Origin of the sequence: Paenibacillus sp. FSL R5-0407 (genome assembly GCF_038009185.1) — a bacterium.
Lineage (GTDB): Bacteria > Bacillota > Bacilli > Paenibacillales > Paenibacillaceae > Fontibacillus > Fontibacillus vini.
On sequence record NZ_JBBPAX010000002.1, the window covers coordinates 461374 to 519044 of the forward strand.

50 protein-coding genes and 1 riboswitch (2 of these 51 only partly in view) are annotated in these 57671 nt (G+C 50.1%); of the genes, 9 read left to right on the top strand and 41 right to left on the bottom strand.

Annotation, left to right across the window (positions count from 1 at the left end):
- From essC to NYE70_RS21375, 14 genes are all read right to left on the bottom strand, one after another.
- Positions 1-3375, bottom strand: the 5' portion of a protein-coding gene (gene essC / locus NYE70_RS21310; RefSeq protein ID WP_341048041.1) for a type VII secretion protein EssC. Its footprint begins 537 nt before the window's first position; the window shows 3375 of its 3912 coding nt (coding positions 1-3375); its start codon is at positions 3373-3375; its stop codon lies beyond the left edge, outside the window.
- Positions 3376-3382: 7 nt separating this feature from the next.
- Positions 3383-4210: a DUF5050 domain-containing protein gene (locus tag NYE70_RS21315; RefSeq protein ID WP_341048042.1), complete on the bottom strand. Its 828-nt coding sequence runs from the start codon at positions 4208-4210 to the stop codon at positions 3383-3385.
- A 5-nt stretch (positions 4211-4215) separates the two neighbouring features.
- Positions 4216-4446, bottom strand: a complete 231-nt coding sequence (locus tag NYE70_RS21320; protein WP_341048043.1) for an EsaB/YukD family protein — start codon at positions 4444-4446, stop codon at positions 4216-4218.
- A gap of 18 nt (positions 4447-4464) precedes the next feature.
- Positions 4465-4968 (bottom strand): hypothetical protein, encoded by a 504-nt coding sequence (locus NYE70_RS21325; protein WP_341048045.1) that lies wholly within the window; start codon positions 4966-4968, stop codon positions 4465-4467.
- A complete protein-coding gene (locus tag NYE70_RS21330; RefSeq protein ID WP_341048046.1) occupies positions 4965-5474 on the bottom strand; it encodes a hypothetical protein in 510 nt (169 codons plus the stop codon). Before NYE70_RS21330 ends, NYE70_RS21325 begins: the two co-directional genes overlap by 4 nt.
- A 24-nt stretch (positions 5475-5498) precedes the next feature.
- The gene (locus tag NYE70_RS21335) at positions 5499-5711 is read right to left on the bottom strand and encodes a hypothetical protein (protein WP_341048048.1); all 213 of its coding nucleotides are present in this window, start codon (positions 5709-5711) and stop codon (positions 5499-5501) included.
- Positions 5712-5738: 27 nt separating this feature from the next.
- The gene (locus NYE70_RS21340) at positions 5739-6620 is read right to left on the bottom strand and encodes a hypothetical protein (protein WP_341048049.1); all 882 of its coding nucleotides are present in this window, start codon (positions 6618-6620) and stop codon (positions 5739-5741) included.
- The gene (locus tag NYE70_RS21345; protein ID WP_211022795.1) at positions 6617-7600 is read right to left on the bottom strand and encodes a hypothetical protein; all 984 of its coding nucleotides are present in this window, start codon (positions 7598-7600) and stop codon (positions 6617-6619) included. Before NYE70_RS21345 ends, NYE70_RS21340 begins: the two co-directional genes overlap by 4 nt.
- The gene (locus tag NYE70_RS21350) at positions 7578-9047 is read right to left on the bottom strand and encodes a CpaF family protein (protein ID WP_211022796.1); all 1470 of its coding nucleotides are present in this window, start codon (positions 9045-9047) and stop codon (positions 7578-7580) included. Before NYE70_RS21350 ends, NYE70_RS21345 begins: the two co-directional genes overlap by 23 nt.
- An 18-nt stretch (positions 9048-9065) precedes the next feature.
- Positions 9066-9893, bottom strand: a complete 828-nt coding sequence (locus tag NYE70_RS21355; protein WP_211022797.1) for a hypothetical protein — start codon at positions 9891-9893, stop codon at positions 9066-9068.
- Entirely contained in the window at positions 9872-10744 is an 873-nt protein-coding gene (locus NYE70_RS21360; protein ID WP_211022798.1) for a hypothetical protein, read from the bottom strand. Before NYE70_RS21360 ends, NYE70_RS21355 begins: the two co-directional genes overlap by 22 nt.
- Positions 10745-10748: 4 nt before the next feature.
- Positions 10749-12131 carry a helicase HerA domain-containing protein gene (locus NYE70_RS21365; RefSeq protein WP_341048054.1) on the bottom strand — a complete coding sequence of 461 codons (1383 nt, stop codon included), beginning with the start codon at positions 12129-12131 and terminating at the stop codon, positions 10749-10751.
- Positions 12132-12498: 367 nt separating this feature from the next.
- Positions 12499-14250, bottom strand: coding sequence for an ABC transporter ATP-binding protein (locus NYE70_RS21370; RefSeq protein WP_341048942.1), 1752 nt, complete (start codon positions 14248-14250; stop codon positions 12499-12501).
- The gene (locus NYE70_RS21375) at positions 14250-15986 is read right to left on the bottom strand and encodes an ABC transporter ATP-binding protein (RefSeq protein WP_341048055.1); all 1737 of its coding nucleotides are present in this window, start codon (positions 15984-15986) and stop codon (positions 14250-14252) included. The genes NYE70_RS21370 and NYE70_RS21375 overlap by 1 nt, the downstream gene beginning before the upstream one ends.
- 150 nt (positions 15987-16136) lie before the next feature.
- On the opposite strand from NYE70_RS21375, the gene NYE70_RS21380 reads away from it, so the two are divergent.
- Complete coding sequence (locus tag NYE70_RS21380; RefSeq protein ID WP_341048057.1) at positions 16137-17006, top strand: LysR family transcriptional regulator; 870 nt, start codon at positions 16137-16139, stop codon at positions 17004-17006.
- A 208-nt stretch (positions 17007-17214) separates the two neighbouring features.
- Positions 17215-19461 carry a helix-turn-helix domain-containing protein gene (locus tag NYE70_RS21385; RefSeq protein WP_341048058.1) on the top strand — a complete coding sequence of 749 codons (2247 nt, stop codon included), beginning with the start codon at positions 17215-17217 and terminating at the stop codon, positions 19459-19461.
- A gap of 615 nt (positions 19462-20076) precedes the next feature.
- On the opposite strand, the gene NYE70_RS21390 is transcribed toward NYE70_RS21385, so the two are convergent.
- The 3 genes from NYE70_RS21390 to NYE70_RS21400 form a co-directional block, all read right to left on the bottom strand.
- On the bottom strand, positions 20077-21675 hold the full coding sequence (locus NYE70_RS21390; RefSeq protein WP_341048059.1) for an extracellular solute-binding protein: 1599 nt from the start codon (positions 21673-21675) through the stop codon (positions 20077-20079).
- Positions 21676-21771: 96 nt separating this feature from the next.
- On the bottom strand, positions 21772-22665 hold the full coding sequence (locus NYE70_RS21395) for a carbohydrate ABC transporter permease (RefSeq protein WP_213656770.1): 894 nt from the start codon (positions 22663-22665) through the stop codon (positions 21772-21774).
- 13 nt (positions 22666-22678) lie between these two features.
- Entirely contained in the window at positions 22679-23593 is a 915-nt protein-coding gene (locus NYE70_RS21400) for an ABC transporter permease (RefSeq protein ID WP_211022806.1), read from the bottom strand.
- Between the two features lie 284 nt (positions 23594-23877).
- Between NYE70_RS21400 and NYE70_RS21405 the strand changes: the two genes are divergently transcribed.
- Positions 23878-25713, top strand: coding sequence for an Ig-like domain-containing protein (locus NYE70_RS21405; protein ID WP_341048060.1), 1836 nt, complete (start codon positions 23878-23880; stop codon positions 25711-25713).
- Positions 25714-25794: 81 nt separating this feature from the next.
- Here the strand turns inward: NYE70_RS21405 and NYE70_RS21410 are convergent, their stop codons facing one another.
- Positions 25795-26034, bottom strand: coding sequence for a helix-turn-helix domain-containing protein (locus NYE70_RS21410; RefSeq protein WP_211022808.1), 240 nt, complete (start codon positions 26032-26034; stop codon positions 25795-25797).
- Positions 25986-26327 carry a sigma-70 family RNA polymerase sigma factor gene (locus tag NYE70_RS21415; RefSeq protein WP_211022809.1) on the bottom strand — a complete coding sequence of 114 codons (342 nt, stop codon included), beginning with the start codon at positions 26325-26327 and terminating at the stop codon, positions 25986-25988. The genes NYE70_RS21410 and NYE70_RS21415 overlap by 49 nt, the downstream gene beginning before the upstream one ends.
- Before the next feature lie 184 nt (positions 26328-26511).
- On the opposite strand from NYE70_RS21415, the gene NYE70_RS21420 reads away from it, so the two are divergent.
- Entirely contained in the window at positions 26512-26724 is a 213-nt protein-coding gene (locus NYE70_RS21420) for a hypothetical protein (RefSeq protein WP_213656772.1), read from the top strand.
- A 192-nt stretch (positions 26725-26916) separates the two neighbouring features.
- Here NYE70_RS21420 and NYE70_RS21425 read toward each other — a convergent pair whose 3' ends face one another.
- Together NYE70_RS21425 and NYE70_RS21430 are read right to left on the bottom strand one after the other, a co-directional pair.
- A complete protein-coding gene (locus NYE70_RS21425; protein WP_341048062.1) occupies positions 26917-27912 on the bottom strand; it encodes a Gfo/Idh/MocA family protein in 996 nt (331 codons plus the stop codon).
- 87 nt (positions 27913-27999) lie between these two features.
- Positions 28000-28995: a Gfo/Idh/MocA family protein gene (locus tag NYE70_RS21430; protein ID WP_341048063.1), complete on the bottom strand. Its 996-nt coding sequence runs from the start codon at positions 28993-28995 to the stop codon at positions 28000-28002.
- 162 nt (positions 28996-29157) lie between these two features.
- On the opposite strand from NYE70_RS21430, the gene NYE70_RS21435 reads away from it, so the two are divergent.
- Complete coding sequence (locus tag NYE70_RS21435; RefSeq protein WP_341048064.1) at positions 29158-29652, top strand: hypothetical protein; 495 nt, start codon at positions 29158-29160, stop codon at positions 29650-29652.
- A gap of 631 nt (positions 29653-30283) precedes the next feature.
- Here NYE70_RS21435 and NYE70_RS21440 read toward each other — a convergent pair.
- Positions 30284-31177, bottom strand: coding sequence for a DUF6612 family protein (locus NYE70_RS21440; RefSeq protein ID WP_213656774.1), 894 nt, complete (start codon positions 31175-31177; stop codon positions 30284-30286).
- A 222-nt stretch (positions 31178-31399) separates the two neighbouring features.
- On the opposite strand from NYE70_RS21440, the gene NYE70_RS21445 reads away from it, so the two are divergent.
- Both NYE70_RS21445 and glgP read left to right on the top strand, forming a co-directional pair.
- The gene (locus NYE70_RS21445) at positions 31400-31978 is read left to right on the top strand and encodes a DUF1273 domain-containing protein (RefSeq protein WP_341048066.1); all 579 of its coding nucleotides are present in this window, start codon (positions 31400-31402) and stop codon (positions 31976-31978) included.
- Positions 31979-32265: 287 nt separating this feature from the next.
- Complete coding sequence (gene glgP / locus NYE70_RS21450; RefSeq protein ID WP_290408735.1) at positions 32266-33882, top strand: alpha-glucan family phosphorylase; 1617 nt, start codon at positions 32266-32268, stop codon at positions 33880-33882.
- On the opposite strand, the gene NYE70_RS21455 is transcribed toward glgP, so the two are convergent.
- The gene (locus NYE70_RS21455) at positions 33872-34027 is read right to left on the bottom strand and encodes a hypothetical protein (RefSeq protein ID WP_290408734.1); all 156 of its coding nucleotides are present in this window, start codon (positions 34025-34027) and stop codon (positions 33872-33874) included. The genes glgP and NYE70_RS21455 overlap by 11 nt on opposite strands.
- Before the next feature lie 459 nt (positions 34028-34486).
- Here NYE70_RS21455 and NYE70_RS21460 point away from each other — a divergent pair, with 459 nt between their 5' ends.
- Positions 34487-34882, top strand: coding sequence for a phosphodiester glycosidase family protein (locus tag NYE70_RS21460; protein WP_341048071.1), 396 nt, complete (start codon positions 34487-34489; stop codon positions 34880-34882).
- A 93-nt stretch (positions 34883-34975) separates the two neighbouring features.
- Here the strand turns inward: NYE70_RS21460 and NYE70_RS21465 are convergent, their stop codons facing one another.
- A complete protein-coding gene (locus NYE70_RS21465) occupies positions 34976-35965 on the bottom strand; it encodes a Gfo/Idh/MocA family protein (RefSeq protein ID WP_211022818.1) in 990 nt (329 codons plus the stop codon).
- 223 nt (positions 35966-36188) lie between these two features.
- Here NYE70_RS21465 and NYE70_RS21470 point away from each other — a divergent pair, with 223 nt between their 5' ends.
- On the top strand, positions 36189-36938 hold the full coding sequence (locus tag NYE70_RS21470) for an SGNH/GDSL hydrolase family protein (protein WP_306434214.1): 750 nt from the start codon (positions 36189-36191) through the stop codon (positions 36936-36938).
- Between the two features lie 102 nt (positions 36939-37040).
- On the opposite strand, the gene NYE70_RS21475 is transcribed toward NYE70_RS21470, so the two are convergent.
- The 17 genes from NYE70_RS21475 to NYE70_RS21555 form a co-directional block, all read right to left on the bottom strand.
- Positions 37041-37544, bottom strand: a complete 504-nt coding sequence (locus NYE70_RS21475; RefSeq protein WP_211022819.1) for a CYTH domain-containing protein — start codon at positions 37542-37544, stop codon at positions 37041-37043.
- 100 nt (positions 37545-37644) lie between these two features.
- Positions 37645-40752, bottom strand: a complete 3108-nt coding sequence (locus NYE70_RS21480) for a hybrid sensor histidine kinase/response regulator (RefSeq protein WP_341048077.1) — start codon at positions 40750-40752, stop codon at positions 37645-37647.
- A 213-nt stretch (positions 40753-40965) separates the two neighbouring features.
- Positions 40966-41814: a hypothetical protein gene (locus tag NYE70_RS21485; RefSeq protein ID WP_341048080.1), complete on the bottom strand. Its 849-nt coding sequence runs from the start codon at positions 41812-41814 to the stop codon at positions 40966-40968.
- A 107-nt stretch (positions 41815-41921) separates the two neighbouring features.
- Positions 41922-43802, bottom strand: a complete 1881-nt coding sequence (gene htpG / locus NYE70_RS21490) for a molecular chaperone HtpG (RefSeq protein ID WP_341048082.1) — start codon at positions 43800-43802, stop codon at positions 41922-41924.
- A gap of 120 nt (positions 43803-43922) precedes the next feature.
- Complete coding sequence (locus NYE70_RS21495) at positions 43923-46346, bottom strand: Mbeg1-like protein (protein WP_341048084.1); 2424 nt, start codon at positions 46344-46346, stop codon at positions 43923-43925.
- The gene (locus NYE70_RS21500; protein WP_341048085.1) at positions 46346-46999 is read right to left on the bottom strand and encodes a hypothetical protein; all 654 of its coding nucleotides are present in this window, start codon (positions 46997-46999) and stop codon (positions 46346-46348) included. The genes NYE70_RS21495 and NYE70_RS21500 overlap by 1 nt, the downstream gene beginning before the upstream one ends.
- A gap of 91 nt (positions 47000-47090) precedes the next feature.
- Entirely contained in the window at positions 47091-48275 is a 1185-nt protein-coding gene (locus NYE70_RS21505) for a hypothetical protein (protein WP_341048087.1), read from the bottom strand.
- A 30-nt stretch (positions 48276-48305) separates the two neighbouring features.
- Positions 48306-48626 (bottom strand): WXG100 family type VII secretion target, encoded by a 321-nt coding sequence (locus NYE70_RS21510; protein WP_211022826.1) that lies wholly within the window; start codon positions 48624-48626, stop codon positions 48306-48308.
- Positions 48627-49097: 471 nt separating this feature from the next.
- Positions 49098-49769 carry a thiamine phosphate synthase gene (gene thiE / locus NYE70_RS21515; RefSeq protein ID WP_341048089.1) on the bottom strand — a complete coding sequence of 224 codons (672 nt, stop codon included), beginning with the start codon at positions 49767-49769 and terminating at the stop codon, positions 49098-49100.
- Positions 49769-50707, bottom strand: coding sequence for a bifunctional hydroxymethylpyrimidine kinase/phosphomethylpyrimidine kinase (gene thiD, locus NYE70_RS21520; protein ID WP_341048090.1), 939 nt, complete (start codon positions 50705-50707; stop codon positions 49769-49771). The genes thiE and thiD overlap by 1 nt, the downstream gene beginning before the upstream one ends.
- Positions 50704-51546, bottom strand: a complete 843-nt coding sequence (gene thiM / locus NYE70_RS21525) for a hydroxyethylthiazole kinase (protein ID WP_341048092.1) — start codon at positions 51544-51546, stop codon at positions 50704-50706. The genes thiD and thiM overlap by 4 nt, the downstream gene beginning before the upstream one ends.
- Positions 51547-51611: 65 nt before the next feature.
- On the bottom strand, positions 51612-52298 hold the full coding sequence (tenA, locus tag NYE70_RS21530; protein ID WP_341048093.1) for a thiaminase II: 687 nt from the start codon (positions 52296-52298) through the stop codon (positions 51612-51614).
- 114 nt (positions 52299-52412) lie between these two features.
- A riboswitch (TPP riboswitch) is annotated at positions 52413-52519 on the bottom strand.
- Between the two features lie 73 nt (positions 52520-52592).
- A complete protein-coding gene (locus NYE70_RS21535; RefSeq protein ID WP_341048095.1) occupies positions 52593-52940 on the bottom strand; it encodes a hypothetical protein in 348 nt (115 codons plus the stop codon).
- Positions 52941-53016: 76 nt separating this feature from the next.
- On the bottom strand, positions 53017-54282 hold the full coding sequence (locus NYE70_RS21540; RefSeq protein WP_341048097.1) for a HAMP domain-containing sensor histidine kinase: 1266 nt from the start codon (positions 54280-54282) through the stop codon (positions 53017-53019).
- A 98-nt stretch (positions 54283-54380) separates the two neighbouring features.
- Entirely contained in the window at positions 54381-55412 is a 1032-nt protein-coding gene (locus tag NYE70_RS21545) for a DUF2804 domain-containing protein (protein WP_341048098.1), read from the bottom strand.
- A gap of 32 nt (positions 55413-55444) precedes the next feature.
- The gene (locus tag NYE70_RS21550) at positions 55445-56710 is read right to left on the bottom strand and encodes an MFS transporter (RefSeq protein ID WP_341048100.1); all 1266 of its coding nucleotides are present in this window, start codon (positions 56708-56710) and stop codon (positions 55445-55447) included.
- A gap of 31 nt (positions 56711-56741) precedes the next feature.
- Positions 56742-57671 carry the 3' end of a glycoside hydrolase family 2 protein gene (locus tag NYE70_RS21555; RefSeq protein WP_341048101.1) on the bottom strand. 954 nt of this gene lie beyond the right edge of the window, so only the last 930 of its 1884 coding nucleotides appear in the window; its start codon lies beyond the right edge, outside the window; it ends in the stop codon at positions 56742-56744.

The following is a 57671-nucleotide window of genomic DNA, read 5'->3' on the forward strand; positions in this document are numbered from 1 at the left end:
CAGTGCATACACATCCAACTGATCCGCGCCCAGCTTCTCATTCAACATACTGATCCAGGCAACCAGTTGAGTGCTCTTGCCTGCCATCGAATCTCCGGCGATCATCAGGAACGGCGTAGCCATCAAATCCACGCAGACCGGCTGCAGGTCGTGATCAGCCAGACCAATCGCAAGTTGTGAAACCCCTTCATTGATTTCTGCAATATCGATTTTGGACGGCATTACCGGAACGGGCGCCGCAATCGGGATAAGTCCCTTGGCGGCCAATCCTTCAAAGGTGGAAATGACCTGTTCCATCTCCCGCTCCCGGAATTCCGGAACCGCGGTTTGGAATTCCAGCGGCGGTTTGCCGCGGACAAGGGCCCGGCCCGCAATCTTCGCCGGTTCCAATCCTTCCGTCCGCCCGACAATTCCGTCATATTCACTCTTATCCGTAAGCTGCAGCGAAACGGCCATTTTGAAATTGACGGACAGCTTGTATCTGACCAGCGCGGCATTCGTAGCCGAAGCTACGAGGAATATGCCGTATTTCAGACCTTCCCGGGACAGCATGATCATTTTTTCGTCGATCGTCTCGTACGTTTCTGACAATGCAAAGTAGTTATCAATAATGACTACGATGGCCGGTAATTGTCCGCCCTGATTCCGGTAATCGATAAATCCGTCGCTTCGGGCGTCCTCGTACAGCTTTTTCCGTTCATCGATGAGGCGGAACAGATAGAGCATAAACTGATTGATTTTTGATTCCTGTTCCAGCGTCATCACGCCGCCGCAGTGGGGCAGGCGCTCCATTTGCTTAAAGGAGCTGCCTCCGAAATCCATAATGTACAGATGGACTTCGGACGGTGAATATTTATGAGCCAGCGACATGCATAAGGATCTAAGCAGGTAGGTTTTTCCAGTCCCGGGAGCACCGTACACAAACAGATTACCTTCATGAGCAAAATCGATGGAAAGTTCAGCTTGGAGCTGACTTCGCGGATCGTCCAGCAAACCGATGGGTGCGCTCAGCAGTTCATCTACCGGTGCCCAGCGCACATTCGAAGCTTGGAATCCAGCCTCCGGCGCGTACAAATCGTCCAGGTACACACTTTCCGGAAGCGGTGGCAGCCATGGACCTTTGAGCGGTTGAATTCCGCTGCGCTCCGAGAATGAAATAATATGTTCGACCATCGTCTTAAGCTGGCTCGGCATTTCTTTCTTGGCGATTTTCTCTTCTTCCAGCGGATAGATCTGCTCGGCACGACCGTGAAGTGAAATTTCGTAAATTCGCTTCGTGCGATTTTCGCTCTTTTGCATTTCCCCTTCGGGATCGTAATCCGCTCCGGAATAAGCCGACTGGAACAGCTCGAATATCTCATCGTTGCCCACTTGGATATAAGCGCGTCCGGGCTCTTTGATCATGGCCGCATCCGGCCGTTTAATCACGTCTTTGCTGTCCGCTTCATCCTGTACTTTCAGACATATTTTGAACTTGGAGTTACTCCAGATTTGATCGTCGACGACACCCGCCGGCTTCTGAGTCGCCAAAATCAGGTGAACGCCAAGGCTTCGGCCAACCCGTGCCGTACTGACCAACTCTTTCATAAAATCAGGCTGATCCTGCTTCAGCTCGGCAAATTCGTCCGCAATCATAATCAAGTGCGGAATCGCCGGCATTCGGCCATTTTCATTACCGCTATAGTACAGCTTCTGGTATCTGTCGATGTTGTTTACGCCGTACTCGGAGAACAGCCGCTGCCTTCTCATTAATTCGCTCTTAATGGATAAAAGAGCCCGGGTAGTCTGGTTCCCGCCCAAATTCGTAATCGTCCCGACAAGGTGAGGCATGCCTTGGAACACATCCGCCATCCCGCCGCCCTTATAGTCGATCAGAACGAAGACGACATCATGCGGATGATAATTCATCGCCAATGAAATGATGATGCTTTGCAGCAGCTCACTTTTTCCGGAGCCCGTCGTGCCTGCGACCAGACCATGCGGACCGTGACCGGTCTCATGCATGTCCAGGTGAAACAGCGTACCTCCGGCTTTTGCCCCGATCGGAACACTCATACCCTTAAATGGCTTGTTCCGCTCCCAACGGGAATACAAATCGACTTCCCCCGTTGTTTTTGCCTTCACCATCTCGAGCAGTGTCAGCGAGGTCGGTAGCGAAAAATTCCCGGAAGAATTTTTGATCCGCAGCGGCGCCAGCTTGCGTACCGCCTCGGTTAGCTGCTGTACATTGACGATATCCGGATTGAACGTCGATTTCTCCCCGGATTCGCGGTCCGCCAGTTCGCCGGTTTTCCCTTGCACCAGGATGACCTGTTTGCAGTTCATCGGCAGATAGGCCTGATTCTTCGCGATATAAACCGACGATAAGCCGAGTGAAGCACACTTGTTGTACAGATATTTGTTGATCGGTTCTTCTTCAAGTAAGGTTGGATCTTCAATAATAAAAATAAAGTGCGGCAGCGGAACCCCGCCGATGTTTCTCTTCTCCCGTTCCTTGAACAGCCCGTTCAATTCACCCAGTACCGCATGTGCGATCGCCTTGCCGCAGAGCAGAAATCTGAAGTCCAGACTGTCATTCCACAGATGCGGCAGCTGCCTCAGCCAATTCCATTTCTCGAGGCCCTCTTCGGAAGCCAGAACGACGATACGGACATCATCGTAACCATGATGCGTGATCAGCTGCAGCAGCATTTGCGTAACCACAGCGAACGTCTTCTCGTCCTCCCCGGCGACTCCGCAAATTTCGGAGGCGATTAAATTAATGGACACCGGCACGCCTTGCACCCGATCGAACTCCAGAGCCAACCTCTGAGGTTCCATAAGCAGCGGATCGCTTTCCATAATGATCGCTTGTTTGGTGTAATTGATGCGAAGCGCGGATGGAACACTCCCTACACCCAGGCGGAGAGACAGGAAATCCGGAGAAGACGGCGTTCTTTCCCAGAGCCGGTTGTCGATCTCCTGAATTCTTTGCAAACAGGCGGCAGGGTCAGGACTCATCTCGTTCATCGCCTTAATCTGCTGCTCTCTCGCCAGTTGAAGCTCGCTTCTGGTGTCGGCGATGAATTGCAGATACTTTTTCTCACGTTCTTTCTTCTTCTTCTTGTATTTCTTGATTTGTGAAGCAGCCGTAGTCAAAGACACGATTAAAGTCATGACCGTCATGGCGATCGACAGCATCATAAACATCGACTGGGAAGTCAATGCCAACAGCATCGTAATGACGAGCATAACCGCCGGAGGAGCCAGCAAGGCAAACCAGGCAATTTCCGGCTTCTCATACGCATGAGGCGGGTTGGGAATTTCTATTTCCCCGCCCGGCATTTCCGGTAAAAATCGGGGTTGACGGCTGAATTCATATTTTTCGTTGATCATAAATACCTCACGATATCGTTATGACTTTGGCAGCCTGCCCGCCTGACAGGGACATTCGGTACCACTCATGCAGGCTGCAAAAATAAAGACGATCCTCCAGAATGTGCAGATAATCGGCGGCTTCTCCGCATATACGGATCTTGCTGCCCGATTCGGGATCGATCCGGTAGATGGAATTCTCATTGCTTCGATTCGCGCAGTAGATATAGCGCCCGTCCGTATTCAGACTGCTAGGGGATATGTCCTCGTACACTTGCGTCTCCCCGGAATGCAGATCAAGCAGGGTCAGCAGGTAACGGTTTTTTTTATCCGCGAAGACCAATTTGTTTCCCGTCTTGATCATATGGACTGCTACCAAATCCGATATCAGCTCTCTACCGCTCCCGGTCACGCTGCAGGCCCTGATTCCCTGCTGAGTAACATAGAAAATCCGCTCCCCTTCAACCAAAAAGGATTCAACCGGCTCATCCGTGATCCGAGTTTCGTTCTTGCCGTTTAGGAGACAACGATAGAGCTTCTGGTCCGTCTCGCTAATGTAATAAAGCCAATCCTCGGATCGAGTCAGCCCATACACCGGACGATCCGTAAGCTGCGAGGAAACCTGTGTGGCGATATCCATTCTAAAGAGCCTGTTACCTTGGGCCTGATTGCTGTAGTAGATCGAATCGTAGGAGGCATTCATAAACCAGAACACGCCTTCGGCCAACACCGTCTCCCCCGTCTCCTCATTAAGGACATAGGTTCCGGAATAATTGCGAAGATCGGTTAGGAACAGGCTCCCTTCCTTTTTCAAGGCCAGTCCGCCATTATGCAGATTGCAGTTCATGGTATTCATCCCTTCTACACAAGTGTAAGCAGCGCCCCATCCACAACGCCCTCTTCCTCCAGCGTTCGGGAGGGGTCCAGAATTCGGCCCAAAGGCTCCGCCTGCAGCCGACTCTCCGGCCCGGTCCACAGCCCGAGCGCTTCGGACAGCATGGACAACAGCTCTTCCGGAGTAACGAATACCGGAATCTTAAGCTCTTTCGTCATTTGCGGCCCGGCCTGGAAAGTAATCATGATATAGTCCACGCCGTCACATCCTTTGGGTTAGTTTTTGATGGAGAGGATGAGGGTGCGCTCGGAAGTGAGCTTCGTGGCTACATCCTCTCCTGCCTTCTCGGCCAGTTGAAGATACTTGGATTTGAACTTGTATTCGGTTTCCGCTTTCATTTTGACCGTCGTTACTTTTTGTTCCGTCTCCCAGTCCTCTTCCTCTTCAAATTCGAGAGAAATGGAAAAATCGTTGTACTTGTCGTCATTGGACTTGAATTCTAGGAAGTATGAATTTTCATCTTTGTTGGTCCAAGTAAGGTTTAGCGCGTCTTCAAAAGCGCCGGCAAAGTATTGTGCGAACCTTTTCTCATTGACCGTAGCGTCCAAATCCCTCTGGAATTGATATTCCAGGCTGCGATCCTTCGCAGCGCGCGCCGCATTCGTCAATGCAGTCCCAATAGAAATCTTCTCTTTAGTAATACTCATGAACTCACCTAGGGGTTGAAGAAGCACGGAAACCAGAATGACCACCAAAATTCCTATCGCAATGTTCCTCATGGCTCTTTGTAACCGTCCAGATATTCATCGTAAGGCAAGTCTTTATAGTGTTTCAGTCCGGTTGTCTTCAAAGTAAATGAAACAGGGATTTCCCGCTCAAGTTCCTTCCCCCACAGCTTGATGCTTAACGGGTAAACCGCACTGATTTTGACGGTCACCGATTCTCCGCGTTGCTGGTACGGCTTTTCCTCTTCCGACAGTTCTTCGTAAAACGAAGCGTCTCTGCCTTCTGCGGAATGATCGTCCTTATCGCTATCCCGCTTCTTCACGGAGATCTCGATCTGATCCGCCTTCTTTCGATAGATCGGGCGATCCTTTAGCTTTTCGAGAACATCGTCCTTATACTCTTCTTTTAGATAATTGTCGCTGGCAACCACTTGCGTAACATTGAAGGTTTCAACGATCAATGTCGTGTACCATGGAAAGAAGTAAATAAAGTTCGTAAATAACATGATCGCAACGGTCACCAACATGGAGATCAGGATTGCCTTGGCAAATGCTCGCATTTAGTTCACCTGCATCAAGAATTTTTATTTGATCTGCTCATCGATCAATCCCATAAATTTATCCCAGATTTCCGTAATCCAGGTGTTCAAGAAGCTGTCCTTAATTAATCCGACGATAGCCGCAATAACGACGATAACCGCAACCGTAATTGCAATCTGCTTAACTCCGATATCTCCGGTTTCGTCCTTCCATAACGACCGTTTTTTCGCTTGTACAAGTTCAGGGTTCTTTTTCATTTAAAATCCTCCTCATTCACAATTCTTCTATTGAAACATTTTGATTGAATCCAATACTGTAAATAAATAATAGATGGCTATGTAGATGATCAGCACACCAATCAACACCAATTGGATCCGTGAATTCGTCCGCTGCCTCCGCTCCAAATCCTCTTCCAGTGCTAGAATCCGATAGCTGTCCACCTCGTTCTTCAGATAAACCATCTGCGAGATGTTATCGTAGCCTTTCAACCGGGTCTCCATCAGGTCGCAAAATTTGATGATGTAATGGATCGGCACCCGTTTCTTAAGCTGCTTCAACGCGTACTCTTCGCCGTACTCGATATTGTCGAGCATGACGCCGAGTTCCTCCTGCATATCCTTGTTCGCGTTAGGCAGGTAATCGCGGATGACATCAGCCAGGTAAATGTTGACCGACTTTGAATACTGGTAGTAAACCATGCTGTAGAAGGCGGGGAAGTCGAATGCAATGTTCTTGTTCTTCTTCTCGATCTTCTTCTCCATTTCCGAGACCGGATACATCCAGCCGAGGACGATAAAGATGGCGGTAACAAACCCTAACAATTGGTTCGCGGTCATGAGTACCATAGTGGCAATCACCCCGGCCAAAGCGTAGAATAGCTGCTCCGCCCGAAGCTCCTCCGGCTTCATTGTTAAATCGAGCCGATCGATCATCTTCTGGAATCGGAGTTTCTCCGCATTCCCCAGGAGCTTGCCGACATACTTGGTAGAGAAGTTCCGCTTGAAATTCTGGAACTTCTGGTCAAGCTGAGCGTTCTTCCGTTCCTTTATGAACTTGCGATTCCGCTTCTTCTGTTTGCCGTGAACGGGCCGGAAGAAGGGGTAAATAAATACCTTCACCAGATAAATTACAGCTATGAACGCAGCGAGCTTCGCCAGAAAACTCATTTGGCATCACTCCCCGGTCCGAGGTTGCCCTGCAGGGCCTGGGTGCGGGCGAAGCTAATGCAGATAATACTGATCATGAACGTGTTAATGACTTTGCCGAAGGTTCCATACAGCATGAACTCCCGAAAATCCTCGACCGATAAAGCATATAGGAAGAACAGCACGATAATGACCGTTTTGAGCAGAAAATCCCGGTTCATCTTCCGGAAAATCCGGTCTTTCCGCGCATTAATCTCCCGGAGCACCGCATTCTCGTCTACAATGTCCAGGAAAATGTCCGCCATCCCTTTCCGCTCGTTGTATTCGAACACGATCGCCTTCTTCGTGAAGTTGTCGAACTTCGGACCGAGCTGGCGGTTAAGCAGCGTAATCGCCTGCTTGAAGGAGTATCCGTTATTCTCGCAGTTATCGATGAACTGTTGAAAATAAGGCCGGATGCCGGGCTTTATGTATTCGTCGCTCTCCATTACCTTTTTGATCGCGACCAGCACCCCTTCTCTCGCCAAAGGGCAAATGATGTCTTCGGCATCCATGATGCTCTCCATCTTCTCCGCCTTGATCGCCTTGGACTGCATTACGAAATATGTAAGCAGGCCGATAAAGATCGCCACCGTCACAACTACGGCCAAGGTCACATTCTGCATAAAGATGACGACGACGAGCACCACGATCGCAAAGCAGATACATAGCAAGGAGGTGAAGCTCTCCAGCGTAAGCGGCAGGTTAAAATCCAAGATCAAGCCTTCGACCAGCCGGTTGTACTTGGCGTACACATTTTCCTTCCGCTTGACGATCCGCTCTTTTTTGATCCGCTCCAGATAACGCTTCGTGTTGTACCTGCCCAGGTGCTCGGCGAGCGTATCCAGCAGGCCCAGGAAAAACCGTCCCGTTCCTTCAAAGAAACGGACTTCGAACACGGCATTGAAGACGATGAATGCGGTTATACCGAAGAATAAACTAATGATTGAAGTTGTATCCATGGAATCCGTACTCCTCTATGTCATCTTCCCCTGGCGGCGTGGTCAGGAATTCAAACCGGCTGCGCTTGATACCTGCCTTGATCATGGTCTGCTGGACCTTCTCGGAAAGCATGCCGACACGCTTGTGCTTCCCGACGATTTTCAATACCCGATGGGTTCCTTCTTCCTCCAAAACGTCCTCCGAGATGAATTTATAAATCGGGTTGACGATCGGCTCCAACCCCTCGGAACCAAGCACTTCCGAGATAGACGTAACCTTCCGCGTGCCGTCGGCCAGCTTCTCCTGGAAAACGATGAACTTGACGGCGCTGCAAATGTTTCGTAAAGCAAGTTCCGCCGGCTCATTCGAAGCCATCAGATAGGCGGTCAGGAACCGGTAGATCGCTTCCCGGTCTCCCTCGGCGTGCAGCGTAGTGAAGAAGAAGTGACCGGTCTGCGCCGCCCGGAGCGCGGTAGCGAATTCCCCCGGCGTTCGAAGCTCCCCCGGTCCGATCCAATGTGGCGACTGCCGCATCGCGTTGATCAGCAGGTTTTCCATCGTGGCCGGGCTGGCATCGTCGTCGTCCGGAACCGATTCGTACTGGAGCACGTCGTTGATGATCCGTCCGTGCTCGTGGTTCCCTTCCCGTCTCAGCAACCGCATTTCCGACGGGTTCTCGATCGTGATAATCCGGGATAACGGGTTGATCTCCTTAACCATCATTTCGTTTAGCGTCGTCTTCCCGCTCCCGGTCGGACCGACCGTAATCCAGGACAGATCCGCCTTCGGCAGAAGAGACAGCAGCTTGAACATGTTTACGGAAAACGACTCGTTCTTGATCATCATTTCCGGGGTAATACTTTTCTTACTGAATTTCCGGATAACCACCGCAGGCATATCGTAAGGCGAAATATCCGCATGCGTGGCGTTGACGCGATAGCCTTCGATCGTTCTGGCATTGACCATCGGGATTTTCGGCGTCAGCCGGACCTTTGAAACCCCCAGCAGCTTGGAAATAATTCGTTCCAGATGCTCCCGGTCAATGAAATGCTGATCCCAAGGCAGCGTCTTTCCGCCGGACTCGACAAAAATCTGCTCCGTCCCGTTGATTCGGATCTCATCGATCGCGGGATCTTCCATCGCTTTAGTAATCGGCCCGTAATGGGTGATTTCGTCGATCAGTGCCCGCTTCAGATCCACAAGCTCGTAATAACCTTCGACGACCGGACGCTGCGAATCGACGAATTCGTTAATATACGACTTGGTCATTTCCCTTTTTCGCGCGGGATCGTGTTCCCGTCTGAAAGCGTGAGTCGCTACTTTCGTGATATATTTCTGACACAGCTCGAGTGCTTCTTCGAACAGAATCGTGGTGTACTTGTTCTTCAGATCCTCCATGTCTTCTTTTTTGGAAATCTGATGACTTACTTTCTGCTGCATATCGCTGATTTTCGCGCGAGTGAGCATATCTCTTTCGTCCCTCCCTTACTGGTTGCCTAGGATGTCCGCAAGACGCCTCATCCCTTTAAGAAAATGCCTGTTGACCAGCGGGTTATCCCTCACGTACAGCTTGCCTTCGAGAGAAGCGGCGTACGCCGCCTTGACCAGCGGCAGCGCCGCGACGATATTGAAGCCGAACTCCTTGAGTCCCTTGTAATCGTAGTTGATATCCTGCATGTTCATGAGGATGACGCTAGTAAACTTCGCCGTGCTGATTCCGACCGATGAGGCAAAATCAAGCATCCGCACCATATTGCTGGAGGCTTCGATCCGCTCGGTGGCGGTAAAAAAGCCGATATGCGAATATTTCATCGCACCCAGACAAAACTCCAGCGGCGGGTTATTCGGAATATCCAGCAGGATAATATCAAACATACCCTTCAGCGTGTCGATGACCCGTTCCAGATGCTCGAATTCGAAGTCCAGATATTCTTCGATCAGATCATGAGGACTTGGAGATAACAGATACAGCCGTTCATATTTCGTTGCTTGAAACTCTTCCCGGAAATCCACCTTGTCGCTCTTAAGCACCTTGATCAAACCGCTGGATTTCTTGCTCGGCTTGGCATCCAGATAATTGTGCAAATTCGGGTTGAACACCTTCAGATCGACGATACAAGTATTCAAGCCTTTCTGGGCCAGTAAATATCCGAGATTGCTGATGATCAGCGCATTGTCGACCATGTCGCAGGCCGGGATGAATCCGACCACGCTGTAGATCAGCTTGCTCTCCTGCATCTCGGTACCGACCAGATCCTTGGCTGAAATTTTATTCAGAACGTCGTCGAGCTTCAGTCCTTCGTTTCGATCCATGATTCCACCTCTCTTTGCAGGGTAGGCAGCTCATCCAAAATCACCTGGCTGTTCTTACGGCTCAGAATCGTGATCAGGTACTTTTTGCCTTCATATCCGTTGAATTTGGCGAAATTATTGATCTGTTCCCGTGTCCCTTCGAGCAAGAGAGATCTTGGCTGAATGCTCTTCAGGAACTCATCGCTCTTCATTACTTCCTGGCGTTTGTTCTCGCTCAGCTTGAGCACTTCCTTGTAGACTTCATAAATCGAGTGGCTGCTGGAATTGAGCATATCCCGGATTTCGATGCTGTCGAACAGAATCTCCGTACGCACACCGGAGCCGGAAACAAATCCGCCGTTCGGATTGCCCGTCCCGCCGCCGGACTCGTCTTCAAAGGAAACACGAATCCGCACATTGTCTCCAGGCATCAGAATGTCGCCGCCTGCCTCCAAAAAGTTATATGGCAGAGTGAGTACTTCGTGATCCTCTTCGAGCTCATACAGCCATTCGTTCTGCTTTGGCTTCTCATCCATGAGTTGATCCTTGTACAGGACGCTCTTGTCGCGCAGATAATACTTGGTGAATTTATCCTTTACGTTGTCGATATCCTCGGCCAGAATCATATCGTCTGTATATTCCTTCCGGATGATCGAATATTTCTGAATATCCTTTTCTGTCAATGCAACGTACGCCGGGACACCGCCGTCCTGATTGATTCGAAGCACTTCTACCGTGTCTTTGGCCGCCTCATTCGCGTTGTTCAAAAAAATAAACGAAATAATAATTACAGCGATACTGAACAATAATGCGAGTATCTTTTTGAAGAGCTTTCTGTTCGGGGAGACGCTCTTTACCGTACTTAGATCCATTGAGTTATGCACCCTCCATCAATCGTAGAAGCATTTGTCCAAAAGCCTTTTCATACTCGGCCCCGGCGTTCGTGGCAGCGATGTCCGTCTCGATCTGGGAATCGAATCCGGAGCTGTAGGGTACAGCGCCTGCGGTCTTCATTTCGTATCTGAAATAGTCGCTTAAACCTGACGTAAGCAGCTCGCCGACTTTATCGGGCTCGAACAGGCTGTCTTGAAATCGGGACCGATCGTTGTATTTGGTGACGATGACTTTCGATTTAGCATTGAGGTATGACGCCTTTTCCTGATCCAGAACCACTTCCACATTCCGGATCGTGCTGAGTACCGCATGCAGATTATTCGGCACGCACAAACCGAACAAATCCATATGTATCATTGATTCTTTAAACGTTCTGAATAAATCGAGCGGCGTATCCAGCAGCACCAAATTAAATTTGGTTCTCAGCACCGAGATTAGACCGATCAATTTCTCCGTCGTATAAAATTGTTCCATCAGCTTGCGGTCGTGAAAAGAGTAGCCCAGTCCGGCAAGCCAGAAGTTATCTTTGACGTTAAATGCGGTAGTCATATAGTCCTGAGGTCTGGCTAGGGTACGGATCAGCGAAGCGCTCATCTGCTCGTCTTTGTTGCTTCGCTCGTGAAACCTGTCGAAATACATGTTTGTGCTCCGGTATTCCGTATCCATATCGAGGATAATCGTGCTGAGTCCCCGCTTGCTGGCTTCGTGCGCCAAATTGACGACCGTCGTAGTCAGGCCGCTTCCCCTATGTCCCGTGACGGCAACCACCCGGCTGATTCCCCGGCTGACATTGAACAGGTCTTTGGTCAGACGATCCGTTGCTTCCAGTTCTCCGCCCGTTTCCGGTTTAGAGCGAAACCGGTCGAAAAACGACCTTTTCTTCTCCGGTTGTCCTGTTCCGGTTTGATCCGTTGCTGCAATTGGTCTCTTATGTTCTGTCTTTGAAGATGTATGTATTTTGGCATCGTTCTTATTACTCAATTGATCCAGAGCGTTTTGAAAAACATCCGGCGGAATCCGCAGCTTATCGCACGTTATCAGTTTGAGGTTATTGAATCTTTCGGTCAACGGAGCGAGCTCCATTGTTTTGAGATGATCCCTTGTCAAGAGTACGACGGGTATCCCCGGTTTTCGTCCGGCCTGAATCCACTCGAACAGGTTTGTCAGATGCTCCCGATCCTGTCCGCCTTTTTGGGAAAACGCCTCATCCGTGATAAGGATCCCATCTACGGCTGGATTTTCATTGTGAAGATAATCCGCCAAATCCCTTAATTCTAGTCCGTTGGAATTAACGGGCTCCCACTTTCGAGTGAGATAATTTTGGATAATTCTATGTAATTCTCCTGACACTATTAACAATTTCATAATTTCACCTGCTAAAGAAGTAGTTCCCAATAATTTAGTAATATTTACCTCTCTTTCGGAAGTTATTATACTAGTAACCTATAGCCCACACAATACCTCCAATGGATATTTAACCCTAAAGATGGACTTTGACCCTGCAAAGTAAGGACCTGAGACTTATTTTTTTTGAAACTGAGAAAAAAGTAGGATTTAACTAAAAATACGCGAGATAAGTTGCTTGTAGAGATGCTTCTTTAGAATCATTCCACTCTCTTGATACATCTTATTTATAGGCTGAAGGAGGGGCAGCAGTTAGAAAGCCGAATATACAAAAAAGAGAGTGCCTCAGCACTCTCTTTTATTATTTTTATATGAGCATCTCCGCTAGCTATCCATTGTTGTTTGCAGCGGTGAACTGGCTGTTATACAGACCGGCATAGTAGCCGCCTCGGGCGAGCAATTCGTTATGGCTTCCGCTTTCCACCACATCGCCGTCCTTCATATAGAGAATCAGGTCGGCCTCGCGAATCGTTGAAAGTCTGTGAGCAATGACGAAGCTCGTTCTTCCTTCCATCATCTTCTGGAACGCTTGCTGGATGCGAATTTCGGTCAGCGTGTCGATACTGCTGGTCGCTTCGTCCAGGATCAACATCGGCGGATTCGCCAACATGACCCGGGCGATCGTCATGAGCTGCTTCTGTCCCTGGGACAGGTTGTCTCCGGTCCCGCTGATTTCCGTGTCATATCCGTCCGGAAGCCGCTTGATAAACTCATGGGCATTAGCCGCTTTGGCTGCTGCAACCACTTCCTCCTCGCTGGCCTCAGGATTTCCATAGGCAATGTTGTCACGTACGGTCCCGCCAAACAGCCAGGTGTCCTGCAGAACCATGCCGAATCTGCGACGCAAGCTATCACGGGACATCCGGTTAATATTGACGCCGTCGATCGCGATTTCTCCGGCATCTACATCATAAAAACGCATAAGCAGGTTGACCAGTGTCGTTTTTCCGGCTCCGGTCTGGCCCACGATTGCAATCCGCGTGCCCGGAGGCACGACCAGATTCAAGTCGCGGATCAAAGGACGATCCGGCTGATAAGAGAACTTTACATGGTTGAACGAAATGGTGCCCTGGCCTTGCGGCAAATCAGGCTCAGCGCTACGGTCCGGCGTTTCCGACGGTTCGTCCAGCACCTGAAATATCCGTTGCGCCGAAGCGGTGGCAGACTGAAGCTGAGTAATAACGCCGGTAATTTCATTGAACGGCTTCGCAAATAAATTGGCGTAAATCAGAAAACTGGATAATGCCCCGACCGTAATTCCGTTTCCGATGACCATAACACTTCCGATCAAGGCAATCACGGAAAAGGTTACATTGTTGACCAGCCGGGTCGCAGGATTGGATAACGAACTGATAAATTGGGATTTTACCCCTACCTGATATAGCTCTTCATTTTTTGCTGAAAATCCGTCATAGGAGCGCTCCTCGTAATGAAAGGCTTGCACCACCTTCTGCCCGCCAACCATTTCCTCCACATATCCATTGAGCGTTCCCAAGATACGAGCCTGATCGCGGAACAGCTGTTGAGACCTCATCGTTATGAATCTGGCCACATAATAGGCGGCCGGGGCGGACAGGAGCACCACCAGCGTCATCAGCGGACTGGTATAGAGCATCAGCCCGATCGCCCCTGCAATCGTAACAACTCCCGTCAGCAGCGTGGAAAAGCCCTGCAGCAATCCGTCCGAGACAGCGTCCATATCGTTGACGAAACGGCTGATACTGTCTCCTTGCGGGTGAGTATCATGATATTTCAGCGGTAAAACGTTCATCTGATCAAACATTTCACCGCGCAGATCATTTACGGTTTGATACGCCAGACGGTTGGTCAAATAAGTGAGCAGCCACCCAAATAAGCTTCCGACGGCATAGACGAGTCCGAGAAGGGTAAGCAACCTGAACACTTCATCGAACTCAACGTTTCCCTTTCCGATCATATGGTCAATACTCCGCCCGATCATGTAAGGACCAATCAAGCTCGAGGCTACGCTGATCATCGCACTGACTACCGCCCATATCGCATAGCTTCTATATTTACCTGCGTACTTTAAAAGTCTTTGCCAGGTTTGTCTCGTGTTCATCATCCCGCCTCCTCCTCCGAGTCCGAGAGCTGGGAAGCGCAAATTTCCCGGTAAGCCTCGCAATCTTGTCTTAGCTGCTCATGAGTGCCGATGCCGGCGATCCGGCCGTCCTCAAGGACAATGATATGATCGGCCTGCCGGATCGTGCTGACCCGCTGTGATACCAACAGCACCGTCATGCCAAGGCTATACTCCTTTAGTGATCTGCGCAAAGCCGCATCCGTCGCAAAATCCAGTGCGCTTGAGGCATCGTCGAGAATCAGAATCTCCGGATTGGCGGCGACGGCGCGCGCGATCGTCAGCCGCTGCTTCTGCCCTCCGGACAAGTTGATCCCGCCTCTTGATACAAGCGTCCCGTATCCATCGGGAAGTTTGGCTATAAACTCGTCAGCCTGGGCAACCGCGGCCGCCCGCTTTACCTGATCCTCCGAAGCATGCTCCGCCCCCGTACGGATATTGTCTGCGATCGTTCCGGAGAACAGCAGCGCTTTTTGTGGAACGACCCCGATTTTACTGCTCAAGTCGTAGTCTTTGACATTGACACCGTCTATCTGAACCTCACCGCTCATTACGTCATAAAACCGCGGAATCAGGTTGACGAACGTAGACTTGCCCGAACCTGTCCCCCCGATAATCCCTACTGTCTCTCCCCGAAGGATTGACACGGATACATCTTTCAAAGCGGGGTCGCCCGTCGCATTATAGCCGAACGTCACATGATCAAAAACAATCGCCGGGATTTCCGGTTTTGAAGCTTGAGACAAGTTCAGAGGATGCTCCGGATTCGTGACGGAAGCCGTCGTATCCAGAACCTCGTTAATCCGGGCAGCGGAGGAAGCCGCTTTTGTAAAAAGAATAATCAAATTGGACACGACGATCAGGGCCAGCAAAATTTGCGTGGCATAATTGATAAAAGCGATGATTTCACCGGATGACAGCGTGCCTGCATGAATATGAATTCCCCCGACCCATAAGACCGCAATAATCGCGGCATTGACCACGAGCGTGGTAACCGGGCTCAGCAAAGCGGACACCCGCCCCACTCTTATGGCGGTTGCGGTAATATCATCGGACGCTTCACGGAAACGCTTCTTCTCCGCCTGCCTCTTGGCAAAGGCGCGTATGACGCGAACTCCGCTCAGATTCTCGCTTAATACGAGAGCGACTTTGTCCAGTTTTTTCTGATACAACCGGTACAACGGAGCCGATTTCGTAATGATCAAATACAGGATCACCGCAAAAACGGGAGCCGCCGCAATCAGCACGAGCGACAAACGGAAGTCAAGCAGCATAGCCATAACAATCGCTCCGATGAAAATAAACGGCGCGCGAATCACGAGGCGGATCAGCATCGCTACAGCAATCTGCATCTGATTTACGTCATTCGTAATCCGGTTAATGAGCGAGGGTGTTCCGAACCGGTCAAGCTCGGCAAAAGACAATGTGGATACGTGTTTGAACAGCTTGTTCCGCAGTGTCGTTCCGAAGCCTTGCGAAGCCCGGGCCGCGTAATGCTGACAGATCAGCGAACTCCCGAACCCCAGCAGGGACATGATCACCATGAGCCCGCCCATTTTCATCACATACGAAGTATCCCTGTTCCCGATTCCGTGATTCACGATCAGAGCCACGATCGTCGGCAGCAGCAGCTCTAGAATCGCTTCCAGCAGCTTGAACAAGGGCCCGAGAATACTTTCTTTTTTATAAGCCTTCAAATAAATCGCAAGTCTAAACAAGTTTGATCACCCATTATCATGAAGTATTTATGTAGATTTGACTTTTAGAGACTGACTTATATGATTATGGCATAGGCTTTCCCATATTAATAATATTGCAATAATATCTTTTACATATTAAAAAAATATACCAGAGAACAGAGGCAACCCATGGATATTAGACAATTAAGATACTTTTTAACCATTGCGGAAGAAGGGCAAATCACTTCTGCCGCCAAAAAACTGCAAATGGCCCAGCCTCCGCTCAGCCAGCAGCTGAAGCTGCTTGAAGAGGAGCTGGGCGTGAAGCTGGTGGAACGCGGTTCGCGCAGCATCCAGCTCACCGATGCCGGTGAAATGCTGAGACGCCGGGCGCAGCAAATCGTGGACTTGACCGATTCCGCATCGAGAGAGATTCGCGATTTTGCCAAAGGATTAAACGGCACGCTGCCGATCGGCACCGTCTCTTCCTCCGGTTCCACCCTGCTCACGGATAGATTGTTCGAATTCCATAAAACGTACGCCGGAGTTAAATTTGAAATCCATGAAGGGAACACGTTCAGGATTATCGAGCTTCTTAAGAGCGGAATCATCGAGGTGGGGATCGTCAGAACCCCGTTCCATACGGCAGGACTGGAAACCAAATATGCCGAACCCGAACCGATGATAGCCGTCATGCATCCGGATTACGACTGGAATCAAGCCCAGGACAGCATTTCGATTCAAGAACTTCGCGGGCGCCCGCTCATTATTTACCGCAGATTCGAGCAGCTTATCCGGGATACCTGCCTGAAGTCCGGCTTTGAACCGGAAGTGTTCTGCAAGAACGATGATGCCCGGACTACGCTGCAATGGGCCAATGCCGGTCTGGGAATCGGGATTATGCCCCGATCCGCCCTCAATCTGGTCAGCAGCGACAACCTGATTTACAAGGTGATCCAAAGTGAGGCTTTAAGAACTCAAATCGCCGCGATTTGGACGAAGGATCGTTATCTATCAACGTTGGCGCAGAAATTTATCGAGAGCTTCGGTAAAGAGTAAGGGGCGAGGGCGAGATCCGAATCCCGCCTATTTCCTGGGCCATCTGCAAAAAGTAGAAAATGTGCAATCATCACCGATTTGTTCACCCCTTCCGCCAAGATGTTGTTCACGATCCTCCTCCGTCTTCACTGGTCTGTTCACACTGTGAAGTTTATAATTTGGGGAGCAGCGTTCCATTAAGAATAATCCTATTGAGGAGGAGACGTGAATGAAGATCAAGGCCGTACGTAATCAAAGAGCGATGTTCAGCAAAATTCTGATCAGCATCGTGTTATGCACTTCCATCACGCTTCTGGTTTCAACATCCATTTATTACACCTACTACGTCAAAATCCAGAAGGAACAAACCTTCCTCTCCGACCTCAGCCATTTGACCCAAACCAGCAAGGAAGTCGTAAACTTGACGGAAGCGGCACAATCCTTGTCTTTTCAAATCTATCGAAACAGCACGATCTCCAAACTGATGTTTTATGAAAATCCCGATATTTACGAAGTGACCGCCGCCATGTCCGAGCTCGGCAACTATTTAAGCTCCATGCCTTATATCGAATCGATTTACGTCTACAATCCGAAAAGCGAACACATTTACATCGCTTCGTCCAAGGGACAAAACGGGGTGTTTGCCGAGCAGGAGCTGAAGGATACCGGTGTTCTGGATATCCTGGGCCATTACCGGGATTATAAACCGTTCACTCCGATTCCCCGGATCTATTCCAATGGTGCGGAGGAAGACGACCAGGTTCGGGCCTATACTTTTCTTTGTTATGATGCCATCGGTTGGGACCGTTCGATCAACTCGGCCGTAATCGTCAACATTTCCGCCGCTTGGATTAACAAGGAGATCACCACCAACCTTTTCCCTGAAAGCGCTACCTTTATTCTGGATGATCGGGGGAAGATTCTTTCCAGTCAGAGCCTGGAGGAACAAACGCTCTCGCCGGTTGAATCGGACTGGTTCAACGTTAAAATCCGGGAGCGAGAAACCGGTTCTTTTACAGCATCTTACCAGGGATTGCCATCGCTAGTATCGTATACATCCCCCGACGATCTCGGCTGGCAGTATGTACGGGTAACCCCCTATCATCTGATCACCGAACAAACGGAACGTATTTTGCAGACAACCTTGCTGATTGCCGGGGTCATTTTGCTGGCGGGGCTGCTCACCTCCTGGCTGATTTCGAAACGGCTTTATCTGCCGATCGACCGGATCGTCCGGGAAATGAACGTACTGGAGGCCGACAAACGAAACAGCATGTTTACGATCAAGCAAAATTCGCTGCGCGATCTTGTTCTGGGCCAGAAACCGCTGCACCCGTTGGACCAAGTGGAAGGCTTGCAACGGCTTGGCATCCATTTCACGTTGAATGAGGATTATCGACTGATAGTGCTGCGTATCGACCGTTACGCCGAGTTGCCGGAGGATCGTTCGTCCTACCTTCTGGCTTATAAATTCGCGATTATGAACATTGCCTCTGAAATTTTCGGGCAAACCTATCGCGTGGAGACCGTTGATATGAACGATGACAGTCTGCTCGTGCTGCTCAATATTATGGACCCGGCGGAGGACCGGGATACGGAACTGCTGGAAACGCTGCTGCGCCAAGTCCGCGAAGCCTGCGCCGATTATCTCAAAATCAGCCTGTCGGCAGCCTACAGCCCCGTCGACCGCAACCCGGCGCAATTACCGCGGCTCTATAAACAGGTGCGGGAAGCCTCCAAGCACCGCTTCTTCTATGGCCGCGGCTGCATTATTAACGCCAAAGCTATCCAGGAGCTGCAGGGTAATGTGCACCATTATCCGACCGATACGGAAAAGAAGCTGACCGACGCGCTGCTGAGCGGAAAGACGGAGGAAGCCCGGCGCTATTTTTCCGAAATTGTCCGCGGGACCACGCTGAATCCGTACCATGTGGCACAATTGTCGGTATCCCGTTTATCGGTAACCTTGAAGAGCGTGATCGACCAGATTCAGAAAAGCAATCAGTTCCGTTTCGAAGAGGAGTGGGAGCCGCCGGCCCTGGATTCTTTTGAAATCATCGATGATCTGGAGCACATCTATTTCACCTTGTTTGATGAGTTGAAGAACAAACTGGCGGAGAAAAAGAACACGAAGCAGCACGAGCTTATCGCGGAAATCGACCGGATTATCGACCAATCCTTCCACGATCCGAATTTCAGCCTGAACCTGATCGCGGACAAATTGGGTCTCTCTCCGGTATACGTCAGCCGTTTGTATAAGCAGGCGACCCTGACCGGAATTACGGAGGTCATCCTGACGAAAAGGCTGAACGAGGTGTGCAGGTTACTGGAGCAAACCGATCACTCCATTACCCTCATTGCGGAACAAACGGGATTTACAAGCAGTTCCTATCTCCACCGGATGTTCAAACGCAGCTTTGGGTCCACCCCCGCAGATTACCGGCGCTCCAAACGCCCCGCCGCCAGCAACGGTTGAATATTTAAAGGTTTGTTAGAGGGTTGGCGGTTGGCGTTGGTGGTTGGCATGAGTTTGGGCGACATGGTTAGTTGGTTGTTGGTGGGTTGCACGAGTTTGGGCGACTTGGTTAGTTGGTTGTTGGTGGGTTGCACGAGTTTGGGCGACATGGTTAGTTGGATTGTTGCACAAGTTTAGGTGACATAGTGGTAGGTTAGTTATATGAGTTTGGTTGATTAAGGTGAGTAGAGTGAAGAAGCCTCGGGAAATTAACTGTAATTCCTACAGTTAATTTCCCGAATTCAGGGTCTTTAACTAAATTAGATGTAATTCCTACATTTAATTTTGGTGAAATCGCCAATTCCAAGCCTTAGACTAGAAATTAGCTGCATGTTTTACAGTTAATTGGTCCCGAACCTCCTTTAAGCCTATAATTAGCGGTAGGTTTTACAGTTAAATTTACTCTCGAGGCCACGCCGCTCCATGTCAGGTCACTTCACCCCACCTCCCTCACCATACCACATCACTTCCCCGCACCCTCCTGGGGAATCGCCAAACCATACCCAAACTAAAAACAGACGCCGATGGGTTCACGGCGTCTGTTTCCTATTGCGTCTGTTCCTTATTAAACTATGTTTACTTGATTCCCGATTCGCTCACATACTGCTCCCACTGTTTCGTCCATTCCTGCTGCACTTTCTCCAGACCGGCCTGCTTCGCTTTCTCCATAAAAGTGGCTAAGCCTTTATCGACATCGTCGACCAGTCCTGCTTGAAGCGGATACAAGTACTGCTTCTCGACCTGCTCCAGGGCCGCTTTCTCGGCTTGGTAGGAGGTGTAATCCTCCGCGAAGCTCAGGAACAGATCCGGCTTCTGGATTTTATCCAGCTCGGCAAAGATCTCCTTAACCCCGTCAAAGCTCTTGTCGAAGAGCATATACTCCGGGTTCCGCCAAGCCCAGCCGTTCATCGCTTCCCGCGGGAAGCCGTTCGACTGGCTTGTGCCGATCATTTTATAATACCCGTCCTCCACGGTGTAGTTCGTACCCTCGATACCGTACTCAGTCAATTGGTTGTACCGTTGATCAAGCACCAGCTTTTCATAAAAAGCCAGCGCCCGTTCCGGATTCTTACTGCTCTTCGGAACCGCAAAGCCATTATGGATCGGATGCACCGGCGTTGCATAACCCGTCGTCTCGCCGAATGGCGTATAACCCAGCTCCCAGTCCGGATGGGAGGCTTGCACAGCGATCACCGACTCGTTGAAACGCGTAGGATTGTCACCGAAAATACTCGCCGCTTTCCCGGACGTCAGAGGATCCTGCATCGTGTCTTTGATGTTGAGCACGTTTTTCGGAATGAATCCTTTATCCGCCCACCGCTTCATCATCTTCAATTCTTCTTTATGTTCCTCGGAGCCCCAGAAAGAATAGACTTCCGTCGGATTCTCGTATTTGACTCCCATTCCGTAAGGGAGCGCGCCGATCATTTTATTCAGTTCGGTATAGATATAATGAAGATTGTTTTTGACGTCGCTGTTGAGCGATACCGGCATCATATCCGGCTCGTTCTGCTTGATTCCGTCCATGTAGGCTTCAAAGCTCTCCAGATCCTTGGGCACCGGCAGATCGTACTTTTTCCGCAGGTCCTCCCGCCATACAAAACCGTTGGTCACGTATTCCTTATAGGTCGAAGGAATCGTATAAATTTTACCGTCGACCTTTACGCCGTCCCACATCGATTGCGGAACAAACTTCTGCAGCTCCGGCGCCGCCTTCGGAAGCAAATCATCGAGGGCCAGGAAGGCACCCTTCTTCGCATAGGACTGATAGGAAGTCCAATCCGCCGTAAAAATCAGATCGATCGCCTGGCCGGAGGACAGTAGAAGCTTGTATTTCTGGTCCCAATCCGTCCAGCTCGTATAATTGAATTTTACCATCGTATTCAGCTCCGCTTGCGCCATTTTATTGACCTCGGCCATCACCTTGTCCAGATCTTTAGGCGCGTCGCCGAGCATGTACACCTGCAGCTCCACCCTTTTCGAAGCATCTATTCCCGTGTCAGCCGTCTGCCCTGCCGCATTAGAGCTACCATCGTTCCCGGACTTCCCGCCGCTCGAATCGTTACCGCTTCCCGCATTGTTGCCGTTCCCCCCGCCGCAGCCCGAGAGCAGCGCCATGATCAGAACCAGGGTCAACATCATCAACGAACCTCTGCTTAAAGACTTTTTCTTCATCCTGAATCCTCCCTTTTTATCGATGATTGCAATTGCTCTATGTCAGCCGAAGGTCCGGTTGCTTGTGCCGCATTCGCTCAGCCCCGCACTTCGGTTCTAACCTTTTACCGCTCCAATCGTCAAGCCCTTGACAAAATACCGCTGAATGAACGGATACAGAAACAACACCGGACCCGTAACCACGATCGCCATGGCCATTTTCGTCGACTCCGTCGGCAGATCCCCGGCGAGACTTACTCCCGTTCCTGCCCCCATATTGGCGATGAAGGATGCCGAGTTGATCACATTGTACAAATGAAATTGCAGCTGATACTTATGCGTGTCATTGATGTACAGCGAGGAACTGAACCAGTCGTTCCAATAATGCAGGGCCAGAAACAGTCCCACGGTGGCGATACCCGGCATGGACAACTGGAGAACGATCCTCCAGTAAATACGGAAGTCACCGGCTCCGTCGATTTTCGCGGATTCGAACAATTCTTCGGGTACGGCGGTCCGGATGAAATTTTTCATCAATATAATAAGAAACGGGGTCATCAGGCCCGGAAGAATGAGCGCCATGTAACTGTCGGTCAGGTGCAGATATTTCGTGTACAGGATATACCAGGGTACCAGTCCGCCCCCGAACAGGGTCGTAAAGTAAATGTAGAACGAGAAAGCGTTCCGGTATTTAAAGTCTCTGCGCGAAAGCACATATCCCGCCATTGTCATAAAGAACAAGCCCAGCGTCGTGCCTACAACTGTAGTGAAAAACGTGACTCCATAGGCCCTCAGCACGTCCTCCGGAAAGCGGAATACCGTTCGGTATCCTTCCAGTGAAAATGTAGAGGGAATCAGATGATACCCGTCCCGGATAATCGAGTCATTGGCCGTCAGAGAGGCCGAAATAATGAGCAGGAATGGAAGCAGGCAGGCTATGGAGAACAGAATCGTTACCGAATAGGACAACCCTTGCAGCAATCCGTAATACTTATCTTCTTTGATTCTCATTTTGCGCGCCCCCTTAGAACAAAGCGTACTCGTCGTTGATTTTGCGGATAATCCAGTTGACCGTCATGATCAGTATGAAGCCGAACAGGGATTGATACAGCCCCGCGGCCGTGGCCATGCCGACATCAAACGTCACCTTGAGCGACCGGAACACGTAAGTGTCCAGAATATCCGTCGTATTGTAGAGCACCCCGTTATTGCCGATCAACTGATAGAACAAATCGAACTGGCCCTTCATAATGCTGCCTAGCGCAAACAGCAGAAGCATGACGAAGGTCGTTTTCAGCATCGGCACCGTGATGTACCAGATCCGCTGGAAGATGTTCGCCCCATCGATTTTTGCAGCTTCATAATACTCCTCGCTGATCCCGGTAATGGTTGCAAGGTAAATGACCATGCTGTAGCCGAGATTTTTCCACAGGTAAAATAAAATAATGAGAAAAATCCAAATCACCGGCTTGTTGTACACGTCGACCGGCTCGGCGCCGAACTGTGCAAGCAGTGTATTCAGGAATCCGCTGTCATAGTTGAACACGTTGTACACAATGACGCTCAGGATGACGAACGAGACGAAGTAAGGCAGGAACATGATCGACTGCGTCAATTTTTTGAACCATTTTATCCGCAATTCACTGAGCAGGATCGCGCAGACGATAGCCAATACATTCCCCAACACAATGAAAGCCAGATTGTAGCCCACCGTATTCAGCGTTAATCGGAACAAAGTACCGGATTTCCAAAGAAACTCAAAATTTTTCAGGCCGACGAATGCCGAATCGAACAGCCCCGAGTTGAAATCAAACTGAGTAAAAGCATAGTAGACACCGACCATAGGAAAATAGGAATTGATCAAAAAATAGATTAATGTCGGCAGCAGCATCAGAAACAAAATCCGGTTCCGCGACAATTCTTGTAAAAAGTGCCTCATGGCATCCTTTCTCCCTCCTGCAACGTTTGAGACCACTATAGTAAAACCCCTGATTTCCGTGTAGTGAAGCTTCCCGGCATTCCTGTATTTTCCGTAAAAATACGAGGTGAACAATTCGAACATTTATGCAAAATTCCGGTTTTACAGACGAAAAGACCCGGGCATAGCGCCCTAACAGCATCCGTTAAATAAGGATATAGCTGGATTTCTTACTTTCCTCTCTTTCGTAATAATAAAAAAGGGTAATGTTTCCTGAGGATCATAATTTGGAAGGAGAGCTGCTAGTGTTTAAGCAATGGTGTAAGCTGGCTTTAATTTCCCTAATATGTATTGGAACTTGGTCCGGAGGGACCGGCGGCAGCGATGCCGCCGCGGCGGAGGCAGAGACGGCGGCCAAGCCGGCTGCGGAATGGAGCAGGCTGTATGGAACGGACGCTGCGTCTTCAAACGGAAGGTCCGTGATTCCCACAACCGATGGCGGATACATCGCCGTAGGGGAAATTGTGTACTTGTCTGCCTCCGGATATGCCACAGATCAAAAGATCTATGTCGTTAAGCTGAACAAAGACGGTGAAATTACTTGGGAGACAAAAATACAAGCCGATGCGGCCGCTGAGAAATCCGGGGGCACGGCGTATAGCGCGATCGAGACCCGGGACGGGGGTTATCTGATTAGCGGGGTGGTTACCGATGTCTCGGGCAAGTCGCGGATCGTTCCGTTGCTGGCCAAACTGGACAGCCAAGGAAATGTCGAGTGGGACAAGAGTTATGACGATTTAGCCCCTTCAACGGATCTGCACGGCGAATCGATTGTTGAATCTCCGGACGGCGGATACGTGATCACCGGCTTCAGTGCCAATTCTTATGCCGTGTCTTCCGCCTATTTGCTTAAAGTGGACGAGACGGGAAATGAAGTGTGGTATAAAACATACCGCTTCGACGCCGACATCCAATATTTTAATGAGATCATGGCGTCACCGGACGGAGGCTATATAGCTGTCGGCGCACTAGATAGCATGATTACCCCCCAACAGGACGGTTCCGTTATTGTGAAGCTGGATGCCCAAGGGGAAGTGGAATGGGAACAAACCCGGACGCTGCCTAGTTCCGGGCGAACCCTCCGTTCGATCGAACCGTCGCAGGACGGCGGGTATGTGGTTAGCGGGATGCAGCGGCAGGAAGGTGAGCAGATCGCCTTTGTGAGTAAGATTGACACCACGGGGAAAACGATTTGGGAGAAGACTTATAACCTCGGTACGGACAATGACTACCTGACCCAACTGATCATGATGGAGGACGGGTTTGCATTACTGGGGCGGCATGCTTACGGAAGCTATCCCGATACAGTAACCGAATATCAGGTGCTCCGTCTGGATGAAGGCGGCGAGGTTACCGGTACGTTTATATTTGAAGAGCCTGGCCTCGTTAATGTCGGCAATGGAGCTTTGGCTTCGGACGGCGGTTTGTTACTCTCCGGACAAATCCGGGAGAATAACAGCTACCGGATGCAGATTATCAAGGTCCTTGGAAATGGGGAGACGCTGCCGGAAGATCCGGAATTATCCGGGCTCTTGTTTGGCTCGGCCGAGGCTGATCTGGCTATCGGTGAACAGAAGCCAAGCGTTATTACAGCGGTTTATAGCGACGGCGGCACCTTCGATGTATCCGATTCAGCGACCTATGCCTCTTGGAATCCTGAAATAGCAACCGTGGATGACAGAGGTCTGCTGACCGGCCTGTCCGCCGGCAGCACGGTAATTACCGCAGGGTATGGCGGGATGGAAGCGCAGCTCATCGTACATGTCACGGACGGGACTCAAGGCCCGAATCCGGTCAACGGGCAATTCTACCTGGATTCGGAAGATTACTCGCTTTCCATTGGCAGCGAGCTCGATATTCAGGCCTGGTTTGCCGATGAGTACGGGAATGCCCGCCTCGTAAACGGGGAGACCGAGTTTACGATCGCCGATACGGCTATCGCCACGATTGACGAGCAGGGCTTTATGACCGGACTCACCCCCGGCCGGACCACGTTGACAGCCGTTTATCAAGGGAGAAGTTATACTTCGACCGTCTTGGTAGTCCGGCCTTATGTTCCGGCTGAGATCACTGAGAATTAAGATCGCGATAGTATTTGCGATTCTTTATACAAATCCAAAAAATCCCCTGTCCCCAGGGGATTTTTCTATGTCTTTCCTTGTTTATTCGCCCGCTCTTTGCTCCTTTGTCTCCCTCTCCTTAATCATTTCCAGAAATTCCAGAATGATATCGGAAACGGCATCCTCGGTAGGCGAGTGAATGTATCGGCTGACCCGCATGATATCTCCCTTGTAGAGATCGATCAGTTTCAGAACGGCATCGGGATCGTTTTGTTTCGCTTTTTCAAGTAAGTTCAGGAACTCATCATCCGGGACAACTCTTGGATCATTTTGCGTTTCCATTTGTTCACCCCTTGCTGAGTCATATTCAATTCCAGGGCAACCTCGCGCTCAGTCTTGTCTTGCAGATAAAGCTTATAAATGATCGTACGCCCCGTATTGGAAGGCAGCGCATTGATCAACTGACGGATCAACATTTTGTTGTCAGAAGATGAGGCAAAGCTGGATATGGCCGGTTCGAATCCGTTGAATGAACATTCCCGTTTTTTCACGACTTTGGCTTTGTACTGTACCCTCCAGGCGATACGGTAGACTTCCCTCCGATACTGCTCGTACGCGGTCGTTTGTTCTTTCAAAATTACCTCCCCCTTCCATATTTCATCTTCTAAGTATAGGGAAATATGAGGGTTCGTCTTACAACCATTAATATGTGATTTAATTTTAATTATAACATTTTTTCTAATTATTGGTTGTAAATGGTGGATTATTTTTTCTCTATATAAGTGAAAGGGAGTTTTCAAAGAAAGGAGGTCCCTGAACATGCAGGTTACGGATATCGTATCGATGGTTGCGAATGTCGGTTTCCCCGTTACACTGTGCTTTATCCTAATCAAATATGTGCTGCAAACGGTCGGAACCAAGCTGGATCATATGAATGATAAAATAGCTGCGCTAACGGAAGAGATTCGAAGTTTGGAAGACGGCAATGACGGCAGCGGTACAGTGGATCAAAACGGTGCTAAGCATAGATGAATGAAGGTCTGTCTATCGTTCCTAAGCCGGTATCCCCTCTTCTATTGTATGCTCTTCCCTCCTTGTCCAATTACTTCGTCCTGTTAAGTTTCATTGACCTTTGGGGTAATCGTGTTTGCCATTCCAATCAAAAATGGCAGCCGCCCATTCTGTTCAATTACAGAAACGAGGCCGGCTGCCATTTATTATGACTTATTCAAAAGGATACTTCAGTCCCCACTGTGCCCGAATCGCGTCAAGCAGCTTCAAAATCCCCAGCGACTCGTCAAGCGTAATGGCCGGACTCTCCGTAAGTCCTTCAAGCAAGCATCTGCCCACTTCCTCTGCTTCGAACGAATACCCTGTGGACAAACGTCCGTCGGTAAACTTTTCTTCCTCTTGTCCGGTTACCCGGAGAACCGCTTCGGTCGCATTCAAGAATGAAGGAATGTGGATCGTTCCTTCCGTTCCGTGAATGTATGCGTCATTCGTCAAATCCAGGCGAACCGCCCCGTTCAGCGTTGCCGTTCTGCCCTTGCCGTAATCCAACAGAATGGAAAACTTCTCGTCTACTCCGGTTTCGCCGATATCGGCAGAGCTCCAAACTTTTTCAGGCTCGGTTCCAAAAATCATGGAAGCAAAAGACACCGGGTAAATACCTGTATCCAACAGCGCTCCGCCTCCAAGCTGCGGATTAAGCAGCCGGCCCTGCGGATTCCAATCGCTGCGGAAGCCGAATTCGGCTTTAACCAGCTTAACCTCGCCGATCCGCCCTTCTTCCAACCATTTTCTTACTTGCACGATCGGTGGAAGAAAACGCGTCCACATCGCCTCCATCAGGAACAGATTTTGTTGCTTGGCCGATGAAATCAGCTGTTCCAGTTCGGCGCTGTTCACGGTAAACGGCTTCTCGCATAATACCGCTTTACCCGCATTCAAGGCGGTCAAGACATTATCCCGGTGATAAGGATGCGGGGTCGCCACATAAATCGCGTCGACGTCCGGATCATTCACCAGTTCCTCATAACTGCCGTAAGCGCGCGGCAGGCCGAATTTCTCCGCAAACTTTGCGGCGCTTTCCTTCGTACGTGAGCCTGCGGCCAGGCCCTCGCCATTGCCGACATGGGCCAAATCCTCGGCGAATTTCTCCGCGATCCAGCCTGTGCCCATAATTCCCCATTTGATCTTCTTAACTGTCGATTCTCCCATGGTTGGCTCTCCTTTTGCATACTAAATAATTTGAATTATATTAATTCTACCAAATTAAGAAGGCCAAAAACCAATATTTCACTGCAACTATTCAAAAGGATAACGCAGGCCCCATTGAGCACGCATCGTATCCAGTTGTTCCATCACCTTTAAGGATTCATCGAGTGGCATCAGGGGGCTTTCCGTTTCCCCGGCAAGAATGCATCTGCCCACTTCTTCAGCCTCGTACTCATACCCTTTTCCCAAGCGATCGTCGGTATAAGTATCCACCACTTCCCCGTCCTTATATAGGGAGACAGAGGGAGCTTTATTCATGGACGGCAGCGAGATACATCCCTTTGTTCCGTGGATGACGGCTTCATTTCGCAAGCCGAGCCGGATGGCTCCGTGCAAAGAAGCAACTTCCCCCGTGTCATAGGTCAGCAGAGCCGAAAACTGCTCGTCCACCCCTGTCCCGCCTATCCGGGCCGTGCTCCAAATTGCCCGCGGTTGAATACCGAATATCATCGAGGCGAAAGCCACAGGATAGATTCCCACATCCAGCAGCGATCCCCCGGCAAGCTCCGGATTCAGCAGCCTTGTCTCAGGCTCCCAATCGGCCATAAATCCGAACTCGGCTTGCAGGAGACGAACTTCTCCAATTCGGCCAGACCGGATCCATTCCATGGCTTTGCGTACTGGGGGCAAGAAGCGCATCCACATGGCCTCCATCAGGAATAATCCGCGCTCTCTGGCGGTCGAGATCAATACTTCCAATTCACGACTGTTTACGGTCATCGGCTTTTCACAAAGCACGGCCTTGCCCGCCCGCAGACTGTTCAGCGCATTCTCCAAGTGGTAACGGTGCGGTGTTGCGACATAAATGACATCAATATCCGGGTCATTCACCAGTTCCATGTAACTTCCGTAGGTACGGGGAATTCCGAATTGGTTGGCGAAGAGCGCCGCATTCCCGGGCTTGCGCGATCCTACCGCATAAGCGACCCCATTCGTCGTGTGGGCCAGGTCGGCCACAAATTGCTCCGCGATCGTGCCGGTCCCCATGATCCCCCACTTGACTATTCTTTGCTTCGGCTCTCTCATAGGTCTCCCCCTTTGAAGTAGGTTCTAAAAATCATGTACCCTTTATCCGGGAAGATGAAATAAACGACCTCCTTCCTAAATAAAGGCATCTTTCACTTTGATTCATTCCGTCCGAATCCTTTATACTAGAGGTTGAACAAAATGAAGTGCCGGAGGCGGATTATGCTTACCTTTGAACAAAAGCTACAAATATTGGATTCTTACCCCGAACTGGACAGAAAAAATGTATCGCTCGGCCGGGTAAATTATCAGTACGAACAAAGCGTTCACGACAAGAAAACCGTAGCCTATCATTTGCATCCTAACGGTAACGGCTTTGTCTATGCAGGACTGCTGCAGGGCTATGACGTCGATGATAAAGGTTACGTCAATATTCGGGATTTCATCGAGGAAGATTTGCGCAGTCTGGTAGCCAAGTCCATACATTCTCTCTCCATGGGCGGGAAAGCGCCGGAAACATCGGTAGTGCCCGATTATATCTCCAAGGACTCTCCCGGCGGCATCTGGACCGATGGTGACGGAGGAACACTCACGCTGAAGTATGAGGATGACCTTTGGTACATCTACTCCGGCATCAATCTGGAGATGGTATTCGAAACGCGGGAGGAAGCGGGTGAATACTTAACGGAAGAAGGCTTTAAGCCGCAAAAAAAATAACGATAATAAACGCAGCTCCGCACTTACGGGGGCTGCGTTTTTTAGAGGTTGTTCAAAAAATCATCTTTTGATCACGAAGTGTCTCAGGTTGCTTATTCGACATCGAATCTTGAACTCAGGCGGGCCTTCCGGTGCTCACGTAGGTTTTGCCTACGCTCCGCTCCTCTGTCCCTCCTTCATCCAACCTTCTTGGTGCTGAAAAGTCGACTTTTTGAACACACACTTTTAGTATTCGCAAAAAAATATTTTTAAAATGTTCAAAAAAATGTTTGATTTTAGTCACAAAATGTTCAATAATTAAGTAAGACACAAATTGTTCACAATTATCCATTGCGAAACAAAGGAGCTGACTACACATGTGGGAACCAGGGAGCAGTAAAGTTAAAAGCGGCGCATTCGGATGGATTATCGCATTAGGCGTTTTCTACGCCGTCTTCTATACCGTATTCACTCTCTATTCGATTCACGGCCAATAACCTTTCGTATTTGTAAACGTTGTCATAATTCAATTTTGATAAGCCTGCCGACCCTTGCCGCAGGCTTTTTTGCATACTATGCCGATTCCAAGCAGAAACGAACAAGACGGCTGGCCCCAGCACATCCCGGGTCCAGCCGTCTTGCTTAATCTTGCTTATTGCGCGCTGTCTAGCGCCTCTTGTGGTACTTTAATGGAAGTAATTTCGTCGTATTTAGAAATGTTGCTGTCCATTTTCATATCCAGGGAAACACTTTGTCCTTCCACATCCATATCCATCGACATTTCGACAACGGACTTGGTCGGCAAGTACGTTTCTTTATTCACCGCATACGAAATTTTGATTTCTTTAATATTCATTTGCTCCAGCATTGCTGCTGTTTGCTCGTTTTCTCCGCCAGCTTGGCTCATCAAAGACTTGGCCAGCTCCTTCAAGCCGTCGCCGGAAAGGTCTGCGGAAAGAACGAACTCATCCCCCTCTTCAACCACCTTGGCATCGTTCGAAATCGATTTAAACTGCTCCAACTGGGCTTCAGGACTAGCCGATTGCTCAAGACTCGCCATCAGCTGATCACGGGTTTCATCCGGCATCTTGACCCAGTTTCCATCCACTTTGGAGTAGATCCCTTCCTGGGTAATGTACTGCTCGATGTTCTGGCTGCCTTGATCTCCCATGGACATATCCATGACTTGATACATCGCCAACGGTTCCTTCACCATATCGATTTTCATCGTCATATCGACTTTCTGTTCCTGCTTCTGATCGCCTTGCGCCATTACGATATTTTGGTTGACCTTCGCATCCATCGAAAAGCTCTTGAGCTTTTCGCTTGCTTCCGTCGCTTTTTTGATCAACTCTTCGACTGTAGGAACTGCCGTTTCTGTATTTGCCGGTGTGTTATCGGCTGTGTTTGCTGCCCCCTGATTCGATTCGTTTGCTGCGTTGGCTGCTGCGTTAGCCTCTCCGCCCTCCAACGCTTTTTCCTTGCCACATGCTGTAATTCCTAGTACCAATACTGCTCCCAATAGTGCTGCTGTCCATTTTTTCAACTGTATATCCTCCCAATGTTATGTAGTCCCAGTGATATTACCCAAACAATAACCTCGTGTAACTGGGCGAAAAGACTTATTTCGACAACATTCTCGCTCCCCTTAATTTGGTAAAAATGTCCTATTGCTTCCGTAAACCCGGTCATTCCTCCTCATCTGAGTTATAATGATACAATGACGTCTTATCCGGAAATGTTCCGCTCACGAAAGGAAGAAATTCGATTGAAAAATTTACTCGTCACCGGTTACCGTGCGCACGAACTCGGCATATACAACAATAAGCACGAAGGAATCCCTTATATTCGGCAAGCGATCGCGGCGCGCCTGATCCCCCTCATCGAAGAGGGATTGGAGTGGGTGATTACCCCGGGCCAATACGGCGTCGATTTATGGGCCTGCGAAGCCGTATTGGATTTAAAAGAAACTTATCCGCAGTTGAAGTGTTCGATTATTACCGCCTTCAGCAATCAGGAGGAACAATGGAAAGAGGAAAAGCAAACCTATTACCGCGAGCTTATCCGCAAGGTTGACTTCTATGGCTCCGTCAGCAAAGAGGGTTATCAGGGCGTATGGCAATTCAGAGCCCGGGATGAGCTGCTGTTCCGGAAAAGTGACGGTATTCTGCTCGTTTATGATGAAGATGCCGGCGAAGCCAGCCCGAAATTCATTAAGGAGCGTGCCCTGAAAAAGCAGATGGAGGAAGGCTATGTCTACCTTCAGATCGGACCTGAGGACATCCAGGCGGTTGCGGAGGACCAGCAGGTTTGGGAGGATTATCCTTCGGACTACTCTTCGGAATAACTTCCGGAAAGGTCCTTCAACCCCCCCGGAATGCAAACGTTTGATCATTAATTCATCGATTAAATCGCAAAATAATGAATTTTCTCTGCCGTTTTTTCGATTTCGTCAATATTTTTGTCAATTTCTTCTTCCTTTTTGCATAATATGTGCTAAAATAATTCTCGAAATCGCTTTCACATCGGCAAGCTACTTTCTAAAAGACAAACGTTTGCACTAACCTATCATACCTTGCTTCGTCCGAAAAGAAATGGCCGATGTATCCATGAATTTACGAGGAGGCTTACCTAATGAACGAAAAAAACTTGCCTACTGTAGCTTATTTCAGCATGGAGTACGGACTTCATTCCGATTTTAAAATGTATGCGGGCGGTCTGGGAATTCTGGCCGGAGATTACATCAAGGGCGCAAAAGACATAGACGCGCCAATTGTCGCGATCGGGATCAAATGGAAGCAAGGTTATACGGATCAACGGATTGATGCTAACGGCAAACCTTATGACACCTACCACAATTATGTTTACGATTTTCTTGAGGATACCGGGGTAAAAGTGACCGTCAAAGTCCGCAATACCGATGTGGTCTGTAAAGTTTGGAAAACCGAGCAGTTCGGCAATAACCCGCTCTATCTGCTCGATACGGACATTCCGGAGAACGGAGATGCCTGGATTACGGGCCAATTGTACGGTTGGTTCGGCGAGGAACGCATCGCGCAGGAAATCGTGCTTGGCATCGGCGGCGTAAAGGCAATGCGTGCCCTGCAAATTCCGATCGATGTCTACCACTTCAACGAAGGACATGCCGCGCTAGCTGCTACGGAGCTGATCCGTGAGAAAATGTGCGCAGGCAAAACTTTTGAGGAAGCCTGGATGGCAACGCGTGAAGAGGTTGTTTTTACAACCCACACTCCGATTAAGGAAGGCAATGAAACTCACCCGCTCGACCGGCTTGAATACATGACAGCTTACAACGGATTAACCCGGGATCAAATGGAACGCATCGGCGGAAATCCGTTCAATATGACGGTCGCCGGACTACGTCTGTCCCGCATTTCCAACGGAGTAGCGGAACTTCATGCGGATACTTCCAACAAAATGTGGAAAGAGGTTTCCGGCCGTTCCGAAATTATCGGTATTACGAACGCGATTCATACGCCGACCTGGGTGGATGATCGGATGACCCGTGCTTATGAGGATGGCGGGGATTTGTGGGCTACCCATATGGAGATCAAACGTGAACTGATTCAATTTATCGAAGATCGTTCCGGCATTTCCCTGAACGAGGATCATCTGCTGATCGGCTTCTCCCGTAGAGCGGCTCCTTACAAGCGGAGCGACTTGATCTTCTCCCAGCCGGAGATTATCGAACCTTACCTGGAGTCCGGCAAAATCCAGATCGTCTTCTCAGGTAAAGCGCATCCGCTCGACGACACCGGCAAAAAGATCGTCAGCAATCTCGTGGCGATGATGAAGAAGTATCCTAAGAGCGTCGTGTTCCTGGAGAACTACGATATGACGATCGGCGCGCAGCTCACGCGCGGCTCGGATATCTGGCTCAACAATCCGCGCAGACCGCTGGAAGCCAGCGGCACGTCCGGCATGAAGGCCGCCATGAACGGCGTGCTCAACTGCTCGATTCTGGACGGCTGGTGGCCTGAGGCCTGCATTGATGGCGAGAACGGTTGGCAAATCGGCGACGGCTTCGAGACGACCGACTTCGAAGTGCTGGATCGCCATGACAGCGACGCCCTGTACGACACGCTGCTGAACCGCGTCCTGCCTACTTACTATGATAACCGCGACAAGTGGGTAGAAATGATGAGAAAGAGCATTGAAACCACCCGCGAAGCGTTCGCCACCAAGCGGATGCTTGAAGAGTACTTTAACAAGATGTATATTAAGGCCTAATCCATTTACCAATAATACGTATATGCATTAACGGCAGCCAGGCTGCGGTTCCTTCGGGAGCCGCGGCCTGGCTTTTTGATCTGAAATAGAGGTTGGATGTGGGAGTTAAACTTAGCACCGCAAAACCGAATACTTGATGCGCCATCGCTCCCCTCCTGTTTTCAAACTAGCTTCTCACTTCGCGATATGATGATCACTACTTCATTGGATATTTCCAATGAAAAATCCTCTATATTGGGCAGTTGAGGCGGTTCATTGGATATTTCCAATGAGTAAAGGCCAAAAACATATAATTATCTAACTTTCGGTGATTTTGATTGGAAATATCCAATTAAACTTGCTTCTCTGGTGAAATATCAACTTGTTCATTGGACATATCCAATGGGGATTAAGACGATGGACGGAAAGGTGGTTGGGTGGGCACAGTTGAGCGTTTAACAGAAAACGTGGAGCGAATGGATACCGACTGGACCAGCTAAGTATTATGTTACAGGGCTCGCAGCATTCGAACGGCAAGTTCAGCCCAGCAGACACTCCTCCAAGTTGAGTAACATGCAACCCTTGCCCCCCAAGAATAGCGAAAAGTCCAGCTTCCCAACACTGCTTGCTCCCCGCTCCGATTCAGACGGTTAAAGAAAACGGCGTTTGTTCCGATATACCTTTAGTAAACAACAACAACTACATAAAAGGAGAAAATCATCAGCATGAAAAGAACAGTCATCCCTGTATTTCTAGCTTTCCTGGCATTACTCTGCCTCGTTCCATCGGGCTTCGCCGCCGCACCCGCCGCAGCGCGGGGTTGACTCGCGATCACAAGCTGATCCTGTTGACCACCAGCGGAGCTACCATCCCCCAATTGGCCGAAATGATGAAGCAGGCCGGGGCATATCAGGCCATGAACCTGGACGGCGGTGCTTCCAGCGGACTTTACTACAACGGGAAGTATCTGACGACACCAGGACGGCAAATCAGCAACGCGCTTGTAGTTAAGTATCAATAAGAACGAAAATAACAAAAGAGGGATATCCGCGATGTATGCCATTGATTAAGGCACCGCCTGGATATCCCTCATTCTCATCCCATATTCCTTAGGCTAAAATGAATCGGCCGGGAACTTCAGCCCGATTTGGCGCCGGGCCTCTTCCATGATTTCCGCAACGATCAGCGAGTTGGCCAGCGAATTTACGCTGCTGTCCCGCTTCCCCGATTCCACGAGTTCGATGAACTCCCTCGCTTCATAAAACATCGATTCCTGCATCTGCGGTTGGCGTAAATCCTCTACTGTCCCGTCTCTGTACAGGATTTTCACGTCATAAGGCTGATTTACCTTATCGATGATCAAGGTTCCGTTCTCCCCTTGAATTTCCGCCGGTGCGTAGGAATCCGCGATTTTGGAATACATAACGACGGCATCCATATCTTCATAACGCATCAGGATGCTTCCCTCACCGTCCACGCCCGAGGACAGCATAATGCTTGTCGCCTGAACTGCCTCCGGCTTGCCGAACAACGTCACCAGCGGATAAATGCAGTAAATCCCCAGGTCCATCAAGGCCCCATTCGAAAATTCAGGATTGAAGGCGTTTAGCACATTCCCCTGTTTAAACGCATCGTAACGCGAAGAATATTGGCAATAGCTCGCAAAATAGCGGCGTACCCGCCCTATTTTATACAAATTGTTCGTAATCACCCGGAAGTTCGGCATCAGCGTGGATTTCATCGCTTCCATCAGAAGCACGTCATTGTCCCGCGCCGCTTGGATCATCCGCTGCGTTTCCGCCACGTTGGATGCGAGCGGTTTTTCGCACAGGACATGCTTGCCATGGTTCATGCACAATATCGCCTGCTCCGCATGCAAAGAATTGGGACTTGCAATATACACGGCATCGACCACATCGCCGGACACCATTTGTTCCAGATCGGTATACACCGACGGATTGCTGTTATATTTAGCGGCAAACGCCTTACCCTTCTCTTCCGAGCGCGAATATACGGCTGCCAGATTGAAATGCTCCGTCTCCTCCGCCGCTTGAATAAAGCGTTCCGTAATCCAGTTCGTTCCGATAACTCCAAATCGAAGCACTGAATGCATCCCCCTTTTTCTTAATATTCTCTATGTATTCTCTCATTAGGTGACACTCCGTGTCCACATACTTGTCATAAAATACGTCAAACTTCCCACGATCTATAGACTAGTTATTATTTCCACAATGAAGCAGGTAATACCGCCGATTACGCTTGCCTTTCGTCCATCAACTAAACTACAATAAAATTAGGCAAGAGCTAAATGGAATGAGGTGATCCGAGTGAATGGAGATAACCAAGATACGACGGCTAAATACATGATCACGGGAGACTCGATTTCCAAAGGAGTCATTTATGACGAGACGAGAAATAAATACGTGCTCCTTGAGGACAATTACGTGTCTCTTTTACAGGATAAATTGAAAGGCGCGGTCCGGAATACGGCCCGATTCGGCAATACCTTGATCAAAGGCATGTCCAATTTAAAAAAAGACGTGCTCAAGGATAAACCGAACATCGTGCTGATCGAATACGGCGGGAATGACTGCGATTTTCACTGGAACGAAATTGCCGATAATCCCGATGGGGACCACAGCCCCAAGACGGATTTTAACATGTTTGAGAAGATGCTGACCGAAGCGATCCAATTTTTGAAAAGTCAGCAAATTACCCCGGTATTGATGAGCCTGCCGCCATTGAATGCGGACAATTATTTTAAATGGGTCAGCAAAAACAATCCGGAAGCGGAGAAAAATATTCTGAAATGGCTCGGCAGCGTCACTAAAATTTATTGGTGGCAGGAGCGGTATAACTCTACGATCCTGAAAGTATCGGAAATGACGAAGACCAAATATATCGACGTGCGGGGAGCCTTTCTGGAACATCCCGATTTCACGAAATTCCTCTGCTCGGACGGGATTCATCCGAACCAGGCCGGTCATAAACTCATTTGCGATAAGGTGCTCGAATTTGTGCGGAGTAATTATAATCACTTGCTGCGGGACCAAAGCGACTTGGCTTTAAATAACTGAATGATGCACCAGCTATAAAACCTCCGGATAATCTGCTGAACTTGCCCCTTGGAAAGGCGAGTAATGCAATTTTATCCGGAGGTTTTCGTTTAATCCCTGGTGTTATAGCTGTTTTCTTTTTTGCAGCTCTCGCCAAACTTTTTTGTTGCTGTACTGCTTATCCGTGCTGATATCGGCGCCGAACCAGTCCGGCGGGTTGAAGCTTGTCGCTTCCGCCTCGGATTCGAATTCAACCTCAAGGACCATCATGTCGATCTGACGGTAATCGTCAATTTCGATCGTATACTCATTCCATTGGGCGGTAGTCCGTTTCTTCACCAAAGGAATTGCGCCCCGGCTATGAATCATCTGCTCATACAGCCCTGCCGAGATGTCATATTCCACTTCCTCGCGAGCCAGGCCGAAGCCCCGTTTGAAGGTATGGGTATAAGTCACCGCTCCGGTGCCGAGGTCCTTGATTTTGCGGACCCGCAGTTCCTGATCACCGTCCAGCGCCAAATAGGTCTGATCAATGACCTGCTCCTTGGTCAGGAGGAGGGTACCTTCCTCAAACAGCGCTTTCGGATATTCCGGAAGCAGAAATTTCCGTTCAATTTCAAGCGGCATGTCTTCATTCTCCTTGCTGATAGGTTTCTGTATCCAGTGTATCATGACATTAACAAATGCGGCAAAGACCTCGTAAAGACAAACAAGCGATACGTGATTATTACACCCCGCCGCTTCCCATCCCCGGCAAACCGCCTGGTGCTGATTTCGTCTTTACCGCGAAACAAACCTCGGTTCCGATTCCTTCCCGGCTTTCAATCGACAATCCTTCGCCGTACAGCGTCATCAGCCGGGTATGAATATTCCTCAGTCCCACCCCGGAATGGCCGTTCGAGTCCGTCAACAGCGAAGCGGCCCGATCCGGCGGCATACCTGTTCCGTTATCCCGTACGATGATCCACACCCGGTCCCCTTCTTCCCGGACGGCGATTTGTAACAGCCCCCCGGCTGATCTCCGCATAATACCGTGTCTGACGGCATTTTCAACGATAGGCTGGATCGTGAGCGGAGGAATCAACAAATTCACATCGGCCGTAACCTCCATCTCCACCTGGAGACGATCCTGGAACCGTGCCTGCTCCAGCATCAAATAGGAATGAACCAGCGTAAGCTCTTTCTCCAAGGTAACTAACTGGTCCCGGTTTTGGAAATCAAAGCTTCCCCGCAAATAACGGCTTAATTCGAACAGAAGCTTGGACGCCGCATCCGGCTCGGAGGGCAGGAATGATAAGACCGTATTTAACGCATTGAACAGGAAATGAGGCTTGATCTGTGCCTGCAAAAATGCCATCTCCGACGAAATTGCCGCTTGCACCGATTTGCGCAGCTCCAGCAGAGTACGCACCCGGGCCCTTAATTCATTGGCATCGACCGGTTTGCGTAGCAGATCGTTCACCCCGGCCTGAAAGCCGATTTGGGCGTCATCCGGCAAACTCCGCGCGGTCAGGAGCAGCACGGGCAGTTCAAACAGCGAATGCCTTGTACGGATGGTCTTGCACAGTTCGATTCCGGTCATTCCAGGCATCATCCAGTCGGCTATGACGAGATCGATCTGCCGATCCTCATTCAGCCGTTCCAGTGCTTCGCTTCCGTTATAAGCCGAAATGAGTGAGTAATGCTCCACAGACAACAGATTGTGCAGGACCCGCTGGTTCATAGGGTCGTCATCCACCAGCAGAATAACAAAGCGCTCCGTTTGAGGCTCATCCGCAGATGTTGCAGCCTTCTCATCGGATACATTCCCGGTGAACTGCCGGGGCTCTATTTTGACAGGCGGACCAGGACTGTTGGCGGCCAATGCTGGAACGGTAAAATAAAACACCGAACCCTGTCCCGGTTCGGACTCGGCCCAAATCTCTCCGCCTCCAAGCTCCACAAGCTTCTTGGAGATACCGAGACCAAGCCCGTACCCGCCGCTCTCACTTCCTGCCCCCGTCTCTTCAAACGTTTTGTTGAAAATATCAGAGAGCTGTTCTTTGGTAATGCCGATTCCCGTATCCTCCACGGCGACGGTAACTTGTCCATTTTCGGCCTCCGCATGAATCCGGATAATCCCTTGATCCGTAAATTTAACGGCATTTCCGAGCAAATTGTACAGGATCTGCTGAAGCCTGTCCTCATCCGTATCCAGCCATGGCAGGTTCTCGGGCAGGTTCTGTTCGAACACGATATTTTTAGAACCGGATATATGAAAAATGACTTCCATGACCGAACGGGTGACCGCCCGCAAATCTACGGGCTCCCGTCTTAGCTCAATATCCTCGTGCTTCAGCTTCACAAAATCGAGGATGTCGTCGATCAACACCGACAGCCGTTTTCCGGTCGAAACAATCATCGACAAATCCTTGGCCTGCTCCGGTTTTACTTTACCGGCAGCTCCTTCAAGCATGGATTGGGCAATATTGATGATCCCGTGCAAAGGCGTTCGCAGCTCATGCGAGGTGTTCGCCATGAATTCGTCCTTAAGTCCGTCCAAAGTCAGCAATTTACGGGACAAGCTCTCCACCTGGCTGAAGGATCTGTCAAATCTCCGGGCCATCAGCGTCGCCTGCATAATGACGAACAGAAGCATCAAGCCCGGGACGAGCCCGTGGCTTTCATACCCCAACAGGCTGGCTAAATAAATTAGGATCGTCATTAAAAGACTCATCACGCTAATCAAAGAGAACCCGACGTCTTCATTCCGTCTGACGATACTGCGGAACATGACGTAGGAAATATATGTAACACAAGTTATGGAGAAAAGAAGCAGCCCCGGTTCCAATACGGAGAACATGATCGGCGGCAGACAGAGCGCGATACTCACGGTCAGGATGGTGATCCAGTTGCATAACCGGATCGCTATTTTATGAACCGCATCAGGAATGACAGTCGCCACATAATGAAGCAAATAATAATAGATCAGGGCCGACAGGATCATCTGCAGCTTCAAGAACCAGGAATAAGGCATACCGGGCCAGAATACCGACAGCAGCTTTTCCCCGTGCGTCAGTACATACAGTATGGCTGTAAGGCTGAACAGCGACAGATGAAGAAGCGAAGCCTCCTTCCGAAGCAGGTACAAGCCCGCAAAAAACAAGGCCGGGATAAGGAAGCCGGACATGGTCATCCAATCGGATAGTTGAGCCTGATCCCTGCTCTTCATAACGGACTCCTGATCGCCAAACAAGATGGACGTAAAAACCCCGCCCGAGGAGTAGATATGATTGGAAACCTGCACGATAATCTCGAGTTCGTCCCCCTTTGCTACGGCAAAGCCGGTATAAGGAATGTTATTCGAGACCTCCTCTTGCCTGGAGCGGCCGATCTTTCCGCTCTCCCCCACTTCTTGGCCATCTATAAAAATACGATTCGCAGTCCGGATATTTCCCGTACGAATTCCGTAAATTTCCCCTTCTGTCCCGGCATGCCTAATCTTCAGGCGAAACGTCGCATATCCCTCAGCGGATTCTCCCCCGTCGGCGCCTATGTACGCATTCCATTTTCCCGGTAAATCCGCCATCCCGGTCAGCTTGGGTTGAACGGATTCAGGGCTGCTTTCGGGAGCAAAATCACCCGGTGTCAGCAGCTGGCCGCGGTAGAATTCCCATTCCCCGTTCAGTCTGACTACTCCGTCCTCGCTGAAGTTCCAGTCTCCGAGATCCAACACACCGCCATTGGCATTTGGTTGAAAGGCAATCGCCCTCTGCTGCTGGATTAAAATGTAGGCGGGAATCAAAAAAATCAGCAAAATGGCTCCCACGATAAATATAAGTCCTTTTTTGTTCATCCCTGTTCGCTCCGATGGTCCTGTTGTCTGTTTCGATTTACTTTTACTGTTATGTTATTTGGTGTCGCTTAGCTTGTCCTCTAAAAAAGATATAGCCTTAAACAGGAAAAGTAAATCCATTTTTAAGAAATTTGCAAAAAACGTGGAAATGCCGGGACGATACCATTTAAGATGATATCGTCCCGGCATTTGATTTTCGCTTTATTCCGCTCCCTAGGGACTCGTAAACGTCCCTAGGCTTATGTTGATGTAACTCGCCAACTTGTTATTGCCGACCTTGGTGACGTTGAACGACGCCACGAAATCGCCCTGCTGAATTGCTTGGGACAGCATTTCGCTGCGATAGCTGATCATCACTTTGTCGGTACCGACGCCCATATCGAGCTGCACCGAATCGGCGGGAATCATATCGGTGATCGCGGTGAGAGCCCCTGCGACACCGCCGACATACCCGTATTCGATCTTGTAAGCCCGGTTTGAAGGAGGGTGTATCGCTGCGGTCACGGAGCCTCTTTTAAATGACGCCTGCTTCTCGTCGCCCGAATTGTACCCATACTCGTCCTTCAATACGGAGAGCGTATCCCCGATACCGCCCGAAGCGGTCAATTGATCCGGTAAGTCAGAGAGCTCTGCTTCAGGCTCCACCTCATCCGGGATTTCGTCGCTGATAATTTCGTCAAGGACATCCGGGGTATCAGCCGGCAGGTCCGCCAATGGCTCCAGCTTTGGCTCTAACTCCTGCTCCTTCACTTGTTCAGCCGACTCTTCCGAGGCAACGGCAGTCACCTCCGGCTCATCCACGGCCGCTGCAGCCTGATCTCCGGAAACCTCGATGCCGGAATCTTCTGCTGTTGCTACCGGACTATTTTCCAAAGCAGCCTGCGCCGCCTTATAATCACTCACGGCCTGCATACCTCCGAACAACAGAATGCAATAGCTGATTCCCGCCATTACGGCATATAGGGCGATTCCGCCCTTTTTCTTCTTTTTCAGGGCATACACAAATGCCGGGATACAGATCAAGAACAGCACGAATCCTAAAATTGCTATGATGGCCCACATCGTTCAGTCGCTCCAACTCTCTCTAGTAATTTATGTATGTATAAAAATAACCCGCCCCCGGGACAAGCCCGTGACGGGTTATTACTAATATAATTGTTTTGGCTGATCTAGGCCATCACTTTGCAAATATTGTTCGTAAATTCTACAGGATCCTCGATCGGCAGCCCTTCGATCAGCAATGCCTGATTGTAGAGCAGGCTGGTGTACAAGCCCAGTTTATTTTTATCATTCTCGTAAGCCTCTTTCAAGGACTTGAATACGTCATGGTTGACGTTGATTTCCAGCACTTTGTCGGCCTTAACTTCCTGACCGCTCGGCATCGCGTTCAACACCTTCTCCATCTCGATCGAAACATCGCCCTCGGCGGACAAGCAGACCGGATGGGTCTTCAGACGTTTGGAAGCCTTAACCGACTTCACCTTGCCGGAGAGGAGCGTGTTCATTTCCTCGAACAAATCCTTGTTCGCGCTCTCCGCCTCTTTATCGTTTTGCTTGTCTTCTTCCGACTCGATGCCGAGATCGCCGCTGGAGACCGATTTGAATTCTTTCTCCTTGTAGTTCAGGATCATCTTAATCGCGAATTCGTCGATATCATCCGTAAAGTACAGAATCTCATAGCCTTTGTCCAGTACCATTTCGGTTTGCGGCAGCTTTTCCAGACGATCCACGGATTCACCGGTCGCGTAATAAATGTACTTCTGGTCTTCCGGCATTCTGGAGACATATTCATCTAGGGTAACGAGCTTCTTCTCTTTCGAAGAGGTGAACATGAGAAGGTCCTGTAATACTTCCTTGTTCATGCCGTAGTCATTGTAAACCCCGAACTTCAATTGGCGGCCGAACGCTTCGTAGAACTGCTCGTATTTCTCGCGTTCGTCCTTAAGCAATGTCAGGAGTTGGCTCTTGATCTTGCTCTGAATGTTCTTCGCAATCAGCTTCAGTTGACGGTCATGCTGCAGCATTTCGCGCGAAATGTTCAGCGACAAGTCCTCGGAATCGACCATCCCTTTCACGAAGCTGAAATAATCCGGAAGCAGGTCTCCGCATTTGTCCATGATCAGGACACCGTTGGAGTAAAGCTCCAGTCCTTTTTCGTACTCCTTCGTGTAGTAATCGAACGGCGTTCTTTCCGGAATGAACAGGATGGCATTATATACGACCGCGCCGTCCGCTTTGATATGAATATGGGACACCGGTTTATCGAAGCCGTAGCGCTTCTCCATATAAAAATTGTCGTAATCCTCGTCGGTCAACTCGCTCTTGTTCTTCCGCCAGATCGGCACCATGCTGTTGACGGTTTGCTCTTCACGGAATTCCTCGAATTCCCCCTCGCTGCCTTCCTTCGGACGATGAGAAGTCACATCCATCTTGATCGGATAGCGGATGAAATCGGAATATTTCTTAATGATCGACTTCAGGCGGTACTCTTCCAGGTACTCGTCATATTGGTCGTCCTCGGTATTTTCCTTGATCTTCAAAATAATATCGGTACCCACGGTCTCTTTCTCCGTCACGTCAATCGTGTAACCGTCAGCGCCGGTGGATTCCCATTTGTAAGCTTCCTCGCTGCCCAGCGCACGGCTGATTACGGTCACCGTATCGGCTACCATGAACGCGGAATAGAAGCCTACCCCGAATTGGCCGATAATATTGTGGCCATCCTTAGCTTCATTCTCGTTCTTGAAGGCGAACGATCCGCTGTTGGCAATAATACCGAGGTTGTTCTCCAGATCTTCCTTCGTCATCCCGATGCCGGTATCGGAAATGCGCAGCGTGCGGTTGTCCTTATCCACGGTCAGCTTAATGAAGTAATCATCTTTGTTAAATACAAGATTCTCATCCGTCAGCGCCTTGTAATATATTTTATCGATGGCGTCGCTGCTGTTGGAGATGAGCTCTCTCAGGAAAATTTCCCGTTGCGTATAGATGGAGTTGATCATCATTTCCAGCAATCGTTTCGATTCCGCTTTAAATTGCATCTTTGCCATGATGGATAGAAGCCCCCTTCTGATTTGAACAATATATTAGCACTCTAAGATGCAGAGTGCTAATTCATAACTCTATATTAATAATCCTGATTTTTGATGTCAATACGATCCCGTCCGAAACTATAAATTTCGGCTGCGGATCCCGCTTTTGATCATCGCTTCGATCTTCAGATATTGCTCCCTGGTGATGGACAACGTACGAATTTTGCGGTCCAGCTCCGCGGAAAGTTGTTTGCTGCGGTTTTTAATATCATCGCATGCGGCCTGCACTTGTCTGACCTGGTACTGGACATTGGATTCGCTGTAAGATCTTCCTACGCCCGAGGCCACTCTCTGCGCTTCGTTTACGATTTGCGTAGTTCTCGACTCGATATCGGAGTCCAGCTTCTTCATCTTGGTCTGCAAATCCCCCAGCCGGGAAATATTGACGAGCATAAGACCTTTAGAAGCCGCCGACAGACCTCTGGCCACCTTGCTCACGAATTTCTTCACGGAGACTGCGGCCTGCTTGCCTACACCTTTAATTTTGGAAGTGGTCAGCTTCGCCATGGTCTTGATGCCTACCTTAAAATCATGAACCCTCGCTTTTATTGCAGCTTTGGCTGAGTGGAATACCGTGGTCATCTTGTCGACCGCGCCTTTCCACGCTTCCTTCAAGTTTTCTATAGCCTGCTTGGTCGCCTGAACGATGCTGTCGCAGAAGCTCTTCACCACTCGGGCAACTTTGTCTTTAAATCTCGCGATCGCTTCACCGGCTTTGACAGCGGCATCTTTTACCGCAACCGCCATCTCCGCGATCCCGGCCTTCAAACGCTCCCAGGTCTCTTTGATTTTTTGCACGAACGCAGCTCCGGCCTCTCCGATTCGGGCGGTAATCTCTTTGGCTTTGGCAACCGCATCGTTCACCTTGTTGACCATCCAGTCTCCGATCTCCCGGAACTTGGCGACCGAGGCGTCGATGAACCTGTTGATGCCATCCCTGGTCACGGTTATAACATGGTGGACGCCTTCCTTAAACTCCTCCACCTTAGTAACGATCGACTCTTTCGTCCGGTTGAACCAACTCGTCATTTTATCCATGGCATTGTTCCATGTATTCTTGACGGACTCAATTATCCGCTTCGTACCTTCCACGATGCTGTCGCAAAAGCCCTTTACAGTCTGGACCACTTTATCTTTGAATCGGCCGATGGCTTCCGCGGCGGCAATGCCGGCATTCTTGATGTCCTCCGCAAAATTCTTTACTCCCTCCACCAGCTTATTCCACCCCTGCTTGACCTTCTCGGCAAAGCTGGCGAGCGCCGCTCCGATCTGCAGTCCGATTTCCTTGACTTTCTCTACCGCGACATCCAGTACATGACCCAGCCAATTCCCGAATTGCTGCAGCTTTTCAACCGCAAAGTCATAAAGATTCTTGAGGTTTTTGCCAATCGCATGGACCAGGTCATCAAAGAAAATAGGCGGAAATATAACCGTTGCCAACAGCGCTGCACCCAGTTCCGCGAAATCCCCATACTTTTTCGAGATTTGGGCCATTGTAAAATCATCCAGATGGCTTAGCGCCGCTATTGCACCAAATGCCGTCTGGTACCATTCTTCCTTTTCGCGCCCCTCTTTTCCACTTTCCTGGAGCGCAAGCAAGCCGTCGGCGGCGTAACTTAGGTAAGGCTCCTTCATGTTTTCATTGATATAAATCGTAAAATCATTAATAAAATTGGAGAGAACCCCCGGTTCTCCCTCTTTATTTAATTGACCGTTCTCGTTCAGAACCAGATTAGGTTTATGATAGAAGAAAATATCATAGAATTTCTCGGGATTCGCCGTCTCAATATAAATAATCTTGCCGGCCACCGGAATCAGGAGCCGGTTCACCGGATCATCTTTGGCGGAGATAGATGTGATTTTACCGCCGTTCGCGGCAATCAAATCCGCATACTTTTCGACGAACTCCTTCGAAAATCCTTGTCCGTCCAACGATAACGCCCGGTCTACCTTATCGGACAAGATCGCAACGTACTGGGCCTTGTTGCCTCCCTTGGAGTGGCCCGTTACGGTAATATTATTATAGGGCAAACTTTCAATATATTTTAAAGCGGCAATCTGCATCTCCGTGTCGGATAAATACGCGCCCGTACCGTTATCATGCCATTCATAATCGCCTGAAGTACCACGGAAGACGACGGTCGCATTATCTTGATTGTCTACGAAGGTAGCCATACGGGCGCCGGGTTCGATCGGCTGGCCTTTATCGTCACGTACGATCTTTCCGGTTTTTTCGTCATATACATTACCTACGTTGCCATGCTTTACGGTAAGATTCATCAGTTGTTTATCTTGTTCAATGTTTTTCAGGATCGTAATCCATTCTGCTTCATTCAATTGGCCGGGGTAAGTGCCTGTTACCTGGTCCTTGCTTTTCTCCAAGCCTCCATCCAGTAAATCTTCTACAATGACGCTGACTTTTACATTTTCCCGATTCGCCACATCTTTTAAATAGATTAAATTATCGAGGAGGATTAACTGACTTTCGCTAAGTTCAGACATTAGGTTCCCTCCCCGTATTTTTTCACTTCTAAGCTTCTGTTCACTTTAATCATCACATAATCGCGAACAAAAACATCTTTCATTTGGGCATTCGTTAAGCTTAAAGCCTCTAAACCGATGGAATCGAATTTGTCGTTATACACGACGTACAGTTGGATGTTTCCAACCATTTTCTTCGCCTTCATGTTCTCGGCAATTTTTCTGATTGCTTCTTCGTCGTCTATATTCTTAGCGGAATCCTCTTTAACAAAAATTACGTTACTTGAAGAAACTAATCTGTCGATCTCATAGATTTCTTCAATTTTCGTATTCTTATTCAACTGCTCCGACCACACTCCTTCGCCAAAGTCGGTAAACAACTTGAAATCCTGATAGATTTCGCTGACAAAACCGGATAAAACCGCCTCATATTGGGGTTTGATATAAATACCATAGTACCCGTCGCTTATCACGTAAGTATTATCTTTTGCCTTGGATCCCCGCACTTCGAAACGATCCGCTTTCGTTCCATCCTTCGGATAGACCCACAGAGTGTCATAGCTATAAGCAAATCCGCTCGATTCAAAAGAGATAGGAATGAATTCTTCGCCGTACTTCTCCTGTAAATAGGTGATCATCTGATCTTTAATCGCTTCCGGATCACTCTTCTTCATGCAACCGCTCACTCCTAATGAAATAATTAAGCTTGCTATTATAATCGGAAATATTCTTTTCGCAAGATGCTTCAATATCATGTCCCCCCACTCACCATTCCATCGAGAAATCAGGGAACTGCAGCGTGCGCTCCAAGTGGCGGCCCATAGCCTGGTCAAGACACTCCTTCACACGGCCTAACTCCTGATCCACCAATTCGTCAATTCTCACGTAAAAGCTCTCCATCCAAGGCTCTACCTCGAAGTTCTCCTGCTCCAACGTAAATAAGGCGACTCCCATCAGCACGGTTTGGACACTATCGAAAATAGAATCTATGATTTTGGAAGCGCGTGCAGCACACGTTTCGGCGATTTCCTCAAAACGGGCATTAAATTGCTCCTCGGTTACTTTTTCCAGCTCGGCGGCCATTTCGCTGCGATTGTTCTCCAACTGGCGGCCCGCAAATCTCACGGCCTCGTCAAGGGACCGCAAGATCCCCTCTTTATTTAATTCACCGAGCTTCAGAAATACGGAGTACACGCCCAAATCCGACAGCAGTAAATCCTCTTCCTCCGCTGCCCCCGGGAAAAAGATACGCCAAATTTCCGGTTCCACTGCACCAGCGGTATTGTAGAACCAACTGACAAAGCGGGAGAAATCACTTTGCTCCGTAATTACCGGTTTCCCGTCTTGGTCAAATTCCAGTCTTCTGTAAAAAAGAGCTTCGTCCGTCTCGTCCAGTTCCTCACCCTGCTTGACGAAACTTACTTTGTCCGTAAAGTCCCCGACCGGATCGTCTTCTCCCACGTAGTTAATCGCCTTGCCCGGCAGCTCATCCACACTTGGCGCACCGAATGCGACGGCTTCCGCATTGAATTTTACCGCAAGCTCGGCTGCACGCCAGCCGCCCAAGCCGATACCGATAAAGGTACTGCTCCCGCCGGAGCCAACCGTTTCTTCAAGTTCATTCGCCATTCTATTTAAATCGTAATTATATGTATGGGTCTCGGCCGTTTCTTCGGATTCCTGCACCAGAATCGTGCGGCCGCTATGTTCTTTATCCATAAAGACGTAATAATGATTACTACTCGCCTGCTCCCTAGGTTCCATGAGTTCTAATTCCGCAAAATTCACGGATCCCAAAATCTCTTGCGCCAGATCTCCCTGTCCGCACCCGGTCAGGCTATTTTGCAAATTTCGGACGATTTCCATTACAGGCCCGGAACGCTGCGTCTTCAACAGACCTGTTCGAGCCAATTCACATAACAGTAAACAATCTTTTTCGGACAACATCATTCTCCAATCTCCCTTTTAAATAGAATTCATCTATTTTTTGTTTTTCTGCTGCTGTTTTAACAGAAGCGCCTGTCTTTCCGCCTCCGCCCGTCTCCGGTCCTCGGCAACTTGGACTTCCCGAGCCAGCCGGTCAAGCCCCGTCTCCAGATCACGAATCTCCGTTTGCAGGCGATCGATCTCCTTTTTTGCCTTAGCCACGTAATCCTCTTTGAATGATTCGCTCGCTTTTCCTTTCCACCAGGACGCCGCATCATGCACTGATGACGCGAACTGGTTCTCCATTCTTTTGAGATCCGCTCCGCCCTGGGACGTTCGTCTGGCGGTGGAACGTATTTCGCTAGTTGAATACACGACGATTCCTCCATTTTCAAAAAAAGTATATATATTTCCGCACAGTAAATTGAACTATTTACCAAATATACTACCCGATTTCCGACCCAATCTCTACCATCCATAGGATCAAACTTGAAAAATCTTCATTTTGGTACCTGGCTTCTAAGCCGTTTGGCATAAAAGAAAAAAACTTCGGCCATGAACTCCGCCAATGTCTCCAGACTCACACTATCAACCTCAGGACTAAGGGCTTATTCGAAACAATCATGCTCTATGACAATCTTCCTCTCCTTCACGAACCTCAGGAGGCTTATTTCAGGAAAAAGAGCACAAAATAAATCTAACGAACCCCAACTTCGCTATGGAGTACATTAGAGGCAAAACGGCTCCATTTGTACCACAATAACGTTACTGGGGTTCGTTAGAATTTCAAATTACTGGATTTAGGCCAAATAAGCGTTCCTGGTTCGTTAGACTTTCAGATCAACCCTACTTCAAACATTCCATTTGGCCGATGATCTCCTTCACCGCCGCTTTGATCCCGCCGAGCGGCCTTCCCGTCACCGCGGAAATCACGGCGACACCGTCGGCGCCCGCGCCAATGACTTCGCCGGCGCGGGCGGCGGTAATTCCGCCTATGCCGACTAGGGGCAGGTCGATTCCCGCGCCGCGAAGCTCGCGGAGAATTCCCGGCCCCTGCACCGCATTGGCGTCGTCTTTGGACACGGTCGGATAGATCGGGCCGATGCCGAGATAATCCGCGCCTTGGCTGGCCGCGAGCCGGGCCTCTTCGGCCGTGTGCGCCGATACGCCGAGCAATCGGTTCCCGATGCGAGCGCGGACCCTTGCCGGGTCCTCATCATCCTGTCCGATGTGGACTCCGTCGGCCCCGATCCGAAGGGCCAAGTCCACATCATCGTTGATGATGAACGGAACCCCGGCGCGGCCGCAGGCCGCCTGCATTTGAAGCGCCAGCGCCAGCCGCGCTTCTCCGGCAAGCGAGCCGGGGCCCTTCTCGCGGAACTGCACCAGCGTGACGCCGCCGGCCAGCGCTTCTTCCAGTACCTGAAGCGGATACTCCTGACAGTTGACGCTGCCGATAACCAGATACATCCGCAAATATTTGCGCATTTGATCAGCGGAAATCCTTCCCTCTGCCATCACTCAATTCCTCCCTGCCGCCGGCGGTAGGCCCAATGATTGGTCGGACCGTGGCCATGGCCAAGCTCCAGGCTGTCCTCGATCGCTGCCTGAATAAAGTCTCTCGCCAGCTTCACCGCTTCCAGCGGTGCCATGCCTTTTGCGAGACACGCGGTCAGCGCAGCGGAGAAGGTACAGCCGGTACCATGCGTATGTAGGGTGGAAATCCTTTTGCCGGTCAGTTCCGTAAAGGACTTGCCATCGTACAGCAGGTCCGTTACGATCCCGCCGCCGCGCCTTTCTACCTCAGGCGATTCCCCCGGTCCGATCTTTCCGGCATAGTCAACGCTGGTTTCCTCGGCAGTTTCTCCATCCGCTCCATCCGCTCCGCTGTCGCTTCCACCCCCGGCTTCATCATGGCCGCCCTTGATCACGACCAGCTTGGGCCCCATGGCGCTGATGATCTCAGCGGCCTTCTTCCGGTCCTGCATCGTGCGGATCGTCACGCCGGAGAGCGCCTCCGCCTCCGGGATGTTCGGCGTGACCGCCAAGGCCAGCGGAAGCAGGTCCTTCTCCAGCGCGTGCACCGCTTCTTGCTGAAGCAGCTCAGCCCCGCCCTTCGCGATCATCACCGGATCGACGACAAGGCGCTCCCAGCGAAAGCGCCGGACTTCTTCGGCAACGGCATGAATGATGTCGGCGTTAAACAACATACCGGTCTTCACGGCATCGACGCCGAGATCGCTGCCGACAGCCCGGATCTGCTCCGCTGCCGCTGAGGCCGGCAGCGGGTAGACCCCGCTGACACCGAGCGTGTTCTGCACGGTGACCGCCGTGATGGCCGACATGCCGTAAACGTTCAGTTCCTGAAACGTTTTGAGGTCGGCCTGAATCCCGGCTCCGCCGCCGCTGTCCGATCCGGCGACTGTCAGCGCCTTGGCTAGGCCGTGGCGGGTCACACCAGGCCCCCGGCCGTCGCCGCCTGGATTTCCCGGACGGAGGCGTAGCCCTTCAGCGAATGCGGATGCAGCTTCGCGAGCTCATCCAGGAAGGCGGTCTGGAAGCTGCCAGGCCCGAAGGCGGCCGTTCGCTCGGCGGCGCGAGCAGCCGCCGTGCCATAGAAGGCCAGACCGGCCGTCCCGGCGAGCAGCAAGTCCTCCTCGACCGCCGAAAAAGCGCCCAACACCGACGTCAACAGGCATCCCGTGCCGGTTACCTGCGTCATCAGCGCGTCGCCGCCGCTGATCACCCGGCACAGCTTCCCGTCGGTGATCACATCCTCCCGCCCGGTGATGGCTACGACCGTTCCCAACTCCTGGGCGGCCCGGACCGCCAGAATGGCGTTGTCATAGCTTCCGCTGTCACCGGCGTCCACGCCTTTGATCTCGCGGGTCTCGCCGATGAGATGCGCAATCTCGGCCGCATTTCCCCGCACCAGCGAAACCCGCACCTCACGCATGATCCGCAGCGAGGATTCCGTCCGGAATCTCGTTGCCCCGGCCCCGACCGGATCAAGCAGCACGGGAACGCCGTTCTCGTTGGCGGAACGCCCGGCGATGATCATCGCCTCCACAAGGTCGCTATTCAGCGTTCCGATATTCAGCACCACCGCGCCCGCGACTTTCGCCATGTCGGCGACCTCTTCCGGTGCGTAAGCCATAACGGGAGAGGCTCCCAGCGCGTAAAGCCCGTTGGCCGTAAAATTGGTCACGACTACATTGGTCATGTTATGAACGAGCGGTTTCGTCTTTTGCAATTTGGCAAGAAGTGAGGACAGTTCTCTTTCCAGCATACTCATATTGTTCAATCAACCTTTCTTTATGAAATAGATAGATTTGAAAAAGAAAATAAAGTCTGTCCGGCTCACAGCACCGCCGCCCGCATCGGAACGGGCCATTCTTCCTGCTTATAAGCCATGTCCCAGAACAGGTACTCCAGTTGGCAGCTATGAAGAAAATGCTCCTTCATGCGCTCCCGCTCCGCCGCGCCGGCCTCTTCCGCCCATAAATCCACCTGTTTGCGCAGCTTCACCGTGGTATCACCCGCGAGCCCCCCGTAAAACTGAATCCAGTCATAGAAGGGATGAGACGGCTCTGGCCGGACTTCCTCGATCAGCCTTTGGCCGATTTCCAGGTATGTCCAAGGGCATGGCAGCAGCGCCGCCAGCATTTCGCCAAGACTTCCTTCATGGGCAACCGTCAGCATATGCTTGATGTAGTGGTGTGCAGAAGGAGCAAGCGGATAGCCCTGCATTTGCTCATATGTCACCCCCGCAGCGGTGCAGAAATTTTGATGCGGATGAACCTCGCTGTGCAAAATAAAGCCAATCTGCTCATTAAACATTTCAATATCTTCCCGCCGTGTGCATTTCGAAATCGCGATCCCGTAAATTCGCATATACGCATTCAAATATTCATAATCCTGTTTGACATAATGGATCAGTTGCTCCCTTTCCAGCTTTCCTTCCGCAATTCCGCGGACAAAAGGATGCTCATAGATCGCGTCGAACAGACCATCCGCCTCCCGGCGTACCTCCTCGGTAAAGTTCACCAACGCCCACCTCCGGTAAATAGTTTGAGAATAGGAATCCGCATACCAAAAAAGCCGCCCCGGAAACGGAGCGGCTTCATCTGCAATATCATACGGAACATAGGTATCGCCTTTGAAGGGCCGGCTCCACTTCCCTACGCTAGTACGAACTAGATCAGGTTCAAAGGGTCCAAGAATTCGTCTCTTGTCTCAGCCGTTTAACGGCTCCCCTAGTGGATTTCCTATTCTATTGATACATACTGTACCCCAGGCTTACAAGATTTGTCAAACAAATCGCAATGGAAGACTTTTTAATTACTTCTTATCCACCTGCAGCAGGGTAACGTTCTTGATCGCATAAGTGTCTTTGATCTTCTCTTCCGAAATGACCTTTAATTTGACCAAGCTCGCGATTTTACCGGAATCCGGCTTGGACAGCATTCGCCAAAGCTCGAGGTCGGGCAGGGCTTCGTACAACCGGTTCTCATCGTATTCCCTCCGGTTTTGCAGGACGAGTATTACCTTATGGCTTTCGAGATCCAGACCGGTCGTATCCTGATCCCGGCAGTAATCCAGAATGGCTTGGCGAAGCTCCCCCAATTCCCGGTCCAGCTCTTTCTGCTGCTGTTTTACCTCATAATAACGTTCCACGATCTTGTCCAAAAATTCTCACGCTCCTTTATATCCCATGGATATGCCGAAGCGTGCGATTTTAGGCCAGCCGGCCGCTAAACCTTATTCACTTGGCTTCCGCCCGTTCATGCAAGGGCAAGGTGATCGTAAACCGGGTCCCTCCCCGGTGGACGCTCTTCAAGGATACTGTTCCCCCAATTGCCTGAATCGCCTGATAGGAGAACGTAAGGCCAAGCCCCGTCCCTCTGGCCTTGGTGGAGAAAAAAACGGAGCCCAACTTCTCGATTTGGTCCTTCGTCATCCCGATCCCATTGTCTTCTATCGTCAACACGGCTTCTCCGCCAACTGCCCCCAGTTCCAGGGTCACCCTTCCCTCCGTGGAGTCGTAGCAGGCTTCAATCGCGTTCTTGATCATATTCATAAGTATCTGTTTGATTTTCTCGGGATTGGCCAGAATCCATATCCGGCCTTCCGGGATCTGCCCTTCCAGCGCGACATTGTTCATATTCGCATAAGGGCGCATCACTTCCACCGTTATTTTCAACAGGTTCGACAGATCGGTCGATTCTTGATGATCCGTCAAGGGCTTTGAGATGGAAAGATACTCCGAGAGTATATATTCGGTACGTTCCATTTCGCTTACGCAAATATCTATGTAACGATTGACTTTATCCCGTTCCCGCGAGGATTCGCGAATCAGCTTGAGGAACCCCTTTACCGCAGTGAGCGGGTTGCGTACCTCATGAACCAGCGATGCGGCTACCTGGCTAATCACCAAGACTTTTTCATTTTGCGCGTATTCGATAAACAGCTCCTTATCCTTCACTGCCTTTTGAAACAACGAAATCAGCAGCCAATTGCCGATAAAGTTCTGGACCGGAACAACAAATATATGAAACAACAGATTATTTTCGATAGGATCCGGATTGTACAAATAGACGAACAGGAGCGGTACGAAGAAGAAAATGAAGCCCGCCAATAATACGACGGGCACTTTTTGCCTGGCAGCCAGGTACATCCGACGTAAAGCCAAGGATAGGGGAAAGATGATCAACATGATCACCATCGCAATTCCCATCCCGTCGCCGCCCAAGTACAAACGGTACAGTACAAATTCCAGCAACAGAATGAGACCTGCAGGCAAGCCGCCGAAAATGAGTCCGAAGAAGAGAAACACATACCTTATGTCATAATAGTACCCGGTCACCGCGCTTGCCCCGAAGGTCATGGAGAAGAACAAGCAGATCGCAGTAGTAATTATAATGAATTTCCGCGAGTAATTCCGGGGCGAATCCCGGTAATAAACATTGAACATCAGAAAGGGCATAAGGGCAAAAAATAACTGGAGTATTATTTCCTTTACAATGGTCATCCGCAGTCACCCTTCATTTCCAGGACATTAAATTTAGTTGTATAATAATTCTATCCTACTATCTTTAAACCCTTTAATTCCAGGCTTAACCAAGCCAATCACCAATTATTTACCGCATGTTCGATAAACGCTACCATCTCCTTAATTTCCAGGACCCGCCCATCGTCCAGCACGGCTTTTCCCGTAAAGGTGCCAAACAACTGATGGCATTTGTTGTCCACGAACAGCAGCTTCGTTGCCGTCTGCTGGTCATAAAGCGGCGTGAACTCCATTTCGAATCTTCCGTCATCGCTCGTAATCCTTTTCTTGGACATATAACCCCCGGCCGGCAAATCATAGATGACCCGGCCCAGCTTATGGGCCTTGCCGTCATAAAACAGCATATTTTCACTAGCTGCCGAGGTGTTGCCGAAGCCGTGACCGATATTGAAGCCAAAGCGTTTCCCGTCCACATAGCAGCTGCCGTTTCCCCAAAACCATTCGTGACGGAACGGCCATACCCCTCTGCCCCAATCCAGCAGCCCAAAGGAAGAATCCGGCTCAAAACGATACTCCTTACCGTCAACCTTTACAGAGCCTGTAGCAGGCATGCAATTAATCTTATGGTTGTAATAAAAACAGGAGCGATGCTCGTCAAAAGGCGTGGCGATGACCAACGACGTTTTGTCGGGCTGGGACAGGGCGACGTCGACCTCCATCCTCGGCAGGTTCCCGCCGCCGCCGGCCCGGCAAATTAGTCTTCTTCCGCCTTCGTACACCTGGAATTGCATGAATATATCTTTCCGGCTGTAGGTCAGATCCCCTTCTTCGGCGGATAGCGGCATACGCAAACGGTTAAACGGCAAGGCAAGCATCCGGGAAACCTCATAATGCTTCCCGGTAGCAAATTCAAACAGTTTCACCGCAATACTGCCCGCATAAGATACATGTCCGATCGTAAGCTGCAGACAGTAATCGTCATTGGACACCTGGTAGAAATCCCATTCTTTGATTTTCCAGGGCGGTACCTTGATTCCGGAACGGTTATAATTCAGCACGGCCTGTGTCGAATATCCCTTCTGCAAAAGAGAGCCGTTGCCGTCAAGCAGGTCCCCCGGCGTAACGATCTGATGTTGATAGTTTTGTTGCATAGCTTTAGCTGCACCTCCATATGAGTATGATTCTATTTTGGTTCCGAAGCATCCGACTGCAGTCGCATCTTGGCGAATCTCCCCGCCGGGATTAACGGCAATACCGTAAGAATCGTCACGAGCGCCGATACAAGAAAGAGCGTTTCGGTCGGCACCATACCTGAAACTCCATCAATAACCCTGTGTACTCCGTATTGCGTGATCACGAATCCCGAAAGCAAAGGCCCGATCACCATGGGCAGACAGACGGCAAACACCATTCTGATCCCTTCAAATTGCCCCCGTTGCTGCTCGGGGTACAAATTTTTGACCCAGGCGGTCACCGTTTGCATCATCAGGACATAGCCGATTCCGGCTCCGAAAATCCCGATCAGCAGCACGAAATGACTGGAAAACCGTGAAATGATAAGCAATCCTGTAACATTGGCCAGCACGGCAAACAGGATGACGGAGGCGAGCTTGCCTCGTTTGATGAATCCGGCAGCCGGCAACGTCAGGAATATGGCGGCCACGAGCCCGATGCCCTGTAAAATGCCGGAAAGAGAGTAGCTCATGTTGAGGTAGTTGTTGAGATAGATAGTAATGTAGGGGAAATAGACATTAAAGGCGGTAAAGAACACAGCGTTAATCACGAACACCCAAAATAATTCCTTATTCTCCAGTACCGTTCGTACCCGGAACACTCCGGCAAACTGGCGCCAGTAGCCAGCTTCCAGCTTCCTTGCCTTCAAGCCCGGGTCATCCTTCAACATGAACAGCGCGAGTATTCCCGTCACCGTCACCATACCGCCCATCATCGTAAAAAAGGGAAAGAAATCAAGGGCATCCACCAGCATTCCGGATACGACGGCCCCGAATATCGTAGCCAGCACCGGCATGGCGGCAAAAGCCGCGCCGAGCTTGCCCCGGTTATGCACATTTGAAATGTCCGTAGTCCAGGGATTGTATCCGGCATCATAACCGGTCGAGCCGAAGAAGCTCATGACGGCATCGGCGGCTACGATGACGACGATGGCGATGATCAAGGGATTTTTGGGGATAAACTCCGTCGCTCCAAAAACCATCGTAAATACACCCCAGCAAATATAACCGACGGCGATAAACGGCTTCCTCTTTCCGGCCCGGTCCCCCCAGGTCCCGATCAAGAAGGTGGTCAGCGTAGATACGATCGCGCTGATGCCGACCATCCATGAAATAATGGACGGATCTTTGGCGATTTTGGCATAAACAAAGGTGTTGAACCAGGAATTTTCGATGTTCCAGCAAATCTGGCCCGCCATGCCGAGAATCCAGATCAATGTCCAATTTTTTGACGAAATGCCCCCGTTTTTAATAAACCTCAACCCCTTCCATCATGTCGTTACGCAGCTCGTTCAGCAAATCGTCATGAAGCTCATTCAGCAACCCTTCGTCCAGCTTGACGATTTCCCGGTCATAGGTCAGAATTCCGTTTAGTTCGGTCTCGACATCGGTCAGTTGGGTATAGACGGCAGCGGCTACCCCCTGATTGAGCAATGGTTTCAATTGCTTCTTGATCAGTGAGGCATAAGCGGCGTTCAGCGCTTCCCTGCTCTTGAACTTCCTATATCCGAAGCCTTTGCCTTCCCGCCACACATGCGCCTCCTCCATCAGACTGTAGCCCCCATATTCGGAAATCACGACCGCGCGGCCGCCGGACTTCTTCGGCATTTTCAGCTTGCGAAAATAGATATGCACGCTCTTGAAATCGCCCGCCTCTTGATCATGCCAGCCGCTGGCATGGTCCACCGGACGGGACGGGTCATAGGCCTTGAGCCATTCCGCAATGTCCGCGGCATCGAATTGTCCCCAGGCTTCATTGAACGGAACCCACACCCCGATGCACGGGACATTGTACAATGCGTCCACCATCTCTTTTAATTCCTTGCGATAGTTGTCGCGGTTGGAGATTTCCGCCCTACCCAAGGCTTTGTACTTGTCGTCTTTCACTTTGATTGCGCTTACAAAGTTAGGGAGGATGAAATGATGCAAATGGTTCCAGCCCCCGCCGCCGTTGATCATGTCCTGCCAGACAATCAGTCCGAGCCGGTCGCAATGATAATACCATCTGGCGGGTTCGATTTTGATATGCTTCCGCACCATGTTGAAGCCGAGCCTCTTCACGGTTTCGACATCATAAGCCAACGCCTCGTCACTCGGAGCGGTATATAAACCGTCAGGCCAATACCCTTGGTCCAGGACACCATGCTGGAACAGCGGCTCCCCGTTCAGGAGCAGTCT

What these genes read in the sequence shown, in the direction of transcription:
- NYE70_RS21315 (WP_341048042.1), bottom strand. Translation starts at nt 4,210, where the DNA reads ATGAATACCATGAACTGCAATCTGCATAATGGCGGACTGGCCTTGAAA.
- NYE70_RS21325 (WP_341048045.1), bottom strand. Translation starts at nt 4,968, where the DNA reads ATGAGGAACATTGCGATAGGAATTTTGGTGGTCATTCTGGTTTCCGTG.
- NYE70_RS21330 (WP_341048046.1), bottom strand. Translation starts at nt 5,474, where the DNA reads ATGCGAGCATTTGCCAAGGCAATCCTGATCTCCATGTTGGTGACCGTT.
- NYE70_RS21335 (WP_341048048.1), bottom strand. Translation starts at nt 5,711, where the DNA reads ATGAAAAAGAACCCTGAACTTGTACAAGCGAAAAAACGGTCGTTATGG.
- NYE70_RS21340 (WP_341048049.1), bottom strand. Translation starts at nt 6,620, where the DNA reads ATGAGTTTTCTGGCGAAGCTCGCTGCGTTCATAGCTGTAATTTATCTG.
- NYE70_RS21345 (WP_211022795.1), bottom strand. Translation starts at nt 7,600, where the DNA reads ATGGATACAACTTCAATCATTAGTTTATTCTTCGGTATAACCGCATTC.
- NYE70_RS21350 (WP_211022796.1), bottom strand. Translation starts at nt 9,047, where the DNA reads ATGCTCACTCGCGCGAAAATCAGCGATATGCAGCAGAAAGTAAGTCAT.
- NYE70_RS21355 (WP_211022797.1), bottom strand. Translation starts at nt 9,893, where the DNA reads ATGGATCGAAACGAAGGACTGAAGCTCGACGACGTTCTGAATAAAATT.
- NYE70_RS21360 (WP_211022798.1), bottom strand. Translation starts at nt 10,744, where the DNA reads ATGGATCTAAGTACGGTAAAGAGCGTCTCCCCGAACAGAAAGCTCTTC.
- NYE70_RS21365 (WP_341048054.1), bottom strand. Translation starts at nt 12,131, where the DNA reads ATGAAATTGTTAATAGTGTCAGGAGAATTACATAGAATTATCCAAAAT.
- NYE70_RS21370 (WP_341048942.1), bottom strand. Translation starts at nt 14,250, where the DNA reads ATGAACACGAGACAAACCTGGCAAAGACTTTTAAAGTACGCAGGTAAA.
- NYE70_RS21380 (WP_341048057.1), top strand. Translation starts at nt 16,137, where the DNA reads ATGGATATTAGACAATTAAGATACTTTTTAACCATTGCGGAAGAAGGG.
- NYE70_RS21385 (WP_341048058.1), top strand. Translation starts at nt 17,215, where the DNA reads ATGAAGATCAAGGCCGTACGTAATCAAAGAGCGATGTTCAGCAAAATT.
- NYE70_RS21390 (WP_341048059.1), bottom strand. Translation starts at nt 21,675, where the DNA reads ATGAAGAAAAAGTCTTTAAGCAGAGGTTCGTTGATGATGTTGACCCTG.
- NYE70_RS21395 (WP_213656770.1), bottom strand. Translation starts at nt 22,665, where the DNA reads ATGAGAATCAAAGAAGATAAGTATTACGGATTGCTGCAAGGGTTGTCC.
- NYE70_RS21400 (WP_211022806.1), bottom strand. Translation starts at nt 23,593, where the DNA reads ATGAGGCACTTTTTACAAGAATTGTCGCGGAACCGGATTTTGTTTCTG.
- NYE70_RS21410 (WP_211022808.1), bottom strand. Translation starts at nt 26,034, where the DNA reads ATGGAAACGCAAAATGATCCAAGAGTTGTCCCGGATGATGAGTTCCTG.
- NYE70_RS21420 (WP_213656772.1), top strand. Translation starts at nt 26,512, where the DNA reads ATGCAGGTTACGGATATCGTATCGATGGTTGCGAATGTCGGTTTCCCC.
- NYE70_RS21425 (WP_341048062.1), bottom strand. Translation starts at nt 27,912, where the DNA reads ATGGGAGAATCGACAGTTAAGAAGATCAAATGGGGAATTATGGGCACA.
- NYE70_RS21430 (WP_341048063.1), bottom strand. Translation starts at nt 28,995, where the DNA reads ATGAGAGAGCCGAAGCAAAGAATAGTCAAGTGGGGGATCATGGGGACC.
- NYE70_RS21435 (WP_341048064.1), top strand. Translation starts at nt 29,158, where the DNA reads ATGCTTACCTTTGAACAAAAGCTACAAATATTGGATTCTTACCCCGAA.
- glgP (WP_290408735.1), top strand. Translation starts at nt 32,266, where the DNA reads ATGAACGAAAAAAACTTGCCTACTGTAGCTTATTTCAGCATGGAGTAC.
- NYE70_RS21455 (WP_290408734.1), bottom strand. Translation starts at nt 34,027, where the DNA reads ATGGCGCATCAAGTATTCGGTTTTGCGGTGCTAAGTTTAACTCCCACA.
- NYE70_RS21475 (WP_211022819.1), bottom strand. Translation starts at nt 37,544, where the DNA reads ATGCCGCTTGAAATTGAACGGAAATTTCTGCTTCCGGAATATCCGAAA.
- NYE70_RS21480 (WP_341048077.1), bottom strand. Translation starts at nt 40,752, where the DNA reads ATGAACAAAAAAGGACTTATATTTATCGTGGGAGCCATTTTGCTGATT.
- NYE70_RS21485 (WP_341048080.1), bottom strand. Translation starts at nt 41,814, where the DNA reads ATGTGGGCCATCATAGCAATTTTAGGATTCGTGCTGTTCTTGATCTGT.
- htpG (WP_341048082.1), bottom strand. Translation starts at nt 43,802, where the DNA reads ATGGCAAAGATGCAATTTAAAGCGGAATCGAAACGATTGCTGGAAATG.
- NYE70_RS21495 (WP_341048084.1), bottom strand. Translation starts at nt 46,346, where the DNA reads ATGTCTGAACTTAGCGAAAGTCAGTTAATCCTCCTCGATAATTTAATC.
- NYE70_RS21500 (WP_341048085.1), bottom strand. Translation starts at nt 46,999, where the DNA reads ATGAAGAAGAGTGATCCGGAAGCGATTAAAGATCAGATGATCACCTAT.
- NYE70_RS21505 (WP_341048087.1), bottom strand. Translation starts at nt 48,275, where the DNA reads ATGATGTTGTCCGAAAAAGATTGTTTACTGTTATGTGAATTGGCTCGA.
- thiE (WP_341048089.1), bottom strand. Translation starts at nt 49,769, where the DNA reads ATGGCAGAGGGAAGGATTTCCGCTGATCAAATGCGCAAATATTTGCGG.
- thiM (WP_341048092.1), bottom strand. Translation starts at nt 51,546, where the DNA reads ATGAGTATGCTGGAAAGAGAACTGTCCTCACTTCTTGCCAAATTGCAA.
- NYE70_RS21540 (WP_341048097.1), bottom strand. Translation starts at nt 54,282, where the DNA reads ATGACCATTGTAAAGGAAATAATACTCCAGTTATTTTTTGCCCTTATG.
- NYE70_RS21545 (WP_341048098.1), bottom strand. Translation starts at nt 55,412, where the DNA reads ATGCAACAAAACTATCAACATCAGATCGTTACGCCGGGGGACCTGCTT.